The following is a 46,243-nucleotide window of genomic DNA, read 5'->3' as shown; positions in this document are numbered from 1 at the left end:
CCACACACGCCACACCGCGGGCATCACCCCATGAGGCAACGACCCACCCACGCGGGCATATTTGATGAGTCAACGCGCGGCTTTACCTGGGGAGCGCGTGCCATACGCTCGGCCGCGGGGGCCGGGGTTTCATCCCGTGCCCCCGTGAGGCCCAAGGGCACGCGCAAGGGGCCCCAGGTCAAGCCGACCCCCAGCTGGAACCGGCGCAAGCTGGAAGCACAGCCCCGCTGGAAGCCCCAGCCCACGAACGCTGAAAGCCCAGCCACGCAAGCAGGAAGCCCAGCCCCACGAAGCCCAGCGCCCCACCCAGCAAACCCGACCAACTACCCTCACCCCCATGACACTCCGCCCGGTCGACCTGGCGAGAGCGGCGGGTATCTCGACCCAGCAGGTTCGCAACTACGCGGACGCGGGCGTGCTCCCGCCGACTCCGCGCACCGACTCCGGGTACCGGTGCTTCGAGGACCGGCACCTGCGGGCGTTGCTCACCTACCGGGCCCTCGCACGGGGATTCGGCGCGGACACGGCGCAACAGGTCATGCACGCGGTGCACGACGACGATGTGCCGAGCGCTCTGGCGATGATCGACGCGGGGCACGCGGAGCTGCACGAGCAGCGCAGGTCGCTCCAGGAGATCAGCGACGCGCTCGAAGTGATCGCCGACCAGGACCTGGACGCGGCGAATGCGCCGAGCAGCCTGCGGATCGGGGAGCTGGCGGCGCACCTGGGCATTCGCACATCGGCACTGCGCGTCTGGGAGGCGGCAGAATTGCTTGCGCCGCAACGTGATCGGGCCACGAAGTACCGGACGTACAGCACGGCCGACATCCGGGACGCGCGGATGATCCGCATGCTCCGGCAGGGGCGGTACCCGCTGGACCAGATCCGCCCGGTGCTGGAGGGTCTGCGCGAGTCGGGCAACGGTGACGCGCTCCGGGAGGCCATCGCGCAGCGCCGGACGCAGCTCACGTGGCGGGCGACGGCGATGTTGGAAGCGGCGGCGCACCTGCACCGGTATGTCTCATGAGGACGGTCCTCGCCAACGCGCTGGTCTTCGACCCGGACAGTGGAACCGCGCACCGCAACGACATTCGGCTCGTCGAAGACCGTATCGAGGCGGTCGGACAGGGGCTGGACGGCGACGAGCGGATCGACTGCGGCGGCGGGTTGCTGTTGCCGGGGTTGATCGACTGCCACGCGCACGTCGCTTTCCCGCGCGCGGAGTCGCTACCGCGCAGCGCGAGAATCCTTGAAGCGGTCCCGGTTCTGCGTCGCCTGCTCGATCGCGGGGTGACGACGGTGCGCGATGCGTGGGGCGCGGACGCGGGGTTCAAACACGCGCTCGGCGAGGGCTGGATCACCGGGCCGGACCTGATCATCAGCCTGCGCCAGCTCTCCCCAACGGGCGGGCTCGGCGACGCATGGGAGCCGGACCTGGGGCGCCGCGACAGGCTCGGCGATCCCTCGCTGCCGGACCCGGTGTTCGACGGCCCGGACTCGGCGAGGGCGGCCGTGCGGCGGATGGTCCAGGCCGGAGCGGACTGGATCAAGCTCGGCGCGAGCGGATCGCTCCGGTCTGTCCAAACAGGACGCGACATCACAGCAACCGACGAGGAACTGCGCGCCGTGGTCGACGAAGCCAGGCGCTGCGGCCGCGACGTGATGGCCCACGCGCACAGTGCGAAAGCCGCCACTGCGGCCGCGCGCGCCGGGGTCCGCAGCATCGAGCACGGCGTGTTCCTGGACGAGGAAGCCGTGAACGCGATGCGCGACTGCTGGTACGTCCCAACCCTCGCGCCGATCCACAACAACGAAGCCCACAAGAACTCCGTGCGCCTGGCGATGAAAGCGGGAGTGCGTATCGCGGCGGGCTCGGACATGGCCATGCGCCCGCACCTGGACCTGCTGGAGGAACTGCGCCTGCTCAAGGAGGCGGGGCTCGGCGACGAGGGCGCGGTGAAGGCAGCTACATCAGAGGCGGCCCGCCTGCTCCGGCTCGACGACGACCGTGGCCGCGTCGAGCCGGGCTTGCGGGCGGACCTGCTCCTGCTGCGCGACGCCACCCTCGACGTCGCCGCGTTGCCGGACCGCGTTCACTCGGTCTGGCACAACGGGATCAGAACGCGATCTGCACCTTGAGCGCCTCGCGGGCGGCCATCGCCCGGTAGCCGTCGGGAACCTCGGAAATGCCGATCGTGCGGTCGAAAACGCGGCCGGGGTCGACCTTGCCCTCCATGACGTCCGGCAGCAGCTGCGGGATGTAGTGCCGAGCCGGGGCGACGCCGCCGGTCACCGTCACGTTGCGGCCGAACTGGAGGCCGCCGATGGGCCCGTCCTGGTACTGCGGCACGCCGACCCGGCTGACCGAGCCGCCCGCGCGGACCACGCGCATGGCCGTCTCGAAGGCGGGGAGCGTGCCGACGCACTCCAGCACCGTGTGCGTGCCGCGGCCACCGGCGGTCAGCTCGCGGATCTTCGCGGTGCCTTCCTTGCCGCGCTCGGCGACCACGTCGGTGGCACCGAACGAGCGGCCGAGGTCGGTGCGCGCCTCGTGCCTGCCCATCAGGATGATCTGCTCGGCGCCGAGCCGCTTGGCCGCGAGGACCGCGCACAGGCCCACCGCGCCGTCGCCGATCACGGTGACGCTGGTGCGCTCGTTGACGCCCGCCTTGAGCGCCGCGTGGTGGCCGGTCGAGAAGACGTCGGAGAGCGTGAGCAGCGACGGCAGCAGCGCCGGGTCGTTCGCCGAGGCCGGGAGCTTCACCAGGGTGCCGTCCGCCTGCGGCACGCGCACCGCCTCGCCCTGCCCCGCGTCGACCTGCTCATCGCCCCAGAAGCCGCCGTGCAGGCACGAGGTGTGCAGGCCCTCGACGCAGAACTCGCACGTGTTGTCCGAGTACACGAACGGCGCCACGACGAGGTCGCCGCGCTGGAGGCCGTGCACGTCGGAGCCGGTCTCCTCGACGACGCCGAGGAACTCGTGCCCGATGCGCCGTCCCTCCGGGGTCGCCTCCATCGAGGAGTAGGGCCAGAGGTCGCTGCCGCAGATGCACGAGCGGACCACGCGCACGACCGCGTCCGTGGATTCGATGATCTTCGGGTCGGGCACGTGTTCCACTCGCACGTCACCGGCGCCGTAAATGACTGTTGCCTGCATGAGGTCACACACTGCCACTATCCGTAGGGTGAGCGCATGACGGCTGCACCGGTACGGCTGGGCATCATCGGTCTGGGCGCGATGGGCACGCGCGTGCTCGGCATCGCCGCGCAGCACCCGGACTTCGAGGTCCGCCGCGTGAGCGACCCCAGCCGCCAGGCAGCCGACTTCCCCGGGTTGGCCTTCTCGACCGACAGCATGGACCTCACCGAGGCCGACGACCTGGACGCGGTGTACATCGCGACCCCGCCCGCGCTGCACGAGCGTTTCGCCCTCGCCGCACTGGCTTCCGGCAAGGCCGTGTTCTGTGAGAAGCCGCTCGCGGTCGACCTCGCCGAGGGGCGGCGGATGGCGGAGGCGGCCGAGCGCGCGGGCGTGGCGACCGCGGTGAACTTCGCCCTGTCCGACCAGCCCTCGGTCGCCGAGGTCGAACGCGCCGATGTCGGTGACGTGCTCGGGGTGGACATCCGGCTGCACTTCCCCCGGTGGCCGCGGCCCTTCCAGGCGGACGCGCGCTGGCTCGACGAGCGCGAGCAGGGCGGCTTCGTCCGCGAAGTGCTGTCCCACTTCGTGTACCTGACCGACCGCATCCTGGGACCGCTGGGCGTGGAGGTCGCCGGAGTGGACTACGCGCCCGGTGCCAGCGAGGTCGCGGCGCACGCCCTGCTCCGCGCGGGCGAGGTGCCCGTGCACGTGTCCGGGCGCACCGGCATGGCGGGCGCCGAGCGCTACGAGTGGATCTTGTGGGGTTCGCGGCGGTCCTACCTGTTGCGCGACTGGAGCGAGCTGTCCGTCTCCGAGGGCGGCGACTGGAAGCCGGTGGAGCTGGCCGGTGGTTCGCAGGCGGAGCGCCTGTCGCTGTTCGCCGCGGCGGTGCGCGGTGGCGACGCCGGGCCGGGTCTCGCGGACTTCGCGGCCGCGCTGCGCGTGCAGGAGATCGTCGAGGCATTCCACGGCGTGGGCTGAACTCCGCTTCAGCCCACTGGTTTTTCGCTGGTGCCGCGATGGTTTCCGCGGACGCGAAAAGGAGTGCGCGGAACGGGGACGCGTTGTCAGGGTGAGGCGTACGCCACACACCCTGCCGACACCAATGGGGCGTCCCATGCACAAGCTCGCCGCGGCCCTCGCCGTAGTCGCACTGCCCATCACCGCGATCCCCGCCTCCGCGCAGGCACTGCCCGCCGCCGCTCCAGCCTGTTCGTCCAGCGCCAACCCTGCACTCGCGCAGAAGCTCGCCGCTGACATCGCGACGGCGCTCAAGGGACGCCAGGGCACGGCCGCGGTCAGCCTGCGCTATCCCGGCGCCGGGCTCAGCTGCACGCTCAACGCGGGCCGCCAGTTCCAGTCCGCCAGCGTCATCAAGGTGACGATCCTGGCCGCCGTGCTGAAGAAGGCGCAGGACGCGGGAAGGGCGTTGACCGCGCAGGAGAAGCAGTGGGCCAGCGCGATGATCACCAAGTCGGACAACGACTCCGCGACCGCGCTGTGGGACTCGGTGACCGCGGCCGGGATGAAGAAGTTCATGGCGCTGGCCGGGATGCGCGGCACCACCATCGACTCCAGCGGCTGGTGGGGCAAGACGCACATCACCGCCACCGACCAGAGCGCCATGCTGACGTTGTTGACCACCAACAACTCCGTGCTCACCGCGGCCTCGCGCGCCTACGTGCTCGACCTGATGGGCAAGGTCGTCGCCGGGCAGCGCTGGGGCACCCCGGTCGGCGCGCCCGCGGGCACCGCGGTGCGGGTGAAGAACGGCTGGGTGGACCGGGGCGACGGCGTCGGCTGGCGGATCAACAGCCTCGGCGTGTTCTCCGGCAAGGGCAAGGACTACCAGATCGTGGTGCTGACCGAGGGGAACTCCTCGGAGGTCTACGGCCACACCACCATCGAGGGCGTCGCCAAAGCGATCCACAAGGACCTCAACTCATGATGTCCGTGTTCTCCACGAATCCAACCCTGCACAAGGAGAAGAGGAGACAGTCATGTCAAGGAAGAGCGTTGTGATGCTCGCGCTGGCGATGGGCCTGTCGGTGGGTGCTGTCGCACCGGCCGCCGCCGAGCCCGCCGCGCCCGCCGAGTCTCCCACCCAGGTCAGCGCCACCGACCCCGGAATCGAGGCCACCACCAGGGCGGCGGCGATCGCCAGGGCGCGGACCTGGCTCACCGCCAACGGCGGCAGGCCCATCCCGTACAGCATGTCCAAGTACTTCCAGGGCTGGCGTACGGACTGCTCCGGCTACGCGTCGATGGTGTGGAACGTCCGCACCGCGAGCGGGAAAGCGGTCAACCACAACACCGACAGCATGCTGCGCGGTGGCTACGGCACCCCCGGTGCCGTGGTGCGGGCGATCTCCTGGGACCAGATCCGCCAGGGCGACGCGATCGGCAAGCTCGGGGCGGGCAGCCTCGGCAGCGCCGGTCACGTGATGATCTTCGACAAGTGGGCCAACGCGGCGAAGACCAGCTACTGGGTCTACGAGCAGGCCAGCAGCTCCGGCGGCACCGCGCACCGGACGCACGCGAGGACCTACAACGGTTACAAGCCCTACGCGTACACCGGTTTCAGCGACTGACAGGAAACGCTAGACCCGCCGCCAAGCCGTGAAGAAGTACAGGGCGGCGGCGACAGCGAGCACGACAACGCCGTTGGCGAAAGCCCAGACAACGGCGTTGTCGTGCACCTGCGCGGAAGTCGCCGCCGCATCACGGAAAACCGGGTTCACCCGGGTCACCAGCACAACCTTGATCGCGAGCCCGACCGCGAGCGCGCCGAGGCCGAGGTTCCACGCCCGCCGCACTCCTGCCGGAACCGCCGCGCCGAACCGCACGCGCAGCGCCGCAGCGGCGATGAACGTGATCGGCACCCAGGGGAGGTAGTAGAAAACCGGGCTCCCCCAGGCCAGTTCACCGACGAGAGAACCGGGTCTCGGGTCGGCGAGCAGCTGCGGGTTCCACACGATCTGCTCGTACAGGTTGCCGAAGAACCACATTCCCAGCAGCGCCGTCAGCGCCACCGAGAGCTTCCGCGTGCGACGCAGGACCTCGATCTCCACCACGGCATCATTTAACCGCGCAACGCCTCCGCGGTGTGGGTACTCGCCGAGAGCAACTCCGCCGGAGTGCCCTCGAACACGACCCGCCCGCCGTGCGCGCCCGCCTCCGGCCCCAGGTCGACCACCCAGTCGGCATTGCGGACCACGTCGAGGTTGTGCTCGATCACCACCACCGTGCCGCCCTTGTCCACCAAGCGTTCCAGCACTCCCAGCAGGTGCGCGACGTCCGACATGTGCAGGCCGGTCGTCGGCTCGTCCAGCACGTACGTGGCCCCGGAGCGGTGCAGCTGTGTCGCCAGCTTGATGCGCTGGCACTCACCGCCGGACAGCGTGCTCAGCGGCTGCCCGAGGGTCAGGTAGTCCAGGCCGACATCGGCGAGCGCGCGCAGCACGCGGGTGAGCTTGTCCTCGGTGAAGAACTCCACCGCCTCCGCGACGCTCATCCCGAGCACGTCCGCGATCGACGCGCCACGAAGGGTTTTCGCCAGCACCTCGGGCGTGAACCGCCTGCCCTGGCACTGCTCGCACACCGATTTGAGCCCTTCGAGGAACGCGAGGTCGGTGTAGACCACACCGAGCCCCTGGCAGTTCCCGCACGCCCCTGCCGAGTTGAAGCTGAACAACGACGCGCTGACCTTGTTGGCGCGCGCGAACAACTTGCGGATCTCGTCCATCATGCCGGTGTAGGTCGCCGGAGTGGAGCGGATCGACGTGGCCACCGCCGTCTGGTCGATCGTGATCGCGTCCGGGCAGGCCGCGCGGAAACCTTCGTTGATCAGCGTGCTCTTGCCCGAGCCCGCCACCCCCGTGACGACGGTCAGCACTCCGGTCGGCACGTCAACGGAAAGGCCCTTGACGTTGTGCGAGCTGAAGTCCGTGATCGCGATCCGCCCGATCGGCTTCCGAACCTCTTTCTTCGACTGAAGTTGTTGCCGCATATGGGTTCCGGTGAGCGTTCCGGCCTCTTTGAGACCAGCGACCGAGCCTTCGAAGACGACCGTTCCACCGCGTGTGCCCGCATGCGGGCCCATGTCCACCACGTGGTCGGCCACCTCGATGACGTCGGGGTCGTGCTCGACGACGAGTACCGTGTTCCCCTTGTTCCGCAACTGGATCAGCAGTTCGTTGAGCCGCCGCACATCGCGTGGGTGCAGGCCGACGCTCGGCTCGTCCAGGATGTAGATCATGTCCGTGAGGCTGCTGTTGAGGTGCCGCACCATCTTCACGCGCTGCGCCTCACCCCCGGAGAGCGTGCCCGTGGGCCGGTCCAGGCTGAGGTAGCCCAGCCCGATGCCGATCAGCCGCCGCACACGATCACGCAGGCTGTCCCGAACAGGTGTGACTGTTTCGTCATGGAATTCCTCAAGCACCGCAGCGAGTTCGGTCGCCTCCATAGCACTCAGCTGAACGATGGTGTAGCCGTTGAACTCGCACTCCAGCGCGGCTCGCGTCAGCCGTCCGCCTTCGCACAGCGTGCAGGTCGCCGTCTTCACGAAGCGTTGGAACACAGCGCGATTGCGTTCCGACATCTCCCCGGCGTCCTTCTTGATGTACAGCCGGGTGAACTTCTCGACCAGCCCCTCATATGCGGAGTTGATCTCACCACCTTGCCAGGCGAGCGCGACCTTCGCGTCCGCTCCGTGCAGCAGGACCTGCCATTCCTGCTCGCTGTACTCGGAAAGCGGCTTGTCCAGGTCGAAAAGCCCCGACGCCGCATAGGTTTTCCAGTACCACCCGCCGACCGCGAAGTTCGGGTGCAGCAGCGCGCCGTCGTTGAGCGACCTCGATCGGTCCAGGAATTTGTCCAGGTCCAGCCGCACCGCCTCGCCGAGCCCGTCGCACTCCGGGCACATGCCCGCGGGATCGTTGAAGGAGAACGCGTTGGAATAGCCGACGAACGGCTTGCCCGCGCGAGAGAACAGCAGGCGCAGCAACGAGTAGATCTCCGTCGCAGTGCCCACTGTGGACCGTGAGCTGCCGCGCAGCGGCTTCTGGTCGATCACGATCGCCGCCGAGATGTTCTCGATCGCGTCCACGTCCGGCTGACCGTAGCCCGGCAGCAGGTTGCGGATGAAGGTGGAGAACGTCTCGCCCAGCTGCCGCTGCGCCTCCGCCGCGATCGTGTCGAAGACCAGTGAGGACTTGCCGGAGCCGGAAACGCCGGTGAACACGGTGATCGCGTGTTTGGGGATGCGCAGCGACACGTCCTTGAGGTTGTTCTCCCGCGCGCCGGTGATCTCGATGTGCAACAAGGCTCCTAGTGGCTCAAAGCGCGGTAGCGGCGCACGGACAAGGGGAGGAAGATCACCACGAGCAGGATCGGCCACACGACGGCGAAAACGGCCGCGTTCTCCGCCGCCCAGGACGTCCCGACGCCGGGGTTGCCGAACAAGGTCCGGGTCGCCGCGACCGTCGCGGAGAGCGGGTTCCACTCCGCGACGGTGCCCAGCCAGCCCGGCATGGTGTCCGGCGAGACGAACGCGCTCGACAGGAAACCCAAGGGCCACACCAGGATCTGCGCCGCGGCGAGGGCTTCGGGGCCGTTCATCAGCAACCCGAGGTAGATGCCGACCCAGATCAGTGCGAACCTCAGCAGCAACAACAGCGCGAACGCCAGCACCGTCGCCCCGAAGCTCCCGTTCGACCGCCAGCCGACGAGCAGGCCGCAGACGACGAGCACGACGAGCCCCACGGCGGCGTTGAGCATGTCCGCGCAGCTGCGGCCGAGCAGCACCGCCGAGGACGCCATCGGCATCGACCGGAACCGGTCGGTGACCCCGCGCTGGGCGTCGGTGACCACGGCCGCCATGGTCGACTCCATGCTGAAGACCATCGTGAGCGCGAACATCCCCGGCATCAGGAACTCGCGGTAGTTCCCGCCGCCGGGCACGGAAAGCGCGCCGCCGAAGAGAAACCCGAACATCAGCACGGTCATCACCGGGAACAGCAGCCCGATGACCACCGGCGTCGGCTGGGCGACCCAGTGCCGCAGATCGCGCTGGGTCAACGTCCACGTGTCGGCCGCGAGCCTGTTCACGCGGCCTCCTTCCCGGTCAGGTGCAGGAAAACCTCGTCGAGGGTCGGACGGCGCAGCGTCACGTCCTCGACGTCGATGCCCGCGTCGTGCAGCGCGTTGACCGTCCGCGTGAGCGTGCGGACCCGATCGTCCACCGGTGCGCCGATCATGCGGGTGTCGTTGTCCACCAAGGGTTCTTCGCCGGTCGTGGCGGCGATCACCGCCTGCGCCCGCGCGAGGTCCGCCGCCTCGTGCAGCACCACCTCGATCCGGTCGCCGCCCAGGTCCGCCTTGAGCGCGGCCGGGCTGCCCTCCGCGATCACCCGGCCCGCCGCCATCACCGCGATGTGGTCGGCGAGCTGGTCGGCCTCCTCCAGGTACTGCGTGGTGAGCAGCACCGAGGTGCCCGCCGCGACCAGCGCGCGCACCTCCGCCCACACCTCGGCGCGGCTGTGCGGGTCCAGGCCCGTGGTCGGCTCGTCGAGGAAGAGCACCTTCGGTGTGCACACCAGGCTCGCGGCCAGGTCGAGCCGCCGCCGCATCCCGCCCGAGTACTTGCCGACCGGCCGCTTCGCCGCGTCACCGAGCCGGAAGCGCTCCAGCAGCTCGTTCGCCCGTGCACGCGCCGCACTCGGACGCAACCCGTGCAGCCGGGCGAACATGACCAGGTTGTCGCGGCCGTTGAGCACCTCGTCCACCGCCGCGTGCTGGCCGACCAGCCCGATGCTCGCCCGCACCCGCCGCGCCTCGGTGGCGACGTCGAAGCCCGCCACCTCCGCGCGGCCGGAGTCGGCCTTGAGCAGCGTGGTCAGCACCCGCGCGGTCGTGGTCTTGCCCGCGCCGTTCTGCCCGAGCAGCCCGAGCACCCGACCTCGCTCCAGACGCAGGTCCACGCCGTCGAGCACGGTCGTGCCGCCGTAGCGCTTGGTCAGTCCCTCGGCGCGCACCGCCGTCTCCGAACCCATCGGTCTCCCTTCACCGCGCTTGCCCGTACGTTGTACCGTACAACGTACCGAGAAGCTACGATGACCTAGTCGTCGGCAGAGCGGAAGGCGTTACATGGCCGAATACAGCGGTACGGGAGACCCGGCCCGGAGCCTCGCGCTGCTGTGGCGCACCGCGGAACGCAGCGCCAGGAAGGGCAGGACGGACCTCAGCGTCGACGGCATCGTGCGGGCCGCGATCGAGGTCGCCGACCGCGAAGGGCTCGGCGCGCTGTCCATGCGCCGCGTGGCCGAGCAGCTCGGCGTCGGGACGATGTCGCTCTACACCCACGTCCCCGGCAAGGGCGAGCTGTTCGACGTCATGCAGGACATGGTGTGCGGCGAGACCGCGCGCCCCGACCTCGGCGGCGAACCGTGGCGCGTCCGGCTGGAGCAGGTGGCCAGGGAGAACCACAAGCTCTACCTGCGGCACCCGTGGCTGCTCCAGGTCGCGGCGAACCGGCCGGTGCTCGGGCCGAACATGATCGCGAAGTACGACTACGAGCTGCGCGCGGTCGACGGCATCGGGCTGACCATGGTGGAGATGGACTCGGTGATCACCCTGGTGCTCGGCTTCGTCCACGGCGCGGCCCGCACGAGCGTGGACACCGCGCAGGCCGAGCAGCACACGGGCATGACCGACGAGAAGTGGTGGCAGGCGCACCAACCGTTCCTGGCCCGCATGTCCGACCCGGAGACCTACCCGCTGGCCGCGGCGGTCGGCGTGGCCGCGGGCGAGGCGCACAACGCCGCCGTCAACCCCGACCACGCCTTCGAGTTCGGCCTCGCCCGCATCCTCGACGGCATCGAATCCCTGGTGAACCGCCGTTAGCCCGTCTTCAAGTCCTACCGACCCCCCTTGTCACGACCGAAAACCGCCCCCAACCCCTGGAGTCCGTCGCCGGGGTTGGGGGCGGTTTGCGACTGCCGCGGAGGGGGTCGGGGGTACTTGAAGACGCCCCTACCCGGCTGGGACTAGAGGTTCTCGCCCCAGCCGCCCTGGATCATCGTCTGGAACAGCCACCTGTCGTCGACCTTGACCAGGACGTCGGCGTAGCGGACGTCCTGGGCCCCTTCGGCCGTCGTGAAGGTCGCCTCGGTGATGACGACGACCAGCTTGCCGGTCAGGAAGATCGGCTTCCGGACCGACTCCATCTTCACCTCGCCCGCGCCGCCGACGACGTGCTTCATCGACTCGACGAAGCCCGCGCGCGCCCACTGCGCGGCCGCGCCGTTGCCCTCCGGCGAGTCGCTGACCACGTTCAGCGGGTACATCGCCATATCGGCCATCTTCTCCACGTCACCGGCGGCGGCGTGGGCGTCGTACTCGGCGAACCACGCGTGCACGCTCGCCACGTCCTGTTCGCTCGGCTGGAACGCGCCACTGTCCGCGACCGACTCCGGCACACCTGACATCTGCTCTCCTCCTCGTTCGCCGTACACCATACCGTACATCATACGACAAGTGCGGAGAGTGCTAAGTTCCCGGATCGGGTTCCATGGATGTGATTGCGTCTCACGCGGTCGAGGGATGGCGTGCAACCATGTGTGCTGCCTCGTGTTCGGTTCGCACCCATCTGGAGGAGCGTTTCGTGGTCCCGCCGACGGTGAGCAGCGCTCCGCAGAGCACGGCCCGCTGACGACGTCCCGGGAAGGCCAGGAGATGCGCGAGCGACTCGGATTCGACATCGAGGTCTCGCACAACGAGCACCTGCCGCCGGGCACCCGCGAGCTCGACGCGGTGCTCTCGGTCCGCGCCACCCCGCTCCCCGCCGCGCCCTCGGAACCGCCCCCGGCCGCCGAAGTGATCATCTTCGACGGCTCGGCCCACCTGAAGCAGGCCGTCATGGCCGCCGTCGACGCCCTCCCGGACGGGGTCGCCTTCGCCGTGCTCGCCGGGTCCCGGATGGCCTTCCCGGTCGGTCGCCAGCTGTGCCCGGCGACCCCGGAGAACCGCGCCGTCGCCAAGGCCGCCGTGTCCATCGTGACGCCCGGCAGCGGTTCGGCCACGATGCGCGACTGGCTGGCGCTGGCGGATCGACTGTTCGTCGAACACGAGGGTGCCGTTCGCCACGCCCTGCTGGTCACGGCGCGTGACAGCGGTGAGGACGAGCGGGAGCTCGCGCGGGCCGCCGAGGCGTGCGCCGGGCACTTCGTCTGCGACTGCGTCGCGGTCGGCGAGAACAGCGACGTCGGCGGGCTGCGCACGATCGCGGGCAGGCTGGGCGGCTCGGTCGAACTGGTCGCCGACCCCGCGCGGCTGCCCACCAACCTGGTCAGCGCGGTCGCCGGGATGATGACCAAGTCGGTCAGCGACACCGCGCTGCGCCTGTGGCTGCCCAAGGGCGCCCGCGTCCGCCTGCTGGAACAGGTCCACCCCGTGCACGTGGACCTGACGCAGCGCCGTGGCAGGCTCGGCTACCGCACCGACGCGTGGGGGGCCGAGCGGCGCGAGTACCACCTGCGCGTCGAACTGGAACCCTCCGGCTCCGGCCAGTCCGTGATCGCGACCAGGGCGCGGCTGGTCCGGCCCGCCACGGCGGGAGAACCGGGCGAGTTCGTCCCGCTCGCCGCGGGCCTGGTCACCGCGAGCTGGAGTGAGGAGATCGGCCGCACCCTGCCGCTCGACCCGATGGTCGCGGCGGTGCTGGGCAAGTCCGACCTGGCCAGGGCGGTGCGCGCCGCGCTGACCGCCCGCGCTGAAGGGAACATGGTGTCCGCGAACGAACAGTTCAGCGAGGCCGTGCGGCACGCGGCCGAGGCCGGTGACACCGAGATGCTGAACCAGCTGGACCGGGTCGTGGAGTCCGACCCGGTGACCGGCGCGGTCCGGCTCAAGGAGCAGCCCGCGGCCAACGGCATGTCCGTGGTGCCCAAGGCCCCGAAGCCCGCTCGCAGACGGCGCGCCGTCGTGCAGGCGATCGAGTCCACGCTCAGCACGCCGAGCCCCCGGCCGCGCGGCAGGCACCGCCGCGCCGAGGACGAGATCCTCGACGTGCCCTGGGATTCCGCCTTCCCCGAACCGCTCGCGCCCACCGAGCCCCCCGCCGACGTTCCTGTCGAGACGGCCACCGGGCGCGCGGCCAGGGCTGCCGCCGAGCCGCCACTGCCCCGCGTCGAAACCCCGCCGCCCTCGGATTCCCTGTCGTCCGGTGAGTTCCTGCCGCCCGGTGAAAGCCTGCCTCGCGTCGAGGCCCTGCCTGCCGTCGAACCTTCGCTTTCCACCGAGACGCCGCCTTCTGTCGATTCCCTGCCCCGCGTCGAGGCTCTGCCTCTCGTTGAACCGCTGCCTCCCGTTGAACCTCAGCCTCCGGTTGAGCCGCGGTCGGCCGTTGAACCGCAGCCGTCCGGCGAGGCGTTGCCGTCCATCACGGCGCTGCCGCCCGGCGAGTCCCTGCCTCGTATCGAAGCCCCGCCGTCCGTCGAACCACTGCCTTCGGTGGAAACGCTGCCTTCGGTGGAAAGGCTGCCTTCGGCGGAAACGCCGTCGCCCGCGGAACCGCTGCCTCGCGTCGAAGCGCCGCCCCGTGTCGAGGAACGGTCTCCTGTCGAGCAGCCACCCCCTGTGAAGGCACGGTCGCGCGTCGCGAGGCCATCCCGGCCAGCGACCCCGCCGCCTTCGGAGACACCGCTGCCTCGCGTCGAGGCTCCACCCAGCTTCGAGCCGACGCCCAGTGCCGAGGTGTCGCGTGGCGATGCCTTGCGCGACACCGAAGCGCGGCCCGCGGCATCTCACGCCGAGAACACCGAGGAACCCGAACCGTCCACTGTGGACGCATCGACGGGCTCGTGGGGCGGCTGGCCGTCGATGGCGACGAGCCCGAACGGCACCACCCCCCAGCAACCGTCCACCGCTGAGACCACGGTGCTCAAGCGCGCGCGGCGCAAGCACGCCCTGCCGACCGGGGAGACGCCGCGCATCAAGAAGCTGCTCTCCCAGGTCTCCGCTCCAGAACCGCAGAAGACAACGGTCCTCAAGCGTGAACCCGCCGCGACCGTCGCACTCTCGCGTTCCGAGAACCCGCCGCCCGCCGAAGCAGCCCCGACCACGGTCGTGGCCCAACCGACCATGATCGCAAAGGCGCCCGCGACAGCAAACGGCGCGGCGAACGGCGCCTCCCCGGCGATCGCGGCACCGACGGTGGTCGCACCGGCGCCGTGGGCGACCGCGTCATCCCCTGTGATGTCGTCGCCCGTGATGTCGTCGCCCGCGATCCCGGTGCCCGCGATGCACCCGGCGCACCCCGCGCAGGCTTCGCGCCCCGCGATCCCCCGGCCCGCATCGCCGCAACTCTCCGCACCGCACCCGATCCCGACGAGCGGTGGCCGGACGAGCGGGCCCTGGCCCGCGCAGGTCACCACCGTGCGCACGGGGCTCGCGCTGCCCGCCGATCCGCGCAAGGACCTCGACGCCGGACTTGGTGTGCCCGCCGCGCAGAACTTCTGGTTCTGGGTGGAGATCCAGGCTCCACCGCCCGTCACCGGAGCGGAGGACGCGGTGCTGTCGGTGGCGCTGTTCGAGTTCCCCGGCGAGTTCGCGATCAAGCAGGACGCGGCGCTCGGCCAGATCCGGTTGGGCGCGGACGGCAGCTCCACGGTGCTCCGGCAGCCGTCCATCGTCCAGGACGGGACGCGGCTGTGCTTCCCGGTCACCTCGCCGTACACGCTCGGCCCCGCACGGGTGCGCTGCAACGTCTACTGGCGGCAGACCCTCGTGCAGTCGATCCTCGTGCACGTCCAGATCACCGCGAAACCCGTGCCCTGCCCCAATGCCATGACGTCCACAGTGGACTACCGGGTGGCCGACCCGGCGGAGACGCTCAGCATGCCCCAGGTCCCCGAGCACTCGGGAAGCCTGTTGCTCACCGGGGACGGCAGGGGGAGCCAGTCCGTCCGGCTGGTCGCCTCCGACGGCAGGGAGACGCTGCGCGCGGAGACCTCGCTCGGCGAACACCAGCTCGCCGAGGAGATCCGGCTCGCGCGCGGCGCGCTGAACCGGGTCGCGTGGGCCAGCGCCGAACCGTGGCGCGCCGGACTGGAGTACCGCTACGCCAAACCGCCCACCGTCGAGCAGTTCACCCTCGACCTCGGCCTGCTCGCCACGCACGGCCGTCGCCTGTACCAGCTCCTGATGAGCGGGGTGCCCGAGCACGTCGGCGCCGCGTTCGCCAAGCCGGGGTTCGTGCAGATCCCGCTCGCCCCGTCGAGCCGCCACGTGCTGCCGACCGCGCTGATCTACGACCTGCCGCTGGACATCGGCTCGCCGGTGCTGCGGCTGTGCGCGGACTTCCTCGCCGCCGTGCAGCGCGGCGGCCTGTACGGCAGTCCGTGTTTCCTGCGCACCTGCGCCCACGCGCGCCAGCCCGATCCGACGACGGTGTGCCCCGGTGGGTTCTGGGGTTTCCGGCACGCGCTCGGCCTGCCGGTCTCGGTCGGGCTCGGGCCGTCGCTGCCGCCGACGCTGCCCTCCGGCAACGGTGTCGGCCTGGCGGGCGGCGTCTACCGCGGCTTCGCCTCCGCCGAGGAGCACAGCGCGGCGCTGCGCAGGATGCTGCCGTGGCGCGGGTTCCAGCTCGGCGAGACCCACGAGCGCACACTGTCCGAATTGGACAGTGACCCGCAGGTCGTCTACTTCTACTCGCACGGCGGGGTCGACGGCGACACCCCGTTCCTGCGCGTCGGCACCGACTCCGAGGAACCGCTCACCCCGGCCGACCTCCGGCAGCGCAGGCTGCGCTGGCAGCGGAGCAGGCCGCTGGTGTTCCTCAACACCAGCAAGGTCACCGGGATGCGGCCGGAGCGGGCGATGGGTCTGGTCGGCTACTTCGTCAACGAGGCGCTCGCCAGCGGCGTGATCGGCACTGAGACCACCGTGTTCGAGGAGCTGGCCGACGAGTTCGGCCAGGAGGTGCTGCGCTCCTTCGTGATCAACCGGGACGCGATCGGGGTCGCGGTGATGCGCGCCCGGATCGCGTTGCTGGCGAAGGGGAATCCGCTGGGGCTGGCGTACGTGCCGTTCGTCTCACCGTCGATCGGCCTCGCCGCGGGGTAGTCTCCGCCGGTGCGGCAGCAGGCCATCGGAACCCTCATCGGAGCAACTGGCGGGACGGCGTTCGTCCTCGCGAACGCGGGCGCGCCGCTGGGCAGCGCCTTGACGACGGCGGCGCGGGTCCTCGCCGTCGTGCTGCTGGCGGCGGTCCTCGTCGTAACGTTTCGGCAGACAGGGAAACCCGCGGCGGACAAGGCGACCGGCGGCTTCACCAAGGGCTACTGGTTCGTGGTCCTCGCCGAGGTCGTCGCGCTCTTCGGCGGCTTCCAGGTGCTGCGCGCCCTCGAAGCCCCGGTGCAGGCGAACATCGCCTGGATCGCGGTCGTCGTCGGCATCCACTTCGTCGCCTTCGTCCCGGTGTGGAAGACCTGGACGATCGCCGTCCCCGGCGTGGTCATGACGATCCTCGGCGGCATCGGCCTGGCCATGGTGTGGACGTCCGCGGTCGCCTGGGTGCCGATCGTCAGCGGTGTGCTGTCCGGGCTGACGCTGTTGCTGTGCGGGCTCTTCTTCACCGCGCGGCGGGCTTGACCCGAGCGTGCAGATGGGCGTCGTGCCAGCCGTCCGCGTGCAGGTAGGCGCTCTTCTTCGTGCCCTCCAAGGGAAATCCGAGCCGTCGTGCCACCGCGCAGGACGCCGTGTTGCGCACCGAGTGCCCGATCTCCAGCCGGTGCAGCCCGACCACGTCGAACGCCCAGTCGGCAAGGGCTTCGGTGGCGCGCGCCGCAACGCCCTGACCACGCGCCTCGGGAAGCACCCAGTAGGACAGTTCCGCGTACCCTTCGGCGAGGTCCACTCCGCGTAGCCCGACCTGTCCGAGCACCTGCGCCCCAAGGGTGATCGCCCAGCTGGCCGCTTCCTCCGCCGCCCAACGCAGCACCCAGCTCGTGACCCACTCCTCGGCCTCGGCGACGGACTCCAGCGACAACCGGTGCCACAGTTGGATGTCAGGTTCCGCGAAGGCGGTGAGCAGGGTTGGGCGATCTTCGGTGCGCCATGGTCGCAGGGTCAGGCTCGCCAAGGGGATCGCGGGCTGTGGGGAGTTCGCGAGACTTCCGGGCGCGCAGACCGGCGAAACGAGCTTCGGCATGTCGGTCAACCTTGCTTGAGCTTCGCCGCGAAGAGGGTGAGGACCCGGATGACCGGGCTCATCGACCAGGTCGACCGTCAGCACCGAGTGCGCGCTTTTCGGCGATCGGCGTGGACGGAGGCGAACCGTTCGAAGCCTTGCACTGCGGTGTCTCTTCCTGGGTTCGGCGTGGGGATCACCGGCTCACGGCGCAGGGACCGCCAGGGGTTGCTCCAGTGCGGCGCGCTGCTCCGGGAGGCCGACCGCACCCGCCACCATGGACAGGTCGCCGTCGGTGATCGGGACGCGCAGGACGTCCTCGGGCAGCTCGAAGGCCGCGAGGAGGAGGTCCACGTGCGGGGTCAGCTCCTCGCACAGCTCGTTGAGGCGCTGCGGGATCGCACGGACCTGGGCCGGGGTCAACAGGCCCTCGCACAGGTACCACGCCGCCGACGAGTTGATCTCGGTCAGCGCGTACAGGGCGCAGAGCGGGCGCAGTGCCGCTGCGGCCTCGGGCGAGTCCACAGTGGACGCAGAGGACACAGAGGCCAACAGGCTCTCCAGGATCAGGCGGCTGCCGTGTGCCTCGGCGAACTCCACGGCCTCGGTGAGGGAGTCCTGGGACTTCAAGGCCCTGTGGAGTTCGCGTTCGCGGGTCCTGGCGAGGTTGAGCCACATGTCGCGATCGAGCAGGTCGGAGGTCGGCGGGGTGTACCGCACCTCGGCGACCATTGATCGCGCGGCGTCCAGGCACAGGAGGAAGTTGTCGCCGCCCGCGGCTTCGCTGACGATCGCCAAGCCTTGGTAGTCCAGCAGGCGGTTGACCGTGAACACCCCGCGCGCGCCGCACCGTTGCCTGCACTCGGCGGTCAGGCGCTCGGTCTTCCAGGTGGTGATCGCCTTGGTCAGCGACAGGGTTCGCGCCAGCGGGTCCAAAGTGGACGGTGGGACGGGGCGGTTGGCGGAGTTGCAGGTCATCGCGGTGGCCTTGGCGGTCTTCGCGCGGTTGGCGTGGCAGGTCAGGGCGTAGGCGGTGGCCAGGGCCGTGTAGAGCGAGCGTTGCTGCGTGCGGTGGCGGATCACGGGAACCCACGGGCTGTCCGGCTCCATGGCGGGACGGCGCATCGAGTAACGCAAAGCGATCTGGGCGCTGGCCCGAGCGACCGAAGCGAGCGCGGCGGTCTGGGCGGTGCGCACGCTCTGGGCGACGGTGAGCGACCGCACCAGGCGCAGCTTCTGGTCCTCGACGGGATCGTGGAAGCCACCCTCCTCGGTGATCGAAGCGCTGTCGTGCAGGAGGGAGCTCAACGGAATCCGCACCTGGTCGAAGGAGATCACCGCGTAGTCCATGGGCACCTGGGTCGCCTCGGGCAGCTGGGTGATCGACACTCCGGGAAGCGGGCCGTCGGTGTCACGGAGGCGCACGACGAACAGGAACACGCCACGATCCTCACCGCGGATGTTGAGCTGCGCGGCGACCGTCGCGAGCTTGGGCACTCCGGGGAGGCCGACGTTGGGCATGAACTTGCGCGCGGCCTCGTCAGGGCTGTGCAGCACGAAGTCCCGGCGCTCGTGGTCATAGGTCGCCCGCGTGCGCATCGACACGTGGCTGTTGCCGTAACCCAGCTCGGTGATCAGCAGTGCGCCCGTCGCGGTCATCTTCTCCAAAGCGGTGATGTACTCGTCGAGGTCGTCGCGTCCCGCACCGAGTTCGCGGATCGCCGCCAAGGCGCCGCAGTAGTGCGTCACCATCGCGACGAACAGGGACGGGCTCACCACGGCGGACCACTCCAGCAACGCGAACAGCCGGTGCGGGTGCTCGACGAGTTCGTCAGCGCTGACGTGGTCGTTGGCGAAGCGCATTCGCTCGTAGGTCAGCCGCAGCTCCTCCTGGTAGGTGAGGCCCTCACGCGGCGCGAACAGCTCGTCGCGGAAGATCTTCCGCAGCTCCTCGCGGAACTCCGGCTCACAGTCACCGTGTACGAGCCGCGCCAGCGCTTGCAGGCTCTGATCGCTCACTGGGTTCTCCCTGTCTTGTCCGCACTCCGGAAACCACGGCGAGCACGTCTCCGGCCACACTCGCCACAGCGGAGCCGGAGGTGTCGGTGGCGAGCACGATCTCATTGCCATAACGGGAAAGCAGCTCTACATCGTTGAGGTCGGTGCGCAGTTCGATCCGGCCGATGCGCACTGGAATCGCAGTGCGCGGCAGCAACAGGAGCTGCACCAGAGCATCGACGAGCAGCACGGGGATGCGGAATGAGGCGAAGTCCCACTCTCCCAACGACGGTGCGAACACCGCCGACCCGCCCGCGTCGGAAGTACGGACATCGCGGAGCGAGGCGAAGGGACCGCTGAGCTCGACCTCGCCTCCCGGCCCGTAGAAGGGCGGTGTGATCGGTGAGCCTGGAACGCGTTCCACCACGGGAGAACCGGACGATCCTTTGTGGATGGTGTACGTCATGTGCACGCGATCGGCCTTGAGCAGAGCGCCGTTCGGCGCGATGAGATCGCTCAGGACGCGATCGCCGGTCACCCGGTAGTCCGAGCCCGGCAGGACCGGCGCGTGGAACTCCAGGTCGGTGACCACCTCCCCGGGACGCGCGACCAGGTCGACGAGCATCGCGGCGGGTACGACGGCGCGACCACGGACGCGGTGGTGTTCCAGGAAGCCCGCGGAGGGACACCAGCGCGGTGAGATCAGGGCACGCTCCGCCGGACCGAGGTAGGTGACCTCAGGAGCACTGTCCACACTGGACAACTCGGCCGCGAACAGCGCGCAGCCGTCACGGTCGGAGAGCCCGGTGAGCGCGTTCTGCCGGAGCAGGTGGTCTCGGATCACCGGTTGGGCGGCGAAACCCGACTCCCGCCACAGCGCCCAGGACAGCGTCGTCTCGTGGGTGCCGCCGAAATGCCGTTGCCAGGTGGCCGCCGCGTTCAGGATGTCGTTGCCGGAGCAGTAGTCCGCCTCCCCCGGCCAGCCCAGCACCGCGAGCAGCGAGCCGAAGTTGACCCACCGCGCGGGTTCCCGGCCCGCGAAGGCGCGGCGGAGGTTGAGGTAGCCGAGCAGCTTGGTGTCCCGAACGGCACGTGCCCGCTCCAGCGGCACCGACCGGACCTCACCCCCGTTGTGCAGCCCGGCGGCGTTGATCAGCAGGTCCACGCGCGGGGGAACCTGGTCGATCGCGGCCATGACAGCGGCCGAATCGGTGATGTCACAGGGAATGTGGCGCACCTTCCCCGGACCGCACAGACCGGTGAGCAGGTCGAGCTCACGCCGTGCCCGCGCACCCGCCAGCAGTCGGTCGAACTCCGTCGAGGCCTCCTGGACTGTCCACTGTGGATTGGCGGCGATGAACGACTGGCGCGTACCGACATCGGTTCGCTCTCCAGGGGAGGTCCGGCTCAGCACGTAGATCTCCGGCCGGTGCGCACGGGCCAGGTCGGCGAGCAGCCGTGCGGTCAGCCCGCGCGCTCCACCGACCGCGACGACGACCTCAAGCCGTTGCGGAGGGCCGGGATGGACAGGCGCCGCGAACAGGACGTGCTCCATCCGCGTGCCGCCGGAGTACACCGCGACGGCCAGTTCACGCGCCAGAGCCGACTCCGTGGCGAGGAGGTCCGGCCGGACATCCTTCGAGTCGGTGAGGACGGCGAAGGCGAACCTCTCCCTGGCGAGGCTCTTCACCAAGCCGGTGAACGGCGCGGTGGCGGGGTGGACGACCCCGTCGCGCAGGGCGTCGACCATCAGCACCGCGAACGAACCGCCGTCCTCCCACCGCTGCACCGCGAGGTAGGCCAGGTCGTGCACCTTTCGCAGGCGCAGCAAGGCAGAGAGGTCATCCGGAGCGGTCCGGGAAGCCCCGACGTCGACGATCACGCGGATGTGCCTGGCGTTCGGCACGTCCTCGGTCTCCTCCGTGATCACCAGTGCGCCGTCGGGAACCGCGGGCAGCTCCGCTCGGACGACACGTGCGGGCACCGGCACGAGGCGGCGCTCCATCCGCTCGACAGCGGCACGCGTTGGGGAGACGATGATCCGCGGGCCCCACGTCTCGGCCGCACCGATCGTGCACTCGCGTTCGGCGGCCAAGGCCGCGGTCATGGCCAGAATCGGGTCCGCGCCGAGATAGGTGCGGCCGAGCCCGGCCAGCGGGCGGAGCGCTTGCGGCCTGGACGAAGGATCAACCGCGGCCAGCTCGGTGCGGAGCGTGCCGAGAACGGGGAGGCCGTGCCGCGACGCCGTGGCACGGCGGGTCAGGACCACCATGAACGCGCCCTCCGCGACGGGCGGTTGGTCAGCGAGCACCGAGGCGAGCTCCGGGCCGCTGTTGCCGCTGATACCGGCCACCACGGCCACGTCGAGGTCACCGTGCCGGAGATACCGCTCCGCACAACGCACCGCGTCGATCCCGGCGGAGAGTCCCGTGTCCACGGTGAGGTTCAGCCCGTGCCAGTCGGCCAACGCCGACAGCCGGGCCGGGATCAGGTTGGGCATGATCCCGGGAAAGGCGTCCTCCGTGCTGGGCGGCACCGCCGCACGCACCTCCCGCTCCAGCTCGTCGAACCCGGGGTCCTCGCCGACGCGGCGGCGTAGATCGCCCAGGTAGCACCGAAGCGCGTACTGCACGGCGCGCCTCGTCGGCCCGGTGTGACCGACCACGACGCCGGTGGTGTCCTTGAGTTCTTCGCACACCGCCCGCACCCGGGGATCGAGCTGACCGGCCGCGCGCAGGATCATGATCTGGCCGCGGTCCATCGTGCGCAGCGTCGCCGGGGGAAGCCGGACCTCGGCGAAGTCCGGCAGCGGGTAGTCGGCGCCGAAGTCCGGGTCCGGGGCGGCGCGCTCACCGCGGAACCAAGCCGATGTCTCGGCGGCGTCGAACCCGGGCAGGTGGGCTGACCAGCCGACGACGACCAGCTCGTCAGCGGAGATAGTGCCTTCGTGAGCTGACGGCGCGTCGGTGAGCAGGAGGTGCGCGTTGGTGCCGCCGAACCCGAACGACGACACGGCGACGCGGCGGGGTCGCTTCGCTGGCAAAGGAGTTGCCGTGGTCATCGGCCGGAACCTGCTGCTGTCCAGGATCGGGATGGGTTGCCGCAGATACCGTTGCGCGGGCACCGATCCACGCTGCAGGCCGGACAACGCCTGCACCAGCGAGACGATGCCCGCGCTCCATCCGGTGTGCCCGACGATCGGCTTGTTCGACGACAACAGCGCGGGCGGGCCGGAACCCGCGACGCGGTGCAAGGCGGCCAGTTCCGTGCTGTCCCCCGCCTGTGTGCCCGTCGCGTGGCCGATCACCCAGTGGACCGAGGCGGGGTCCGTTCCCGTGCGCTCATAAGCCCGGCGGAGCGCGAGTACCTGGCCCGCCTCGTTGGGCGCGTAGATCGCCTTGCCACGCCCGTCGCAGGACAGGCCGACGCCCTCGATCACGCCGAGGACCCGATCACCGTCCGCACGGGCCTTGTCGAGCAGTTTGAGCACCACGACTCCGGCACCGTCGGAGAACAGCACACCGTCCGCGGCCCGGTCGAAGGACCGCACCCGGCCCGACCTGGACAACCCGGAGAGCTTCGAGAAGAGCACCAGATTCCGTGCACTGTAAGCAAACGTTCCGCCGCAGACGGCGACCTCGCACGAGCCTTCTCGCAGCGCCTTCATGCCGAGGTCCACCGCGTAGAGCGAGGACGAGCACGCCGTGTCCACCATCACCAGTTCGGTCTTGTCCGGTAGCAGCCCATCGATCGCGTTGCGGCCGACGCGATGTGGCAGGTACTCCGAGGGATTCACCTCACGCACGTACCGGTCGCGGAGAGTGCCGTTGTCTCCCAAATGCTTCCGGGCTCCGGCGTAGACCAGGTACTCCTCCAGTTCCTGGCTGCCGTCCACGGTCGCGCCGAACGCGGCGAAACACCGGTCGCCGACGGTGACGCCGTCGAGTGCGGTGAGCAGGCTGTGCCGCAGCCAAAGGGTGCTCCGCTCCACAACCGGCTGTAGTCGGGGATGCGGAACGAAGGAGGTGATGAAGCCGGATCGTGGCGTGTACGAGCGGTCCTCGGCGGCCGGGTCCGTCGAGTGGAAGGAGGAGATGTCGAAGCACTCCGGCTCCACGAAGACGTTGTCCTCACCGGACAACACCTTCCACAGCTCGTCCGGGTTGTTGGCGCCCGGAGTGACCACACCCATCCCGACCACGGCGACCGCGCCAGGAACCGGCTCAGGCACCGGCTCGGGCACCGAAGGCTTGGGGGACAACGACATCGAGCCCAGGGAGAGCCCGCCATCGGCCACCACGGTCTGGCCGGTGATCCAGGACGCCGCAGGGGAGGCGAGGAAGACCACCAGCTCGGCCAGCTCCCGCTCGGTGCCGAGGCGGTTGCCCAGCGGCGTGGCCGCCCTGACCTGGTCCGCGAGGGCTTGAGCGTCGGGGAACATCCCGGCGATCGCGTTGTCCAGCAGGCCACCCGACGCGGTGTTCACCCGGATTCCGCGCCCGGCGTACTCGACGGCGAGGTAACGGGTCAGCGCCTCGACCGCGGCCTTCGTCGTGCCCACCGTGGCGTAGTCGCTGATCACCAGGCTGCTGCCGAGCGAGGACAGGTTGACGATCGCCGGGTGCTCCCCCGTCATCAGCTCCGCCGCCCTGCGCGCGCACCACAGGCTGCCGCGCAGGTTGGTGTCGAAGGCCCGCTGCCAGTGCGATTCGTCCACTTCGGACAGTGGGAGCAACGCGCCGGACGCCGCGTTGTTCACCAGCACGTCCAAGCGCCCGTGGCGGGCCGCGATCTCGTCGAACATCGCATCGACCTGCCCGCGGTCGGCCACCGAAGCCCTGATCAGCTCGACCAGGCGGCCCCGCGCCGCCAGCTCGGCCTCGAAGGCGACCGCCTCCTCCCGCGCGTGGAAGTAGTTGGCGATCACCCGGTCGCCGTGCCCGGCGAACGCGAGCGAGATGGCCCGGCCCAGCCCCCGGACTCCGCCCGTGACAAGGACAACCCGTTCGCTCATGACCGAACCCGCTCCGCGCCCAGCACGTGGTCGGCGATCGCCCCGAGCGACGGCAGCTCCCACACTCGCAGCTCACCGGGCCGGTCGGGCAGGCCGAACTCCTCGACCACCCGCGACAGCAACGCGGTCTGCTTCAACGAGTCCACGCCGAGTTCGGCTTCGAGCAGGGCCCGTTCGGTGAGCACGTCCTCCGGGTACTCCAGCGCCGCCGCGTACAGCGCGCGCAGCTTCGCCAGCACGGTGTCCTTGTCCGGCACCGCGGAGCTGCCAAGCTCGGGCTCGCGCGCCGCGGGAATCTCCACGGGCGCGACGACCGCCGAAGCGGTGTCGGTGCGCGGCGGACGCACATCGGACTCACCGGTGAGCACGCGCCGGAGCCCCCCTGTTTCGTCCGAGGAGTCCAGCAGCGGCGCGACCGTCCGCACTCCGGGAACCGTCAGCTCGACGCAGCGCGTGAGCGCGTTCAGCGCACCGGACTCCACGAAGACCGTCGCGCCGGAGGAGTGCAGGTCGCGGACCGCGTCGGTGAAGCGCACCGGCAGCACCATGCACTCCGCGATGGCGAACTTCAGGTCGTCGGCGTCGCTGTACCAACGACCGTGCACTGGCGAATACACCTTGTGCTCCAAGGGTTTCTGCTCGATCCCGTCCATCAGCCCGAGGAACCTGCCGACCGCGGGCCGCGCGCTCGGGTGGTGCGAGGCGTACGGCAGGTGCAGCTTGGCGTAGAACAGGTCCAGCGCCTTCGCCACCCGCCCGGCCCGGTCGATCGCCTCAACGGGGCCGCTGATCACCGTCTGCCGCGGCGCGTTGAGGCACCCGACCGCGAGGTCCGGCTCGTCCATCGCGCCGATCAGGTGCAGCGTCACCGCCTCGTTGGCGCCGATCGCGGCCATCGCCCCCCTGCCCTCCCACTCGGCGAGGGCTTCGGCACGGGCGCACACCAGGCGGACCCCGTCGTCGAGCGTGAACGCCCCGGCGGCGACGAGCGCGGCCATCTCGCCGAAACTGTGGCCCAGCAACGCATAGGGCCGCAGTCCCGCAGCGGCCAGCACCCGGTGCGTGACCACGGAGGCGCCGAAGATCGCCAGCTGGAGCACCTCGGTCGGCAACGCCAGCATCTCCCGGATCGGCCGCGGCTCCTCGTGCAGCACCACACGGGCGACCGAGGGGACACCGTGGCGGGCGGCGGCGCGGTCGATCCCGGCGAAGGTCTCCGCGACCTCCGGGTGCTCACCCGCGGCCTGCCGCAGCATGCCCGTGGAGTACGCCCCGAGCCCGGGGAACAGCAGAACGGTCCTGGCGCTCATACCGGAATCCGCCCCATCTCCAGCATGTCGATCAGCGTGGGACCGCCGATCGTGCTGGTCATGCCGCCATCCAGGGTCAGACAGGAGCCGGTGGTCAGCTTCGCCGCGTCACCGGCCAGGTAGACCACCGCGCCCGCGACGTCCTCCGGATCGCCCCACCGCCGGGCGGGCACGGCGCGCAGCAGCCCCTCGGAGACCTCCTCCTGCCCGGACATCGCCCTGGTCAGCTCGGTGGTGATCCAGCCGGGCACCACGCAGTTGACCCGGACGCCGCTCGCGGCCCACTCCGCCGCCAGCGACCTGGTCAGCGAGACCACCGCCGCCTTCACCGCCGCGTAGTGCGAGAGCATCGGCACCCCGCCGACCCCGGACACCGAACCGATGTTGATCAGCGAACCGGAGCGCTGGCGCACCATGACCCGGCCGGCCGCACGGCAGAAGTGGACGACGGAGTCCAGGTTGAGCCGGATCGCATCGGCCCAGTCCCGCGCGGTCAGCTCCAGGAACGGCCCGGCGAAGCCGAATCCGCCCGCGTTGTTGACCAGCACGTCGAGCCTGCCGAACTGCGCGACGGTGTCCGCGACGGCCGCGCGCACCTGGTCCTCGTCACCGGCGTCGCAGGTCAGCACGAGGGCGCGGCGGCCGAGCTTCTCGACGATCTCGGCGACCTCGCGCAGCGCGTCGGTGCCGCGCGCCAGCAGCGCCACGTCGGCGCCCACCTCGGCGCAGGCCAGCGCGATCGCCCTGCCGATACCCCTGGAGGCACCGGTGACCAGCACCGTTCTTCCTTCGAGACCGAACATGGCTGCCCCTCAGACCGCGCCGAAGAGCAGGTTTCCCGGTGACCCGGGATCGTCGCTGAGGTAGAAGTCGCAGAGCGCGTCGAGGATCTCGGCGACGGAGAGCATGCCATCGCGGTTGGTGTCCAGCCGGTCGAAGATCCGTTCGGCCGAGGGCAGCGCAACGGCGTTGAACAGGCCGAGCAGCCGGGCGAACTCCGGCCGGTCCAGCAGTCCGTCCCCGTCCGCGTCGCACAGCTGGAGGTTGGTGCGCGCCAACGGTTCGATCATCCGGGAGAACCCGGCCCGGTCCCCGGCCACGCGCGCCATCCCGGCGACGAACTCCCGCTGGGAGATCCGGCCGTCGCCGTCAGTGTCGATCTCCCTGATCAGCGCCGCGTACAGGTCCTGGTAGCCCTCCCGCACGCGCTGGGCCGTCGCCGAGTCCGGGACCGCCCCCAGCCCCTCGATCAGCCGATTCGCCAGCTCGGTGAAGTCCCCCGCCTCCAGGTACCCGTCCCCGTCCACGTCGAACATCGCGAACCGCCTCGCGTACTTGCGGTCGAGCAGGCTGGTGGCCGAAGTGGTCATCACGAACACATCCCATCGTTTACGGGCGCGCGAGAGCGACTGAAAAGAATGCGGAAAGAATGACGCGACCACGGTCATCAACTCGACAGGCCGGGTCGTTAATCGACGTTAGCCGCGACCAAAGGGGCGCGTAAGTCGCACGTTCGGGAATCATCCTTCACGCAGGTGGAGCGGCTCAGCGATTACGCAGAGTCCCGCCAAACCAATCCGATCGTGGAATGATCTGGAGAACTCCATGATCGCTTTCATATAGCACGGCAAAACAGCGATTAGTGCGCGTTAAGCGCGGCTCCCTACGCTGCACGACGTGAGATTCCGGGTGCTCGGCGCATTGGACGTCCGTGACGCGGGCGGCGCACCGGTCGTGTTGAACCGCCGCAAGCAGCGGGTCGCGCTGGCGATCCTGCTGTCGCGGGCGAACCGGCCGGTCCGGACCGCCGAGCTGGTCGGGCAGCTGTGGGGGGACGAGCCGCCGCCGTCGGCCGCCGCGAACCTCCAGTCGTACCTGGCGGGGCTGCGCAAGGTGCTGGAGGACGGCGGGGCGCCCAGGCTGCCCGCGAGCCGGGGTGGGTACCTGCTCCGGGTGGAGCCCGGTGAGCTGGACGCGGAGCGCTTCGAGCGGCTGGCCGCCGAGGGCGGGGCGGCGCTGGCCGCTGGCGAGGCCGGGCTGGCGCTGGACCGGCTGACCCGGGCGCTGGAGCTGTGGCGCGGCGCCGTGCTGGAGGACCTGCCGCTGCCCCCGGCGCTGGAGGCGGAGGCGGCCCGGCTCACGCAGCTGCGGCTGGACGCGACCGAGGACCGCTTCTCGGCGCTGCTCGCGCTGGGCAGGCACGACGTCGCCGCCGCCGAACTGCCGCCGGTGACGAGCGCGCACCCGCTGCGGGAACGGCTGTGGGAGCTGGAGATGCGGGCGCTGCACCGCTGCGGGCGGCAGGGCGACGCGCTGGCCACCTACCGCAGGGCCGAGGTGCTGCTGCGCGAGGAGCTCGGCGTCGAACCGGGCGCGGCGCTGCGGGAGCTGCGGCGCCGGATCCTGGACGGCGACCTGTCGTTGAACCCGGCGCGGGCGAGCGCGGTGCTGCCGCGCCAGCTGCCGCTCGCGGTGCCGGACTTCCTTGGGAGAGAAGAGGAACTGGCCCGGCTGGACGCCGAACCCGGGCCGATCGTCGTGATCACCGGCGCGGCCGGGATCGGCAAGACCGCGCTCGCGCTGCACTGGGCGCACCGCGCGGCGGAGCGCTTCCCGGACGGGCAGCTGCACGTGGACCTGCGCGGCGGTGCCGCCCCGCTGGACGTGCTGACGGCTTTCCTGGTGTCGCTGGGGGTTCCGGTGACCGAGGTGCCCGCGAGCGTGGACGCCGCCGCCGCGCTGTTCCGGTCCGCGCTGGCCGACCGCCGGATGCTGATCATGGTCGACGACGCCGACAGCGCGGACCAGATCCGGCCGCTGCTGCCCGGGACCGCGCCGTGCACGGTGGTGGTGACCAGCCGGAACCGGCTCAGCGGGCTGGTCGCGGTGCAGGGCGCCTCCCGGGTGGAGCTGGGGCCGCTGCCCTCGGCGGACTCGATCGCGCTGCTCGGCCGGGTCACCGGGGAGGCGCTGGTGATGACGGAGTACGGGGCGGCCGAGGAGATCGTGCGGCTGTGCGGCGGGAACCCGCTGGCGGTGCGGATCGCCGGGGCCAACCGGTGCGGTCAGTCGCTGCGCGAGCACGCCCGCGATCTGTCCACTGAGGACTTCTTCGCCGCGCTGGTCGTCCCTGGTGACGAGGCGGCATCCCTGCCGGCCGCCTTCGCCCGCACCCAGGAACGGCTTTCCTTTCCCGCACAACGGTTGCTGGCGCTGCTGGGGCTGCTGCCGCACTCGTCGTTCACCCTCGGCGACGCGGCGGGCCTGCTCCGGACCTCGACCACGAGCGTGCGGCGGCCGCTGGGCGAGCTGGTCGCGTGGCACCTCGTCCGGTCCACAATGGACGGATTCACCATCGACCCGCTGACCCGACGGCTCGCCGCGGTGCTCGGGGCCGGGACGCCCGCCCCGGCCCCCGCGCCGACGCTCAGCCCCGGGCGGCCTTGACGACCAGGTCGACCACGGCGCCGGGGTGGGAGACCCCGACCGCGTGCGAGCCCCCGGTGATCTCGACGACGGCGCGCGCCCCGGCGCGCCCGGCCATGAACCGCTGAGCCGCGATCGTGATGCTCTGGTCCGCCCCGGCCAGCAGGAACCACGAGGGCACGGTCTTCCACGCGGGCGCGCCGGACTTCTCGGCCAGCGCCACGTCGCGGACCGGCCGCTGCGTCGCGGCCATCACCCGCGCCTCGGCGGCGGGCACGTCCGCGGCGAAGTGGTCCCAGAACCGGTCCTGACGGATGTAGAGGTCGTTGCTGCCGTCGCCGAGCGGCATCTTCTCCACGACCTCGTCGAAGGTGCCGCCGGGGAACCGCTTGGCGATGTCCGCCCCGCTCTCCCCCTGCTCCGGCGCGAACGCCGCGACGAACACCAGGCCCTTCACGTTGGGGTTTCCCCTGGCGGCGTTGGTGATCACCGAACCGCCGTAGGAGTGCCCGGCGAGCACGACCGGCCCCTTGACGCTGCGGATCACCCGGGAGACGTGCTCGGCGTCGCCGGCCAGGCCGCGCAGCGGATTCGCGGCGGCGATCACCGGATAGCCCCGTTCGCGCAGCCTGGTGATCACCCCGGCCCAGCTCGCGGACTCGGCGAAGGCACCGTGCACGAGCACCACGGTGGGCCGGGCCCCGGCGGGGGCCTCAGGAGTCCCGGCCACGGCCGATCCAGCGGTGACGAGCAGGGCCGCGGCGGCAAGGGCGGCTAAAACACGCATGACACACTCCCATCGAGGGCAACTACCTTGGGAGCGATGTAAGCGGACACGGGCCGTCTTGGCAACACGCGTCAGCGGCAGCTGAATCCCTCAGAGCACCTCGGGCAGGCCGAACGCCGCGTAGAGCGAGGTGTCGAGGAAGACGGCCGCATGGCTCACGCCCGCGGGCCCGATCGTCAGCACCTGCACGTTGAAGGCGCGGAACACGCCGTCCTCCGTGCGCAGGTAGTTGGCGAAGGCGGGCTGGCCGTTGGCGCTGACCGGGATGAGGCGCTGCCCACCGGGCACGGCCGGGCACCGCTGCCTGAGGTGCCGCGCGATGTCCGCCCGCCCCTGGTACCACGCGGTGAACGGCGGCATCTCCCACACCGCGTCGGCGGTGAACAGTTCGACGATCGCGGCGACGTCCTTGGCCTCGAACGCGCGCACGTAGCGGTCGAGCAGAGCCCGCTGCTCCGGCTGCTCGATGAGCTGGTCTTCTTGTGGCGCAACGGTTTCCAGTTGCGCGCGGGCGCGTTGCAGCAGGCTGTTCACCGCGGCGGCCGAGACGTCGAGCGCCTCCGCCACCTCGGCCGCCCGCCACTGGAGCACATCGCGCAGCACGAGCACGGCGCGCTGGCGCGGCGGCAGGTGCTGCAACGCCGCGACCAGCGCCAGGCGCAGGCTCTCCCGGCCCGCGACGATCGACGCCGGGTCGTCGTCGCGGTCCGGGAAGGGCTCCAGCCAGGTGATCTCCGGCGGCCGCACGAGATCGTCACCGGGATCGCAGCGCTGTCCCCCGAGGCCGGTCGGCAGCGGCCGCCTCCCCCGCCCTTCGAGCGCCGTCAGGCACACGCGGGTGGCGATGCGGTAGAGCCAGGTCCGCACCGACGAGCGCTGCTCGAACTTGTCGTACGCCCGCCACGCGCGCAGGTAGGTCTCCTGCACCAGGTCCTCGGCGTCGTGCACCGAGCCGACCATCCGGTAGCAGTGCGCGAGCAGCTCCCGCCGGAACGGGTCGGCGACCGCGGGGAAGGCGTTCATGGCGCATGACGGTAGCCCGCGCCCCCGACACTCAGGAGAAGTTCGAGTGGAGCCACGCCTTCCACGCCTCGGTGTACGCGCCGGTGTCGATCGGGCGGTAGACGTGGTGGCCCACCGCGACCGGCATGCCCAGGGGCACCCTGCAGTGGAAGCGAACGAGCGAGTCCTGGGTGCGGATACCCACGAAGCCCGGACGGATGATGTCCACGACACCGTCCTGGCTCGGCAGACCCGCCACGGACAGGGAGACCTCGTCCCCGGCCTCCGCCACGCCCAGCCGCTCGACGAACCGGTTCCACGCGTCCCACTCCGTCGACGACGCCGGGCCGTCGGCCTCCACGTAGACGGCGGGGCGGCCACCGAAGTGGACCAGGTACTCGCGCAGCGAGTGGAGGTAGCAGTCCCAGCCCATCTCGGTCATGTCCACGTACTCGTCCGGCCAGGCGTCGCCCGACATTCCACTGTGGACGAACCGGAGCACCGCACTGCCCTCGCGGCCCTCGATCAGGTACTCGAACGCGTGGAAGGAACCGTCCTCACCGGGCGGGGTCTTGATGACGAGGTGCTTGGGCGGGTCCCAGACCTCGGCGCCGTCCGGCCCGATCTCCTCGGCGGTCATGAACCAGGCGGCCTGGCCCTCCGGTGTCGCGACCGCCGCCCAGACCTCCTCCGGACTCACGGGGAGGACGACTTCCTTGCGCAGCTCGAACTCGCGGCCCACGTCAGCTCCCCTCGAACTGCGTGTCGAGCCACGCTTTCCACGCCGCGGTGTACGCGTCGGCGTCGATCGGGCTGTACGCGTGCTGGCTCACCGCGACGGCCATGGACATGTGCTTGCGGCTGTGGAAGCGCACGAGCGAGTCCTCGGTGCGGAAGCCCACGAAGGCCTCGTTGATGATGTCCACGACGCCGTCCTGGCTCGGCACTCCGGGCAGCGACACCGAGATCCTGTCGCCGACCGCGGACACGCCCAGCGCCGCGACGAACCGGTCCCACGCCGCCGCCTCCGCTGACGCGGCCGGGCCCTCGGCCTCCACGTAGACGGTGGAGCGGCCGGGGAAGTGGGTCAGGTACTCCACGAGCGAGTGGAGGTAGAAGTCCCACCCGTACGAGGTCATCGTCTCGTACTGCTCGGGCCAGCCCGCGCCGGTCAGTCCACTGTGGACGAATCGCAGCACGGTGCCGTCCTCGCGGCCCTCGACCAGGTACTCGAACGCGTGGAAGGAACCGTCCTCGCCCGGCGGCAGCTTGATGACCAGGCGCTTGGGCGGGTCCCAGACCTCGGCGCCGCCCGGCCCGATCTCCTCACCGGGCATGAACCAACCGGCCTGGCCGTTCGGTGTCGCGACCGCCGACCAGACCTCCTCCGGGCTCACCGGCAGGACGACTTCCTTGCGCAGCTCGAACTCGCGGCCCATCTCAGCTCCCCTCGAACTGCGCGTCCAGCCACGCCTTCCACGCCGCGGTGTACGCCTCGGCATCGATCGGGCTGTACGCGTGCTGGCTCACCGCTATGGACATGCCCAGGCGCATCCGGCCGTGGAAGCGCACGAGCGAGTCCTCGGTGCGGAAGCCGACGAAGTTGTCGTTGATGATGTCCACGACGCCCTGCTGGCGAGGCAGCCCGGGCACGTCCAGGGAGACCTCGTCACCGACGGCGGACGCACCCAGCGTCGCGAGGAGCTGGTCCCACGCCTGCTGCCTCGCCGAGGACTCCGGACCGTCCGCCTCCACGTAGACGTTGGGGCGGCCGCGGAAGTGGGTCAGGTACTCGCGCATCGTGTGCAGGTAGAAGGCCCAGCCGATCGTGGTGATCTCCTCGTACTCCTCCGACCAACCGGCACCGGTTACTCCACTGTGGACGAACGTGAGCGCGGTGCCGTCCTCCTGGCCCTCGATCAGGTACTCGAAGGCGTGGAAGGAGCCGTCATCCGCCGAGGGCGTCCTGAAGACCAGGCGCTTGGGCGGGTCCCAGACCTCGGCGCCGTCCGGCCCGATCTCCTCGCCCGGCATGAACCAGGCGGCCTGGCCCTCCGGCGTCGCGACGAGGGTCCAGACCTCCTCCGGGGTGGCGGGCAGGACGACTTCCAGGCGCAGTTCGAACTCGCGGCCCATCTCAACTCTCCTTAACGCTGGGGTGCAGCGCGACGACGACGCGGTGCGGACGGCCGCCCTCGGCGGACTCGTCGTGGTACTTGGCGACCAGGGACCTGACGGTGACCCCCAGTTCCTCGGCGAAGGCGGCCCGGTCGGCGGCGGAGGCGAAGCGGATCTCGCCGTCGACCGCGAACGTGGCCAGCCGCTTGCGGGCCTTGGTGGCCCCGGTGATCAGCGCGCCCACGTCGCGGACCAGCCGGGCCGCCACCGCCAGCAACCAGCGTGCCGACAGGTGGTCCGGCGCGCGACTCGGATCGGGCTGGACCGGGGCCAGCGCCGCCGGGGAGATCACGTACGAGGCGGCGGTCGCCCGCAGCACGCGCTCGGTGAAGTTGCCCCTCGGCCGCTCCTGCACCAGCTCGACCAGGCCGTGCGATTCCAGCGACCGCAGGTGGTAGTTCACCTTCTGCCTGGTCAGCCCGACCTTCGCGGCCAGCGTGGTCGCCGAGCCGGGCTCGGCCAGCTCGGCGAGCAGGCGGGCGCGCACCGGGTCCAGGCAGACCTCGGCCGCGGCCGGGTCCTCGATCACCGCTACCTCGAGCATGACGACAACGCTGACACTGACAAATTTATTTGTCAAGGCGAGGTTCACCTCGACGCGGCCCCGTGAGAGCGCTTACCATCCGATGCGGCAACACAATCGCGGATGGCAACAAGCCGCCGGTTCCCTCCGCTCATTCGAAGGGACCCGCATGGTCAAGCGTCTGCTCGCCCTGTTCGCCGCCCTCCTGTTCCTCGCGGCCCTGCCCGCGCAGGCGGCGCCGCGGTTCAAGGTCCTCGCGCTCTACAGCGGGACCTGGGACGCCGCGCACATCAGCTTCGTCAAGGAGGCCAACGAGCGCTTCCCGCAGCTCGCCGCGCAGCACGAGTTCTCCTACACCGCCTCGACGGACTGGAACCTGCTCACCTCGCCGGGGCTGAGCCAGTACCAGGTGGTGATGTTCCTGGACAACCTGCCGCAGACCGCCGCGCAGCGCTCCGGGTTCCAGCGGTACATGGACAACGGCGGCGGCTGGCTGGGCTTCCACGTCTCGGCGTTCACCACGGAGCCGGGCAACTGGCCCTGGTACCACAACACGTTCCTCGCGTTCCGCTCCAACACGTGGGGCCCGACGACGGCCGTGCTCAGGACCGAGGACCGGGCCCACCCGTCGACCACGCGGCTGCCCGCGACGTGGACCTCGGCGGTGAGCGAGTGGTACAGCTGGAACAACGACCTGCGCCGCAACCCGGACATCACGATCCTGGCCTCGGTCGACCCGTCGAGCTTCCCGCTGGGCACCGACCCGAACCAGAGCTGGTACAGCGGCTACTACCCGATCATGTGGAGCAACGAGAACTACCGGATGCTCTACGCCAACTTCGGGCACAACGCCATGGACTACCCGAACAACCGGCCGCTGTCCTCGACCTTCGCCAGCGAGGTGCAGAACCGGTTCCTGGTCGACGGGCTGGGCTGGCTGGGCAGGCGCTGATCCTTCACAGGATCTGCACAACTCGGCCGCGTGAGCACCACAACCGGTGCTTAGAGTCGGGTCCATGCAGCAGCGCGTGCTGGTCGTCGAGGACGATCTGACCATCGCCACCTCGGTGGCCGACCGGCTGCGGGCCGAGGGGTTCGCGGTGGAGCTGGCGCACGACGGCCCCACCGCGGTCCGCGTCGCCGAGGAGACCGAGCCCGACCTCGTGGTGCTGGACGTGATGCTGCCGGGCTTCGACGGGCTGGAGGTGTGCAGGCGCGTCCAGGCCCGGCGGCCGGTCCCGGTGCTCATGCTGACCGCTCGCGACGACGAGACGGACCTGCTCGTCGGGCTCGCGGTGGGCGCCGACGACTACCTCACCAAACCGTTCTCCATCCGGGAGCTGGCCGCCCGGGTCCGGGTGCTGCTGCGCCGGGTGAACCGGGCGGCGGTCCCCGACCTGGGCGACCTGCGGATCGACGCGACCGAACGGCGCGTGCACCGGGCCGGTGTGGAGGTGCACCTCACCCCCACCGAGTTCGACCTGCTGGCCTGCCTCGCCGACCGCCCGCGCGCCGTGCTGCCCCGCGAACAGCTGCTCCGCGCCGTGTGGGGGTGGAACGACGCCGGGGGCAGCCGCACCGTCGACAGTCACGTGAAAGCCTTGCGCCGCAAGCTCGGCGCCGATCTGATCCGCACCGTGCACGGCGTCGGCTACGCGCTGGAGGTGCCCCGGTGATCCGCGCCTGGCTGGACCGGGTGCCACGGCCCCTCGACCCGGTGCCGTCGATCAAGTTCAAGCTCGGTCTCGTCGTGGTCGCCTCGCTCACCGCGTCGCTGCTGTTCTTCTGGAACCAGATCGGGTGGCTCCCGCCGCGCACCGCGGCCACCGCCGTGCTGATCGCCCTGGTCGCCTCGCAGGTGCTGGCGCACGGGATGACCAGGCCGCTGCGCGAGATGACCTCCGCCGCGAAGTCCATGGCGCGCGGCGACTACGACCGCCGCGTCCGCGCCACCGCCCGGGACGAGGTCGGCCAGCTCGCCACGGCGTTCAACCAGATGGCCGGTGACCTGGGCGCGGCCGACCAGCAGCGGCGGGACCTCATCGCCAACGTCTCGCACGAGCTGCGAACACCGATCAGCGCTCTGCGAGCGGTCCTGGAGAACGTCGTGGACGGCGTGACCCCGCCCGACTCCGCGACCATGCGCACCGCGCTCGCGCAGACCGAACGGCTCGGGACCCTGGTCGCGGAGTTGCTCGACCTCTCGCGCATCGACGCGGGCGCGCACCGCCTGGACCGCTCGGTCTTCCCCGTCGGCCCGCTGCTGGAGTCCGTCGTCGCCGAGGCCCAGGTCATGGCGCCTTCCGCCCGCTTCGTTCTCCGCGTGCCTCCCGGCGCCACCGTCTACGCCGACCGGGCGCGGCTGCACCAGGTCGTGGTGAACCTGCTCGACAACGCCGCCCGCCACGGCCCTCCCGGCGGCGAAGTGCGGCTGATCGCGCTCGTCCGCGGCGCCGACCTGGTCATCGAGGTGCACGACGAGGGGCCCGGCATCCCGCCCGAGGACCGCGACCGCGTCTTCGAACGCTTCACCCGCGGCGAGCGCGCCGGGGGCGGCGGGACCGGCCTCGGCCTGGCCATCGCGCGCTGGGTGGTCGACCTGCACGGCGGCACCATCGCCGCCCTGGGCAGCCACATCACCGTCACCCTCCCCGCCACCCGCCCCCAACCCCACTCCCCTCACGCATCCTCAAGATCAACGCCTCATTTGGGGCGCTCAGTTCCCTGAACGAGTCGTTCAGGGAACCCAACGCCCCAAACAAGGCATTCGCACCCCAACGCCCTGACCAGCCCATTCACCACGCTTAACGCCCTGAACGAGTCATTGACGCACGTGCGATCTCCCTGAACGAGTCATTGGGGGCCGCCAACTCCCCCAATGACTCATTCAGGGCAAAAACCCCTGCCCGAAAAGGAGTGTCCACAGTGGACAGAGCGATGCCCCCTGTGCTGGCCGCGGTCGCCGCGAGCGGTCTCGTGGCCGCACTCGCGCTGAGCCCGGTACGACCCGGGCTCGGCTGGATGATCACAGCGCTGGCCATGGCCGCCGCGGTGGTGGTAGCGGCGCGCAGCACGGAAACCAGTGTGCGGAAACGAAATCCGGGCTGGGCGGTCCTCGCGTTGGCCCTGGTCGCGGTCGGCGTCTTCCGCGATTCCCGATGGCTGTTCACCCTGTGCGCGCTCACCGCGATCGTCGCCGCCTCACTCGCGGTGGCGGGCACTTCCCTGCGCGGCGCGATCGAAGCTCCGATCAACGCGCTGACCCGGCTGCACTGGCTGAGGCGGGGCGTGCGCGAGATCCGTCCACGCGGCAACACCAGAACACTGCTCGCGGTCGCCGTCTCGGGAGTGCTGCTCATCGTGTTCGGCGGACTGCTCGTCAGCGCCGATCCGGCTTTCGAAGCCCTCGTGCGCTCACTAGTGCCCACAGTGGACAGTTCCTCGACGTTCACCTCGGTCACGATGTTCGTCGTGGCGGCCCTGTTCGCGACGGGCCTTTGCTGGGCGTTGACCCAGCCTCAGCCGGAGTTTTCCTTGGAGCTGCCGCAGATCAGCCTCCGCCGGATCGAATGGGTTCTGCCGATCAGCGTGCTCGTGCTGCTGTTCGCGGCCTTCGTCTCCGTGCAGCTCCCCGCCTTGTTCAGCGTCGTCGGTGATCTGTCCTACGCGGAGTACGCACGGCGCGGCTTCTGGCAGCTGCTGGTGGTCACGGCTCTTACCCTCGGCGTGATCGGGCTCGCTTCTCGTTTAGCACCACGGGAAACCAGCGGTGACCGAACCTGGCTGCGCGTGCTGCTCGGCGCGTTGTCAGTGCTGTCACTGGTGATCGTCGCCGGAGCGGCCGTGCGCATGTGGATCTACCAAGAGGAGTACGGGTTCACCGTGCTGCGCATCCTCGTGCTCGCGTGCGAACTGTGGCTGGGCCTGGTCTACCTGCTCGTCATCGCGGCGGGGGTCCGGCTGCGCGGGCCGTGGCTGCCCGGCGCGGTCGTCGCGACCGGCATGGTGGCGCTGCTCGGCCTCGCCGTGCTGAACCCGGAGCGGCTGATCGCGGACGGCAACATCAGCCGCCTGGAGAGCACCGGGAAAATCGACTACATCTACCTCACCAAGCTGTCCGTCGACGCGGTGCCCGCGCTCCAGCGGCTGCCCGAGCCGCAGCGGGCCTGCGTGCTGTACTGGCCGACCATCGAGCTGGAGGAGGCACCCGACAGCTGGCGGGAGTGGAACCTGGCCCGCTCGCAGGCGCGGAGCCAGCTGGTGAAGCGACACGCGCCGTGCGCGAACGTCTCGCTCCGAAATTGAGTGGCGGCTCGTGCGACCATCGGCCCATGCACGTCTTCCTGGAGACAGAGCGCCTGGTGCTGCGGCGGTTCACCGAGTCCGATGTGGACAACCTCGTCGAACTGGACAGCGATCCCGAGGTCATGCGCTACCTCGACGCGGCGGCGACTCCGCGCTCCGAGGTGGAGCACGACATCCTGCCGCGTTTCCTCTGGTACTACGAGAACTTCCCGCACTACGGCTTCTGGGCGGCGGAGGACCGGGAGGGCCGTTTCCTCGGCTGGTTCCACTTCCGCCCCAACGAGGGCGCTCCGGATGGCGAGGTCGAACTGGGCTACCGGTTGCGGAAGTCCGCGTGGGGCAAGGGATACGCCACCGAGGGTTCGCTCGCGCTGATCGAGCTGGGCTTTCGCGAGGCAGCGGTCCGGCGGGTCACCGCGAGCACCATGTTCGTCAACTCCGGCTCGCGGCGGGTGATGGAGAAGTGCGGGCTGCGACACGTCCGCACCTACCACGAGGAGCACGAGAACCCGTTGCCCGGCACCGAACACGGCGAGGTCGAGTACGCGCTTACCAAGGAGGAGTGGCTGCTCACTTCAGCAGCAGGTGGATGATCGCGGCCACGCCGACCACGACGATCACCGCGCGCAGCACGGTCGGCGACAGCTTCCTGCCGATCTTCGCGCCGAGCACGCCGCCGAGCACCGAGCCCGCGGCAAGCAGGCCGACCACCGGCCAGCTCACCGGCGCGACGAAGGCGTAGATCACGCCCGCGACCACGTTCACCACGGCGGAGAGCACGTTCTTGATGCCGTTGAGGCGTTGCAGCGGTTCGGCGAGCAACATGCCCATGACCGCCACCAGCATCACGCCCTGCGCGGCGGTGAAGTACCCGCCGTAGATGCCGATCAGGAAGATCAGGAACAGCAGCACGGCGCCGCCGCTGGCCGCCGGGGTTGCCTTGCGCGAGGCCACCCACTTCGACACCCGCGGCTGGATGATCACCAGCACCACGGCGAGGCCGACGAGCACGGGCACGATGGTCTCGAAGGCGTCCTTGGGCAGCGACAGCAACAACACCGTGCCGCCGACCGCGCCGAGCAGCGAGGCGATGCCGAAGCGGAGCAACCGCGACCCCTGCCCGCGCAGCTCCTCGCGGTAGCCGATGGCGCCGCTGATCGTGCCGGGTGCCAGGCCGATCGCGTTCGAGGTGGTCGCGGTGACCGGCGGGTAGCCGAGCGCCACGAGCACGGGGAAGGTCACCAGCGTGCCGGAGCCGACCACCGTGTTGATCGTGCCCGCCCACACCCCGGCGACGAAGATGACGACCGCGTGCCACCAGATCACCGTGCAATCCTTAGCATGCTGAGTGCCCTCCGCGCGGTGGGGGCGCGAGCAGGATCACAGGGGAATGCTTCGCGACGCCTCCGCGTTGGGCAGGGAGAAGCACGGTGTAGTCAGGTACCTGGGAGGCAGCGGTGGGACTGGATCCGGAGCAGTTGGTCGAGGTGGACTCGGACGTCCCCGACCTCGACGGCACCGTTCTGCTGCACAACCTCGACGGGTTCATGGACGCGGGCGGCGCGGGGCGGGTCCTCGCCGACCACCTGGTGGACTCCCTGGAGAGCCGGGTGATCGCGCGCTTCGACGTGGACACCCTGATCGACTACCGCTCGCGCAGACCCGCGATGACCTACGCCACCGACCACTGGGCGGACTACGACGCCCCCGAGCTGGTGATCCGGCTGGTGCACGACACCGCGGGCACGCCGTTCCTGCTGCTCACCGGTCCCGAGCCGGACAACCAGTGGGAACGCTTCATCGCGGCGGTGCGCGGGCTGGTCGAGCGCTGGGGCGTCCGGCTCACGGTCGGCTTCCACGGCATCCCGATGGGCGCCCCGCACACCCGCCCGCTCGGCGTCACCGCGCACGCCACGCGCGGCGAACTGGTCGCGGACTACCCGCAGGTCTTCAACCGCATCCAGGTCCCCGGCAGCGCTTCGGCCCTGCTGGAGCTGCGGCTCGGCGAGGCGGGCCACGACGCGATCGGCTACGCCGCGCACGTTCCGCACTACCTCGCGCAGTCGGTCTACCCCGAGGCGGGCCTGCGCCTGCTCGGTGCGGTGGGCTCGGTGGCCGCGCTTGAGCTGCCCGAGCGCGGCCTGCGCGAGGCCGCCGCCCGCACCAACGAGGAGATCGAGCGCCAGGTCTCGGAGTCCGACGAGGTGGCCGAGGTCGTGCGCGGCCTCGAGCGCCAGTACGACGCGTTCACCGAGGCGGTCGGCGAGCGCAGCCTCCTCGCGGAGTCCAACGAGCGCATGCCCACCGCCGACGAGCTCGGCGAGGAGTTCGAGCGCTTCCTCGCCGAACAGGCCGACGGCAAGTAGGGCCTGTCTGGTAGGTCTCGTTCGATGAGAGTCTGCCCCGGCCGTAGGCCGAAGTCTGGCCACAGCGGCCCGGCTATCGCGAACACGGACCTGCCAGACAGGCCCTCTCACCAGCCGGGCATGGGCGGGGTTTTGGCGTCGTAGAGCCAGGACCTGAGGAAGGCCGTCAGGTCGGTGCCCGCTTCCCGTGAGGCGAGCGCGATGAAGTCGGCCGTGCTCGCCGCCTTGTCCCGGTACTGGGCGACCCACGCGCGCTGGATCTTCTCGAACGCCGCCGCGCCGACCTTCTGCCGCAGCGCGTAGATCACCAGCGCGGAGCCGTCGTAGACCATGCGGCTGAACAGCTTCGGCTCGGTCGGCTTGGCGGGCGGGCCGTAGGTCGAGCGCCAGGAGTCGTGCTGCGCGTAGATCTCGCGCATCTTCTGGTCCAGGTTCTCCCAGCCCTTCTCCGCCGCGTACACGCGCTCGTAGAACCGCGCGTGGCCTTCGGAGAGCCACAGGTCCGACCACTGGCGGACGGTCACGCTGTTGCCGAACCACTGGTGTGCCAGCTCGTGGACCATGTCCTTCTCGGCCGCGACCTCGGAACCGGTGAGGTCGCCCTCGGGGAACATCGACAGCGTCTGCGTCTCCAGTGCCACACCGAGATCCGTGTGCGCCACAACGATTCCGTAGTTGTCGAAGGGGTACCTGCCGACCCGCTTCTCCATCCATTCCAGGTGGCCAGGGGTCCGGGTGCGGTACTTCTCGACCTTCTGCACCAGGTCGGTCGGCACGGCGTCGCGCAGCGGCAGGCCGTTCGGCCCGGTCCCGTTGGTGATGCTGAACTTGCCGATCGCGAGGCCGACGAGCTGCGTCGCCACCGGCTGCGGGGAGTCGTAGGACCAGCGCACGCGGTTCCCGGCGATCTCCGTGCGGGACTTGAGGGTTCCGGTGGCCACGGCGGTGATGTCGGCGGGCGTGGAGGCCGTGATCGCGATCGGCGCCTTCTGGCTCGGGTGGTCGTTGTTCGGGAAGATCAGCCGCGCGCCGTTGGGCTGCGGGTAGACGACAGTGCCGTCCGTGGTGGGAATCCAGCCGTAGACGCTGATCGCGTCGCTGCGCCTGCGTTGGAGCGTGGGATCGGCCGTGTAGCGGATGTTCGCGGTGAACCGCTGCTTCGCCGCGAGGGCCTTCGCCGGGGTGACGGTGAGCTTGTCGCCCGTGCGCTTGGTGGTCGCCGCGGCTCCGTCCACTGTGACCTCACGCAGCTGGTTGCCCGCGAAGTCCAGGGTGAAGCTCGACAGCGCCTGCGTGGCCTCCGCTTCGACCGTCGTGGTGGCGTCGAATGGCTTTTTCGGGGCTTGCCAGGCGAAATCCAGCGCGTAGCGGGTGACGCGGTAACCGGTGTTGCCGTCCGCGGGGAAGATCGGGTCGCCGAGTCCGGCGGCGAACGCTGGCGGCGCGCTCAGCACCAGCGCCAGCATCAGTGTGACGAGGAGACGAAGTTGCTTCACGCCCCTTCTACGCCGTCCGGGTGACGCGCGGTTGTCAGCGATCGAACATTCGACCTGAGCCGAACCGAGGTTGTCGGCGGCTCCCGATATGTTCCGGCCGTGCTCAAGCAGTGGGACAGCGCCAGTTGAATGACACGAGCCAGTTGACGACACGAGCCGGCTAGCTCGCCTTCCGAGATCCGAGGACCCGGTGCGCGCCAACGGTGATCCGTCCAGCGCCCGGGTCCGCCACCTCGTCCTGCACCACGTCCGCGACCACGCAGGTGATGTTGTCGGGACCGCCCGCACGCACGGCCAAGGTGATCAGCCAGTGCACCGCGTCGGCCGGTTCGCCCGCCGTGGCCAGGGCCTCGCGCACCGCGTGATCACCGACGACGTCGGTCAGCCCGTCCGAGCACACCAGGAACCGGTCGCCGCGCCGGGCCTCGACCCGGAACAGGTCCGGCTCGAAGGCGTTGCCCGCCTGGAGGGTGCGCATCAGCACTGACCGGCGCGGATGCCGCTCGGCCTCCTCGGCGGTGATCCGCCCGGCGTCCACAAGGGACTGGACCATCGTGTGGTCGTGGGTGAGCTGGCCGAGCAGGCCGTCCCTGAGCAGGTAAGCGCGGGAGTCGCCGACGTGGGCCACCGCGAAGCCGGTGCCGTCCCAGAGCAACGCGGTGACCGTCGTGCCCATCCCCCGCAGCTCCGGCTCGGCGTCCGTCAGCGCGTCCAGCCTGCGCGCCGCCTCGGCCACCCCGTCCCGGACGAGCGCCAGCGTGTCGTGTTCGCGCAGGTCGACGCCGGTGGCCCAGGCATCGAGATCGACAAACGCACCGATCGTGGCCGAGCTCGCCACCTCGCCGTACACGTGGCCGCCCATCCCATCCGCCACCGCGAGCGAACAGGGGCTGACCAGCGCGGAGTCCTCGTTCTCCGCCCGGTTCGGCCCGGGATCAGAGCCGATGGCGACGCGCAAGCTGTTTGTCATGACACCAGTAGAGCACCTGTGAAGTCAGTTCACAAGCAATCAGCCTGTGCATGGTCGCTGCTACCGTGATGCCCATGAACCAAGACGCCACCGTCAACGCGGGTGAAATCGCGCGCCTGGTCGACGTGGGCCGGGCCGCGGTGAGCAACTGGCGGCGCCGCCACGACGATTTCCCGCAGCCGGTCGGCGGTACCGCGAGCAGCCCGCTGTTCTCGCTGCGCGAGGTCGAGGAGTGGTTGCGCCGCAACGGCAAGGTCTACCGGCTGTCCTGGGCCGACCGGGCCTGGCAGCGGTTGCGCGCGGAGGGCGACGACCTCCGGCTCGGCGAGCTGGTCGCTTCGGCCGCCGTCCTCCTGTTGCGCGACAACGGTTTCTTCGTATCCGGTGAGGAGCCCGCCGATACCGAGGCGCTCCTCGAACTGGCCAAGGAGCACGGCCCTGCCCAGGCGCTCGACCTGATCTGCGAACGTTACGTCGAGGCGCATTCGCGGCGGCTCACGGTCACCGCACCCGATGTCGCCGAGCTGATGATTCGCTTGGCGGGCGCGAACTCCGGGACGGTGCTGGACCCCGCGTGCGGGCTCGGCACGTTGTTGCTCGGCGGTTCCCCCGCTCGCGCGCTCGGCCAGGACATCGACCCCTCGTTCGCGAAGATCGCGTCCGCCAGGCTGGTCCTGCGCGGGCTCGAAGCGGAGGTCGTCTGCGCGGATTCCTTGCAGCAGAACGGTTTTCCCGACGTGCAGGCCGACGCCGTAGTGTGCGAGCCACCGTTCAACGAGCGCGCGTGGGGCTACGCGGAGCTGACCGGCGACCCTCGGTGGGAGTACGGCCTGCCGCCGCGCGGAGAGCCGGAGCTGGCGTGGGTGCAGCACTGCCTCGCGCACGTGCGCCCCGGCGGCCGGGTGGCGATCCTGCTGCCCAGCGCCGCCGCGAGCCGCCGTCCGGGCCGACGCATCCGCGGCAACCTGCTGCGGGCGGGCGCGCTGCGGGCGGTCATCACGCTCCCCGGCACCGGCTCGGACCTGTGGTTGCTGCGCAGGCCGGAACCGCAGGACCGGCCGCCGTCGCAGCTGGTCCTGATGGAGGCGGGCCCGGATCTGTCCACAGTGGACCTCGAAGCCGGGGAGGGGGTGCGGATCATCGACCTGCTCGACGACGACGTCGACATCAGCCCGGCGCGGCACCGCGGCGGCGGGGATCGCGACCTCGGCCGCGAGTTCTCCTCTGCGCTGGACCGCTTCCGCGCTCTTGCCCCGGCTGCCGTGCCCGCGCTGGACGTGTTCGCGCAGCGCCGGTCGCTGCCGACCACGACGCTCGGCGAGCTGGTCAAGGCCGGGCTGGTCTCGGTCCGTCACTCCCCCACCAGGATGAGCGAGGGCGACCGCCCGGTGCTGACCGTGGACGACCTCGCCGAGGGCCGCGCGCCCACTGGCCGTGCGGGCGGCCCTGACCTGGTCACGGCGGAGCCGGGTGACGTGATCGCTTCCCCTCTTGGCGTGGCCCGGGTGGCGACCACGACCGTGACGCTGGGCGCGCACCTCGCGGCCTATCGCGTCGATCCCGAGCGGATGGACGCGGATTTCCTGGCCGGGGCGCTGCGCGCCGGTGACCACCGCGCCCACCTGGGTTCCAGCCGGGTGGATGCGCGCCGCACCCAGCTCCCCCGGCTCTCCCTCGCCGAGCAGCGCGCGTACGGCGCCGCGTTCCGCCGCCTCGCCGAGCTGGCCGACACCCTGCGCGAGACCGCCGCCGCCGGGCAGGCGCTGGTCCGGCTAGGCTTCGACGGACTCGTCGATGGCAGCTTGGGACCGAGGGGCTAGTGGATGCTCGTCGCCGACCGCTATCTGCTCGAAGACCTGCCGCTGGGGCGCGGCGGGATGGGCGCGGTGTACCGGGGGCACGACAAGCACCTGGATCGCAGGGTCGCGGTGAAGTTCCTCCAGTTGCCCGGTGGCCCCGACGACGAGTTGGAGCGCCGCTTCGTCCGTGAGGCGCGCATCCTGGCTCGGCTGGAGCATCCCGGCGCGCCCGTGCTCTACGACTTCGGCACGGTGGATCATCGGCTGTTCCAGGTCATGCAGTTCATTGAGGGCGTCACCGTCTCCGACCTCGTCGGCGAGTCCGGCCCCGTCCCCGTCCCGTGGGCCGCGTCGATCGCCGCCCAGGCTTGCGCGGTCCTCGCGGCGGCGCACGCTTTGGCCATCTGCCACCGCGATCTCAAGCCCACCAACCTGATGCTCTGTCCTGATGGCAGCGTGAAGGTCCTCGACTTCGGCCTCGCTGTGTTGCGCGAGAGCGATGTCGCCCAGTTCACCCGCGCGGGCCAGCTCCTCGGCACCCCGTCGTACATGGCTCCCGAGCAGATCCAGCGCGGCGTCGCGGGCCCACCGAGTGACCTGTACGCGCTCGGCTGCGTCCTGCACGAAATGCTGACGGGGCAACAACTCTTCACCGGCCCCACCGCCTACGCGATCTTCGAGAAGCAGGTCAAGGAACGCCCGCCCCCCGTCCTCGGAGTGCCGCAGGAGCTCAACGCACTCGTGCACCAGTTGCTGGAGAAGGAACCCGAGCACCGCCCCGCCGACGCCACCGAGCTGTACGAGCGCCTGCGCCCGTTCGCGGTGAATCTCCCGCCCCTGCCCGGTTTCCTGAGCCCACCGAGCACGCCGAGCCCTGGCCGGATGTATGCACGCATGGTCGGCCAGGCACAGCCCGCTCACCCCTAGAAGGGCGCCGGTTCCGCAATCGGTTCCGCTTCCGTCTCCTGCGTCTTCCCGTTCGGCGTCGTCCACACGTGCCGCCCGTCGGGGAGGTTTTCGCACTTCCAGTTGGATTCGTGCTTCATCCGGTGGTGCCGTCTGCACTTCGGCCGCAGATTGTCGATGGTGGTGTTGGTGCCGTCGAAGGGGCAGCAGTGATCGAGATCGCAACGGTGTGCGGGTCGGTTGCAGCCGATGGCGGTGCAGGTGGGGTAGCGGGCGTGGATCAACTCCCGCTGCTTCGCTGAGGGCCGATACGTCGTCACGTCCTCGGCGATCCCGGTGACCGGGTCGGTCAGGATGCGCTTCCAGATCCCTCCCGCAGCGACATCCCGGGCGATCTTCGCGGGCAGTGGTCCGTAGCCGTGGAGCATGGCGGGTTCGTTGTCGAGGCCGAGGAAGGAGCCCATGGGCATGGTGAGGTAGACGGTGACCTGGCCTTGGGGTGCACCGGTTTCCTTGCCCATCAACAGATCCATGGTGACATCGGCCCGCTTCTGATCCAACGTCCGGTGATCCTTCGGAAGGGCTCTGGCGATGCGGTCGATCCGGTCGTAGATCAGAGAGGCTTGCAGGGCGGGGAAGAACATCCTCAGCAGGCACATGCCGTCGTCTTGGGGGATCTTCTCCACCAACCTGGCCTTGCGCTTCTCCTTGTGACGGCGTTCGGCGGCCTTGGGGTCGAGTTTGGTGATGAACCGGACCGCATGCCTGCGAGTCGCGGTGTAGTTGTGGGTTTCGGCGAAGGCGAGGAAGTCCTGCTCGGCGATCGCGGCGTG

At 70.4% G+C, this 46,243-nt stretch carries 39 protein-coding genes; 17 read left to right on the top strand and 22 right to left on the bottom strand.

Annotated features, from left to right (window positions below; genetic code table 11):
* The first annotated feature begins 337 nt into the window (after positions 1-337).
* Together NLX83_RS39035 and NLX83_RS39030 are read left to right on the top strand one after the other, a co-directional pair.
* Positions 338-1,027 (top strand): MerR family transcriptional regulator, encoded by a 690-nt coding sequence (locus NLX83_RS39035; RefSeq protein ID WP_254240331.1) that lies wholly within the window; start codon positions 338-340, stop codon positions 1,025-1,027.
* Positions 1,024-2,139: an amidohydrolase family protein gene (locus NLX83_RS39030; RefSeq protein ID WP_254240330.1), complete on the top strand. Its 1,116-nt coding sequence runs from the start codon at positions 1,024-1,026 to the stop codon at positions 2,137-2,139. Before NLX83_RS39035 ends, NLX83_RS39030 begins: the two co-directional genes overlap by 4 nt.
* Here NLX83_RS39030 and NLX83_RS39025 read toward each other — a convergent pair.
* Positions 2,117-3,157 (bottom strand): zinc-binding dehydrogenase, encoded by a 1,041-nt coding sequence (locus tag NLX83_RS39025; protein WP_254240329.1) that lies wholly within the window; start codon positions 3,155-3,157, stop codon positions 2,117-2,119. The genes NLX83_RS39030 and NLX83_RS39025 overlap by 23 nt on opposite strands.
* Positions 3,158-3,193: 36 nt before the next feature.
* Between NLX83_RS39025 and NLX83_RS39020 the strand changes: the two genes are divergently transcribed.
* The 3 genes from NLX83_RS39020 to NLX83_RS39010 all read left to right on the top strand — a co-directional run bounded on the left by NLX83_RS39020 (position 3,194) and on the right by NLX83_RS39010 (position 5,733).
* The gene (locus NLX83_RS39020) at positions 3,194-4,123 is read left to right on the top strand and encodes a Gfo/Idh/MocA family protein (RefSeq protein WP_254240328.1); all 930 of its coding nucleotides are present in this window, start codon (positions 3,194-3,196) and stop codon (positions 4,121-4,123) included.
* Positions 4,124-4,259: 136 nt separating this feature from the next.
* The gene (locus tag NLX83_RS39015; RefSeq protein WP_254240327.1) at positions 4,260-5,090 is read left to right on the top strand and encodes a serine hydrolase; all 831 of its coding nucleotides are present in this window, start codon (positions 4,260-4,262) and stop codon (positions 5,088-5,090) included.
* Positions 5,091-5,142: 52 nt separating this feature from the next.
* On the top strand, positions 5,143-5,733 hold the full coding sequence (locus NLX83_RS39010; RefSeq protein ID WP_254240326.1) for a hypothetical protein: 591 nt from the start codon (positions 5,143-5,145) through the stop codon (positions 5,731-5,733).
* Positions 5,734-5,742: 9 nt separating this feature from the next.
* Here NLX83_RS39010 and NLX83_RS39005 read toward each other — a convergent pair whose 3' ends face one another.
* From NLX83_RS39005 to NLX83_RS38990, 4 genes are read right to left on the bottom strand one after another with little or no spacing between them, the layout of a single operon-like run.
* Positions 5,743-6,213, bottom strand: coding sequence for a hypothetical protein (locus NLX83_RS39005; RefSeq protein WP_254240325.1), 471 nt, complete (start codon positions 6,211-6,213; stop codon positions 5,743-5,745).
* Positions 6,214-6,224: 11 nt separating this feature from the next.
* Positions 6,225-8,465: an ATP-binding cassette domain-containing protein gene (locus NLX83_RS39000; protein ID WP_374118865.1), complete on the bottom strand. Its 2,241-nt coding sequence runs from the start codon at positions 8,463-8,465 to the stop codon at positions 6,225-6,227.
* Between the two features lie 5 nt (positions 8,466-8,470).
* Positions 8,471-9,250, bottom strand: coding sequence for an ABC transporter permease (locus tag NLX83_RS38995; RefSeq protein ID WP_254240323.1), 780 nt, complete (start codon positions 9,248-9,250; stop codon positions 8,471-8,473).
* Positions 9,247-10,194 carry an ATP-binding cassette domain-containing protein gene (locus tag NLX83_RS38990; protein WP_254240322.1) on the bottom strand — a complete coding sequence of 316 codons (948 nt, stop codon included), beginning with the start codon at positions 10,192-10,194 and terminating at the stop codon, positions 9,247-9,249. The genes NLX83_RS38995 and NLX83_RS38990 overlap by 4 nt, the downstream gene beginning before the upstream one ends.
* A 94-nt stretch (positions 10,195-10,288) precedes the next feature.
* Here NLX83_RS38990 and NLX83_RS38985 point away from each other — a divergent pair, with 94 nt between their 5' ends.
* Entirely contained in the window at positions 10,289-11,044 is a 756-nt protein-coding gene (locus tag NLX83_RS38985) for a TetR/AcrR family transcriptional regulator (protein WP_254240321.1), read from the top strand.
* A gap of 143 nt (positions 11,045-11,187) precedes the next feature.
* On the opposite strand, the gene NLX83_RS38980 is transcribed toward NLX83_RS38985, so the two are convergent.
* A complete protein-coding gene (locus NLX83_RS38980; protein WP_254240320.1) occupies positions 11,188-11,628 on the bottom strand; it encodes a nuclear transport factor 2 family protein in 441 nt (146 codons plus the stop codon).
* 247 nt (positions 11,629-11,875) lie between these two features.
* On the opposite strand from NLX83_RS38980, the gene NLX83_RS38975 reads away from it, so the two are divergent.
* Entirely contained in the window at positions 11,876-16,264 is a 4,389-nt protein-coding gene (locus tag NLX83_RS38975) for a hypothetical protein (RefSeq protein WP_254240319.1), read from the top strand.
* Between the two features lie 9 nt (positions 16,265-16,273).
* Positions 16,274-16,792 (top strand): hypothetical protein, encoded by a 519-nt coding sequence (locus NLX83_RS38970; RefSeq protein WP_254240318.1) that lies wholly within the window; start codon positions 16,274-16,276, stop codon positions 16,790-16,792.
* Here NLX83_RS38970 and NLX83_RS38965 read toward each other — a convergent pair.
* The 6 genes from NLX83_RS38965 to NLX83_RS38940 all read right to left on the bottom strand — a co-directional run bounded on the left by NLX83_RS38965 (position 16,773) and on the right by NLX83_RS38940 (position 27,022).
* A complete protein-coding gene (locus NLX83_RS38965) occupies positions 16,773-17,351 on the bottom strand; it encodes a GNAT family N-acetyltransferase (RefSeq protein ID WP_254240317.1) in 579 nt (192 codons plus the stop codon). The genes NLX83_RS38970 and NLX83_RS38965 overlap by 20 nt on opposite strands.
* Before the next feature lie 183 nt (positions 17,352-17,534).
* Positions 17,535-19,349, bottom strand: a complete 1,815-nt coding sequence (locus NLX83_RS42170; RefSeq protein ID WP_254240316.1) for an acyl-CoA dehydrogenase family protein — start codon at positions 19,347-19,349, stop codon at positions 17,535-17,537.
* Entirely contained in the window at positions 19,303-24,342 is a 5,040-nt protein-coding gene (locus NLX83_RS38955; protein WP_254240315.1) for an SDR family oxidoreductase, read from the bottom strand. The genes NLX83_RS42170 and NLX83_RS38955 overlap by 47 nt, the downstream gene beginning before the upstream one ends.
* Complete coding sequence (locus tag NLX83_RS38950; RefSeq protein WP_254240314.1) at positions 24,339-25,652, bottom strand: acyltransferase domain-containing protein; 1,314 nt, start codon at positions 25,650-25,652, stop codon at positions 24,339-24,341. The genes NLX83_RS38955 and NLX83_RS38950 overlap by 4 nt, the downstream gene beginning before the upstream one ends.
* The gene (locus tag NLX83_RS38945; protein ID WP_254240313.1) at positions 25,649-26,455 is read right to left on the bottom strand and encodes an SDR family NAD(P)-dependent oxidoreductase; all 807 of its coding nucleotides are present in this window, start codon (positions 26,453-26,455) and stop codon (positions 25,649-25,651) included. The genes NLX83_RS38950 and NLX83_RS38945 overlap by 4 nt, the downstream gene beginning before the upstream one ends.
* A gap of 9 nt (positions 26,456-26,464) precedes the next feature.
* Complete coding sequence (locus tag NLX83_RS38940; RefSeq protein WP_254240312.1) at positions 26,465-27,022, bottom strand: EF-hand domain-containing protein; 558 nt, start codon at positions 27,020-27,022, stop codon at positions 26,465-26,467.
* A gap of 307 nt (positions 27,023-27,329) precedes the next feature.
* Here NLX83_RS38940 and NLX83_RS38935 point away from each other — a divergent pair, with 307 nt between their 5' ends.
* Positions 27,330-29,099: an AfsR/SARP family transcriptional regulator gene (locus tag NLX83_RS38935; RefSeq protein WP_254240311.1), complete on the top strand. Its 1,770-nt coding sequence runs from the start codon at positions 27,330-27,332 to the stop codon at positions 29,097-29,099.
* On the opposite strand, the gene NLX83_RS38930 is transcribed toward NLX83_RS38935, so the two are convergent.
* The 6 genes from NLX83_RS38930 to NLX83_RS38905 form a co-directional block, all read right to left on the bottom strand.
* Complete coding sequence (locus tag NLX83_RS38930) at positions 29,080-29,865, bottom strand: alpha/beta fold hydrolase (protein ID WP_254240310.1); 786 nt, start codon at positions 29,863-29,865, stop codon at positions 29,080-29,082. The two genes, NLX83_RS38935 and NLX83_RS38930, sit on opposite strands and share 20 nt — an antisense overlap.
* A 90-nt stretch (positions 29,866-29,955) precedes the next feature.
* The gene (locus tag NLX83_RS38925; RefSeq protein WP_254240309.1) at positions 29,956-30,888 is read right to left on the bottom strand and encodes a sigma-70 family RNA polymerase sigma factor; all 933 of its coding nucleotides are present in this window, start codon (positions 30,886-30,888) and stop codon (positions 29,956-29,958) included.
* A 31-nt stretch (positions 30,889-30,919) separates the two neighbouring features.
* Positions 30,920-31,609: an SRPBCC family protein gene (locus NLX83_RS38920; RefSeq protein WP_254240308.1), complete on the bottom strand. Its 690-nt coding sequence runs from the start codon at positions 31,607-31,609 to the stop codon at positions 30,920-30,922.
* 1 nt (position 31,610) lies between these two features.
* A complete protein-coding gene (locus NLX83_RS38915) occupies positions 31,611-32,306 on the bottom strand; it encodes an SRPBCC family protein (RefSeq protein WP_254240307.1) in 696 nt (231 codons plus the stop codon).
* Between the two features lies 1 nt (position 32,307).
* Positions 32,308-33,003, bottom strand: a complete 696-nt coding sequence (locus NLX83_RS38910) for an SRPBCC family protein (protein ID WP_254240306.1) — start codon at positions 33,001-33,003, stop codon at positions 32,308-32,310.
* 1 nt (position 33,004) lies between these two features.
* Positions 33,005-33,589, bottom strand: coding sequence for an ArsR/SmtB family transcription factor (locus NLX83_RS38905; RefSeq protein ID WP_254240305.1), 585 nt, complete (start codon positions 33,587-33,589; stop codon positions 33,005-33,007).
* Positions 33,590-33,737: 148 nt separating this feature from the next.
* Between NLX83_RS38905 and NLX83_RS38900 the strand changes: the two genes are divergently transcribed.
* The 5 genes from NLX83_RS38900 (at position 33,738) to NLX83_RS38880 (ending at position 38,466) form a co-directional block, all read left to right on the top strand.
* Positions 33,738-34,520: a ThuA domain-containing protein gene (locus NLX83_RS38900; protein ID WP_254240304.1), complete on the top strand. Its 783-nt coding sequence runs from the start codon at positions 33,738-33,740 to the stop codon at positions 34,518-34,520.
* Positions 34,521-34,584: 64 nt separating this feature from the next.
* Entirely contained in the window at positions 34,585-35,244 is a 660-nt protein-coding gene (locus NLX83_RS38895) for a response regulator transcription factor (protein ID WP_254240303.1), read from the top strand.
* Positions 35,245-35,255: 11 nt separating this feature from the next.
* The gene (locus tag NLX83_RS38890; RefSeq protein ID WP_254240332.1) at positions 35,256-36,296 is read left to right on the top strand and encodes a HAMP domain-containing sensor histidine kinase; all 1,041 of its coding nucleotides are present in this window, start codon (positions 35,256-35,258) and stop codon (positions 36,294-36,296) included.
* A 197-nt stretch (positions 36,297-36,493) separates the two neighbouring features.
* Positions 36,494-37,873: a DUF4153 domain-containing protein gene (locus tag NLX83_RS42165; RefSeq protein ID WP_254240302.1), complete on the top strand. Its 1,380-nt coding sequence runs from the start codon at positions 36,494-36,496 to the stop codon at positions 37,871-37,873.
* A gap of 26 nt (positions 37,874-37,899) precedes the next feature.
* Positions 37,900-38,466 (top strand): GNAT family N-acetyltransferase, encoded by a 567-nt coding sequence (locus NLX83_RS38880; protein WP_254240301.1) that lies wholly within the window; start codon positions 37,900-37,902, stop codon positions 38,464-38,466.
* On the opposite strand, the gene NLX83_RS38875 is transcribed toward NLX83_RS38880, so the two are convergent.
* A complete protein-coding gene (locus NLX83_RS38875) occupies positions 38,444-39,199 on the bottom strand; it encodes a sulfite exporter TauE/SafE family protein (protein ID WP_254240300.1) in 756 nt (251 codons plus the stop codon). The two genes, NLX83_RS38880 and NLX83_RS38875, sit on opposite strands and share 23 nt — an antisense overlap.
* 131 nt (positions 39,200-39,330) lie before the next feature.
* Here NLX83_RS38875 and NLX83_RS38870 point away from each other — a divergent pair, with 131 nt between their 5' ends.
* A complete protein-coding gene (locus NLX83_RS38870) occupies positions 39,331-40,239 on the top strand; it encodes a proteasome assembly chaperone family protein (RefSeq protein ID WP_254240299.1) in 909 nt (302 codons plus the stop codon).
* A gap of 107 nt (positions 40,240-40,346) precedes the next feature.
* Here NLX83_RS38870 and NLX83_RS38865 read toward each other — a convergent pair whose 3' ends face one another.
* A complete protein-coding gene (locus NLX83_RS38865) occupies positions 40,347-41,735 on the bottom strand; it encodes a M1 family metallopeptidase (protein WP_254240298.1) in 1,389 nt (462 codons plus the stop codon).
* A gap of 160 nt (positions 41,736-41,895) precedes the next feature.
* A complete protein-coding gene (locus NLX83_RS38860) occupies positions 41,896-42,705 on the bottom strand; it encodes a PP2C family protein-serine/threonine phosphatase (protein ID WP_254240297.1) in 810 nt (269 codons plus the stop codon).
* A gap of 74 nt (positions 42,706-42,779) precedes the next feature.
* Here NLX83_RS38860 and NLX83_RS38855 point away from each other — a divergent pair, with 74 nt between their 5' ends.
* Positions 42,780-44,525, top strand: a complete 1,746-nt coding sequence (locus tag NLX83_RS38855) for an N-6 DNA methylase (protein ID WP_254240296.1) — start codon at positions 42,780-42,782, stop codon at positions 44,523-44,525.
* Between the two features lie 3 nt (positions 44,526-44,528).
* Complete coding sequence (locus tag NLX83_RS38850; protein ID WP_254240295.1) at positions 44,529-45,431, top strand: serine/threonine-protein kinase; 903 nt, start codon at positions 44,529-44,531, stop codon at positions 45,429-45,431.
* Here NLX83_RS38850 and NLX83_RS38845 read toward each other — a convergent pair.
* A partial coding sequence (locus NLX83_RS38845) for an HNH endonuclease signature motif containing protein (RefSeq protein ID WP_254240294.1) occupies positions 45,428-46,243 on the bottom strand: 816 nt, incomplete at its 5' end. The two genes, NLX83_RS38850 and NLX83_RS38845, sit on opposite strands and share 4 nt — an antisense overlap.

Source organism: Allokutzneria sp. A3M-2-11 16, assembly GCF_024213555.1.
Lineage (GTDB): Bacteria > Actinomycetota > Actinomycetes > Mycobacteriales > Pseudonocardiaceae > Allokutzneria.
The sequence above is the reverse complement of the archived record's forward strand: the minus strand, read 5'-3'. Positions and strand labels throughout refer to the sequence as shown.

What these genes read in the sequence shown, in the direction of transcription:
- NLX83_RS38975 (WP_254240319.1), top strand. Translation starts at nt 11,876, where the DNA reads ATGCGCGAGCGACTCGGATTCGACATCGAGGTCTCGCACAACGAGCAC.
- NLX83_RS38850 (WP_254240295.1), top strand. Translation starts at nt 44,529, where the DNA reads ATGCTCGTCGCCGACCGCTATCTGCTCGAAGACCTGCCGCTGGGGCGC.
- NLX83_RS39020 (WP_254240328.1), top strand. Translation starts at nt 3,194, where the DNA reads ATGACGGCTGCACCGGTACGGCTGGGCATCATCGGTCTGGGCGCGATG.
- NLX83_RS38965 (WP_254240317.1), bottom strand. Translation starts at nt 17,351, where the DNA reads ATGCCGAAGCTCGTTTCGCCGGTCTGCGCGCCCGGAAGTCTCGCGAAC.
- NLX83_RS38915 (WP_254240307.1), bottom strand. Translation starts at nt 32,306, where the DNA reads ATGGGCCGCGAGTTCGAGCTGCGCAAGGAAGTCGTCCTGCCGGTGAGC.
- NLX83_RS38880 (WP_254240301.1), top strand. Translation starts at nt 37,900, where the DNA reads ATGCACGTCTTCCTGGAGACAGAGCGCCTGGTGCTGCGGCGGTTCACC.
- NLX83_RS38930 (WP_254240310.1), bottom strand. Translation starts at nt 29,865, where the DNA reads ATGCGTGTTTTAGCCGCCCTTGCCGCCGCGGCCCTGCTCGTCACCGCT.
- NLX83_RS38980 (WP_254240320.1), bottom strand. Translation starts at nt 11,628, where the DNA reads ATGTCAGGTGTGCCGGAGTCGGTCGCGGACAGTGGCGCGTTCCAGCCG.
- NLX83_RS39025 (WP_254240329.1), bottom strand. Translation starts at nt 3,157, where the DNA reads ATGCAGGCAACAGTCATTTACGGCGCCGGTGACGTGCGAGTGGAACAC.
- NLX83_RS39010 (WP_254240326.1), top strand. Translation starts at nt 5,143, where the DNA reads ATGTCAAGGAAGAGCGTTGTGATGCTCGCGCTGGCGATGGGCCTGTCG.
- NLX83_RS38990 (WP_254240322.1), bottom strand. Translation starts at nt 10,194, where the DNA reads ATGGGTTCGGAGACGGCGGTGCGCGCCGAGGGACTGACCAAGCGCTAC.
- NLX83_RS38950 (WP_254240314.1), bottom strand. Translation starts at nt 25,652, where the DNA reads ATGAGCGCCAGGACCGTTCTGCTGTTCCCCGGGCTCGGGGCGTACTCC.
- NLX83_RS38955 (WP_254240315.1), bottom strand. Translation starts at nt 24,342, where the DNA reads ATGAGCGAACGGGTTGTCCTTGTCACGGGCGGAGTCCGGGGGCTGGGC.
- NLX83_RS38895 (WP_254240303.1), top strand. Translation starts at nt 34,585, where the DNA reads ATGCAGCAGCGCGTGCTGGTCGTCGAGGACGATCTGACCATCGCCACC.
- NLX83_RS38945 (WP_254240313.1), bottom strand. Translation starts at nt 26,455, where the DNA reads ATGTTCGGTCTCGAAGGAAGAACGGTGCTGGTCACCGGTGCCTCCAGG.
- NLX83_RS38985 (WP_254240321.1), top strand. Translation starts at nt 10,289, where the DNA reads ATGGCCGAATACAGCGGTACGGGAGACCCGGCCCGGAGCCTCGCGCTG.
- NLX83_RS38940 (WP_254240312.1), bottom strand. Translation starts at nt 27,022, where the DNA reads ATGACCACTTCGGCCACCAGCCTGCTCGACCGCAAGTACGCGAGGCGG.
- NLX83_RS39035 (WP_254240331.1), top strand. Translation starts at nt 338, where the DNA reads ATGACACTCCGCCCGGTCGACCTGGCGAGAGCGGCGGGTATCTCGACC.
- NLX83_RS38860 (WP_254240297.1), bottom strand. Translation starts at nt 42,705, where the DNA reads ATGACAAACAGCTTGCGCGTCGCCATCGGCTCTGATCCCGGGCCGAAC.
- NLX83_RS38900 (WP_254240304.1), top strand. Translation starts at nt 33,738, where the DNA reads ATGGTCAAGCGTCTGCTCGCCCTGTTCGCCGCCCTCCTGTTCCTCGCG.
- NLX83_RS38855 (WP_254240296.1), top strand. Translation starts at nt 42,780, where the DNA reads ATGAACCAAGACGCCACCGTCAACGCGGGTGAAATCGCGCGCCTGGTC.
- NLX83_RS38925 (WP_254240309.1), bottom strand. Translation starts at nt 30,888, where the DNA reads ATGAACGCCTTCCCCGCGGTCGCCGACCCGTTCCGGCGGGAGCTGCTC.
- NLX83_RS38910 (WP_254240306.1), bottom strand. Translation starts at nt 33,003, where the DNA reads ATGGGCCGCGAGTTCGAACTGCGCCTGGAAGTCGTCCTGCCCGCCACC.
- NLX83_RS39015 (WP_254240327.1), top strand. Translation starts at nt 4,260, where the DNA reads ATGCACAAGCTCGCCGCGGCCCTCGCCGTAGTCGCACTGCCCATCACC.
- NLX83_RS39030 (WP_254240330.1), top strand. Translation starts at nt 1,024, where the DNA reads ATGAGGACGGTCCTCGCCAACGCGCTGGTCTTCGACCCGGACAGTGGA.
- NLX83_RS38905 (WP_254240305.1), bottom strand. Translation starts at nt 33,589, where the DNA reads ATGCTCGAGGTAGCGGTGATCGAGGACCCGGCCGCGGCCGAGGTCTGC.